Below are 57671 nucleotides of genomic sequence, written 5' to 3'. Positions count from 1 at the left end.
TCTAATAAAATCTTTTTGCAGAGGGGTATCGATGCAAACACAAAATTCGTCATTTTCATTTCAACGTTGTGAAGATGAACCCATTCATATCCCTGAAACTATTCAGAGTTACGGCTTTCTCATCGCGTTCGGAAAAGAGACGTTAGATGTAACGATAGTCAGTGAGAATATAAATAACCTGTTCATTGACTCCATTACCGGTAAAGCCTTTCTGGCTTTGCTCTCGCCGGAAACCGACAGTAAATCATTCCTGACGGATACCTTTGAGCGTGTCTCAAAAAGCAATATCAGGCTACCCATTAAGATACGGTTAAATGAAAAGTTGCTTTGTGAAGGGGCGGAAGCTGAATATCTTGCGGTAGTATATAACAGTGGCGAACACTATGTGGTTGAACTGGAACCGGCTACCGAATTCCGTGATACGTACAGTGCTGAGCAGTTTATAAAACTGTATTCCATGTCTGTGGCTCCACGTTTTAAAGAAATGTCCACACTGAACGAAATGGCGGCGGAAATGGTATCAACTATCCGCTACCTCACGAATATGGACCGGGTGGTGCTTTACAAGTTCAATGACGATTTTTCCGGTAAGGTAATCGCAGAAGCAAAAGCGGAAGATATGTCTTCATATCAGGACCTCTATTTTCCGGCTACTGATATTCCTAAACAGGCGCGGGAGCTGTATAAAACTAACTGGGTTCGTCTGACACCGGATACAGAATTACCAGCCTCTCAACTTATCCCGTCGCGTGAAGAAACCGGCCGTGAACCACTGGATTTAACCCGTTCTCTGCTGCGCCGCTTTTCCCCTGTTCATTTGCAATACATCCGTAATCAGGGGCTGCGGGCATCTTTTTCCGTCTCTTTGGTAACCGAAGGTGAGCTGTACGGACTGATATCCTGCCATCACCGCGAACCCTGCTATATTCCTCAGGATGTGCGCCTGCAATGTGAGAACTTAAGTCAGCTTTTCAGCTGGCATTTGCGGGCGAAAGAAGAAGAAATTGCCCGTACTAAAAAAGAAGAAACGGATAAGGCCGTCGATTTAATGCTGGACAAAATCGGCCCGTCAAACCCTATTGGCAGGGTAGTGAAAAGCGGTGAGAAAGCGTTTCTCGATGCGCTAAATTCAGATGGTTTTTTGTATTTTTCTCAGTACGAAACCATCTCTTTAGGGAACGTTCTGCCTGTCGAGCTGGTTAAATCTATTTTTAGTAAGGTGAGTCACAGTTACGGCTTTCCCTATACCAATGACCACCTCTATGAAGAGTGGCCGGAAGCCCGTGAGCTTGGGATCGCCGGGATTATGATTATCCCGTTGTTCGAGAAAAAACGCTACTTTACGGCATGGTTCCGGAAGGAAACGACACGTATTCAGCGTTGGGTTGGTGTTGAAAATGAAAAAGACGAAGATGCACCTAAAGAGGAGCGGTTAAAACCCAGAACATCTTTTGCCGTGAATGAGCGTCGTATCACCGGGTTTTCCTATGCCTTTGACAAAGCCGATATTGAAACAGCAAACCGGCTGAATCGCATGTTTCTGGTGTATGCACTGGATGTGCAGGAAAAAATGCATATCAGTATTCAGGAGCTCGAAAAACAGGATCGCTACCGCAACGAATTCCTCGCTACGCTGGCCCATGAGTTGCGCAATCCGTTAGGGCCGATTACGTCCGGTGCCAGTATTCTGGAATCTGTGGATGATGAAGCCACCAGAAAGCGTGTGACAGCCATTATAAGTCGTCAGGCAAACTACATGTCCAAATTGGTCAACGACCTCATGGATGTGTCGCGGATCACGCAGGGGAAAGTAAAACTGGAGTTCGAAAAACTACTTATTCATGAAGTGATTTCCCAGTCACTGGAAATGGTCAACGAACATCTTGCTGCTAAAAATCATCATATTGATGTGGAATACCCGAATGAGCATGTCACTGTTTACGGCGACAAAGCAAGGCTCAGCCAGATATTCTCCAATATCATTCACAATGCTGCCAAATATACAGAAGATGGCGGACATATTCGCATCCTTGTGCGTGGTGAAGGTTCACTGGTTGTGGTGGAAATTGCCGATAATGGCATGGGGATCCCGCAGGAGCGGCTGGGAGATGTGTTTAATATGTTCACGCAAATTGAAGCCCATTCTACCCATACTAAAGGCGGGCTGGGGATCGGCCTGACTTTGGTGAGCAAGCTTGTGGCTCTGCACCATGGTGATATCCGCGTGGAGAGTGAAGGCACGGGTAAGGGGAGTACTTTCTTTATCCGTCTTCCCATATCCCGTATTGCCTATGATGAGACTACCGTGGGTTCTGATGAAGAAGATGTCACGTTAGAAACCAAAGTTATGTTTGTCGACGACAATGCGGACCTTGTTGACACCTATTGCATGCTGGCCGAGTCCATGGGCTACAAAACCAAAGGCGTGTCAGACCCCACTAAAGCGCTGGAAACATTCAGGGCCTTCAGGCCCAACTGTGTGTTTTTAGATATCGGCATGCCGGGCATTGACGGCTATGAATTATGTAAGGTGCTGAAGATTCAGCCGGAGGCGTATCAGGTTAAGTTTTATTCGCAAAGTGGCTGGGGATCAGACCGGTATCTGGAGGACTCCAAAAACGCTGGTTTTGAAAAGCACCTGGTAAAACCCCTTACGAAAGATGTGATTAAAACTGCCGTGGAATCCTGAATTTTCCGCTTAGTTTGAAGAGGGGACTCTTTTCAAATTATAACATGCAGGCAGGGCTAATAGCCCTGCCTGCAATCCACTTCCCCTTCCATAGGTTCATCATTAAGCCAGCGTTTTATGTTATCAACAAGCTGCAAAGCAGCAGTGTCATTGCGGGTCGATGAAGCGATGTGGGGGGTAATATGAATTTTTGGATGCGCCCAGAACGGGTGGGATTCCGGTAGCGGCTCTTTTTCAAATACATCCAGAACGGCGTAAGTCAAATGACCGTTGTCCAGCAAGGCCAGCAAATCCTTTTCAACCAGATGGCCACCCCGACCGGTGTTGATCAATGACGCGCCGGCCGGTAGTACCGACAACGTGTCATGATTCAGAATGCCCCGTGTCTGCTCTGTGAGTGGCAGTAAGCAAACCAGCACATGACATCCGGAAAGGAACGCAGGAAGACTTTCTTTACCGTGAAATGTCGTAATCCCCGGTAAGTTTTTAGCGCTTTTGCTCCAGCCTCTTACCGTAAAGCCCAGTCCGGAAAGCATGGTGGCGACTTCATTGCCCAGATTTCCCAGGCCCAGAATACCCACTGTGCATTCATGTGGCAGGGCCACATGCAGGGGAGACCAGGTTGTTCGTTGTTGCGCCTGTGCATAGTCCATATGTTGCCTGTGCAGCATTAACACGGCAGAGGCAACATAAGTTTTCATTTGCTGAGCAATGGCCGGATCGACCATTCTTACCAGCTTTATATCAGAAGAAAGTGATGCCGGAGAGAACTGGTCTACCCCGGCACCAACGGAGAAAATCGCTTTCAAATTTGTAAACCGCGACAACGCATTCTCCGGCAGCGTCCAGGTAACAATACCGTCCACGGCACTATCATCGGGCACATCCGGCCAGGTCAGCCAGTTTACTTCCGGTAACGCATTGGCCATGGCTTCCTGCCAGCATTTACCGCGGGCGGCGGGCCCTTTATAGAGTAGCGTCAGCGGCACGTTATTTTTCCGGTTTAAATAAAGTAGACAAAGGATAATGCAATTTTTCGATGGGGGATTTCAGCACGATGTAACTAAAATATTTGGATATCCCGAAATCGGCTTCCAGAATTTCTTCCATCAGTGACTGGTAGTGAGAAATACCCCGGGTCACAAACTTAAGCAGATAATCGTAGCCGCCACTGATCAGGTGGCATTCAATCACCTCGTCGATGGTGCGGATATTCCGTTCGAACTTGGCAAAATCTTCCATATGGTGATCCGCCAGTGTCACTTCCGTAAAGACCGTCGCCGTTTCGCCTAACTTGTGCAGGGCGATTTTTGCATTGTAACTGGTGATGTAACCGGCTTTCTCAAGTCGCTTGACCCTCGCCAGACAGGGGCTGGGAGACAATGCTACAGCATCAGCAAGATCTGTGTTGGTAATACGGCCGTTTTTTTGCAACTCGGCCAGAATGTTGATGTCGATACGATCCAGCTTTGTACCCGCCATAAAATACTCCGTTTACTACTTAACTGGCTTTACGTTACCTGTATCAAGTAACGTAAAGCAACGCTTACCAGCAGAATCTGCTACTTAAAACGTGTATTTCACACTGATCCTTGCCGTACGGGGAGGTCCCGGCTGGGTCCACAGTGCGGAGTAGGAACTGGCGTAGTATTCCTTATCGAACAGGTTATCAATATCGGCGTTAACCGACAGCTGTTCAGAGAAGTTTATGCTGCCGAACAGCTTCACCGTGGTATAGGCGGGCAGCACATAATCCGGATCGATAGTCTCACCTAATCTGTCACTGACATAAGTAACACTGGCGCCTATTTTAGCGTCGTGTCCGGCCACATTTAAAAAGTGCATGGCAGTGAGGTTGGCTTTATTTTTAGGGATATTAATTAACTGACTGCCTGCGGGAATTTCAACACCCCAGTCAAAGTTGATAATATCATTCGACGTTTCTGCATCTACGTATGCGTAAGCAAGCGTCAGCGTAGTATCAGCGCCTATAAAAGCATTAATGTCGATTTCAACACCCTGACTTTCCGCTGCACCAAGTGCGGCTGAATAGCCTGAGTTCACAGGGTCCGCTGTGAGTACATTGGTTTTTTCTGCACGGAAAATGGCAACTGTACCACTGATACTTTCATCAGCGTTGTTGAACTTCATGCCCGTTTCATAAGATTTACTTTCTTCCGGCTCGAAAGCCATACCGTTAATGTCTGCACCTGAGTTTGGTCTGAACCCTTCAGAGTAACTGGCATAAAAAGTATAAAGAGGTGACATTTCATACACCAGACCTACACGTGGGCTGAGGGCCGTTTGCGATTGCTCTGCAACTGTGTCAGTCAGGTATGTGTAAAAGGTTTGCTCGAAATCGTCAAAACGTATGCCGCCTAGAAGCTTCCAGCTTTCTGTTAAGTCAATCTGATCCTGAAAGTAAACCCCGTATGCGCTCTGTTCTTCGCGGTTATCCCACATGGGAGAGGTTTCCGGCAATTCCTGTCCATAAACAGGATTTTGCAAATCCACAGAGTAGGTAGTGTCGCCTGCGCCCCAGGCTGTTCTCCAGCGTTGCTGGATTTGATCTAACTGGTAGTCGTAGGCATCAGCACCAAAGAGAATGTGGTGGGTCAGGCCTGCAGCTTCTACTGTGCCGCTGAACTCAAAACGACCGGAGAGATCGTCCGCTTCATAATTACGGTATCGTCGCTGACGGGAAACCGTTTCACCGTCTGTGTACAACAATTGACGTCCGGCAGAAAGCTCGATATCTGTGGAATAGCCTTCGAAGGTAGACTCACGATAATTCAGACCAACCAGTAAATTCCAGTCGCTGTTAATGCGGTTCTGAATTGTTAACTGATGGCCCTGTGCCTCAATTTGCATGGGACCGTCGTTTGGTTCGCCATAAAAGTTCTCTATGGGTACAGCGCCAAATTCATAGTTCAGAACCGGAATACCTCGGTCAAACGGTGCTTCCTGATCCAGCAGTTCCATTTCGTAAGTAACACTGGTATCGCTGTCAAAGTTATAGGTTACAGAGGGGGTCAAGGCGAGCTTCTTGCTTTCTACAGTATCACGGAAGCTGCCGGCGTCCTCATAAGCTCCATTTACACGAAAAGCGGCGTCTTTGTTAATGGCATTCGTATAATCACCTTCAATCCGGTAAAGATCGTAGGATCCCAAGGTCGCCTGAATATAACCTTCTTCATCGAACTGAGGCTTTTTGGTAATGATATTAATCGTACCGCCGGGCTCACTTCGGCCATAGAGGGCTGACCCCGGGCCTTTTAGTATTTCAATTGACTGAATATTAGAGGTGTCACGGCGACCGCTGTAACCACGGCCTGCACTGAAGCCGTTAACGATATAGCCTGAAGGTAAGTTTTCATCGCCGGCAAATCCGCGTATGGCAAAGCTGTCCCACAAGCCACCAAAACTGTTCTGGCGGGCGATACCACTGGTAAAGTCCAGTGCATTTTGCAGATCATTAATACCGGTATCTTCTAACAGCGCGCCGGATACGATATCCACATTCTGGGGTAATGATTTTAACGGAACGTCGCCACGATAAGGCTGACGCTGGGTGACAACTTCAATTTTTTCAACATCATCTGCTGATGCATTTTTTTCCTGGGCATTAACACTTGCCGTCAGTGCCATGCTGACAGAGGCTGTCAGCACAGACACCATAAAAATTCCGGGTTTCTTCATCACGCGTTGTTCTCCATGTATTTATATTCAACGGCAAAAGGATTCCGGTGTTATGTTTTTACGCTGCTTATGCAGTCTGGTTGTCACCCGGATTCACCTTCCACAATCAGTATACGGGAAGGTAGTCGCTGGAAATGCGTCGAAAGGCGCTCTGCAAACAGCCAAAAATGTTAACGCGAGAGTATTCGCGGCATTTTATGCTTCTGCAGCTTCGTAGACGATTTGTGCGATGAGGTGATGGTTATCTACGACCAGTTTCAAAAATCAATCTGAAAATTGTCATTAACACAAAAGGTTAATGACAACTTTTTACTGATTCAGCACCATTTTCATTGAAAAAGAGGTGTTACTGGTATCCGGAAATTATACGATGCATTTATTACCAGCCATAAAAACGTTGCCACTTATGAATTACTGTTAAATTCTCACCTTCTGTGACTTCATAGTGAGGGTGTTGTGCTGCTGTGGCGCAGGCGTGATTGGGTAAGATTCTTAGTCTGGTGCCTACCGGTAAATCCGGCAGGGTGCCTTTGCTGCTGTGAAGGGACAGTATACCGTGTTCCTGGTTGGCATCGACCATCAGTAAGTCTTCATAAATATGGCCGTGGATATCGCATACTACGCCGTATCCCTGATCCACTTTTTGTTTTGATGTGCCTTTATCACGTGACATCGCCATCCAGCCTGCGTCTACCAAGATCCAATTCTTTTCTTTCCTGTTCAGCACATTCAATCAGCGCCTGTGATGTTGACTCACTGTAACTGGCACCGGCATGTGTCATCACCCCTTTGAGCTTTGCCGGCGTTCCTGCCAATTCACCGGCGATAGCGGTCAGCGTGGCTGAATCATGAGGTTTTACTCCTGAGCGGTGACCGTCGCAGTCTATTTCAATCAGCACACCAAACTTACAATCACTGGCGGTACAGTACACTGCCAAGTCTCTTGCCTGTGCAACTGAGTCCAGTACCACTGTTATTCCCGTGCCATTTTTTGCGAGGGCAGCCAGACGCTGATATTTACACGGCGCAATGCCCACTGCGTACAAAATATCAGTCACACCACCGGCAGAAAATTGCTCCGCTTCTTTCAGTGTGGAGACGGTTGCCGGCCCTGAAGGCGTTGACATCATCATCCGCGCAACTTAGATGCACTTGGATGTCTTCAGGTGTGGCCGGAACGAAACATTGAAGGGGGAAAGATGGTCTTTCAGCCTTTTAATGTTGGCGTTAACTTTTCTGATATCGAGGATCAGAGACGGCGTGTCTATGGTGTTGAGTGTTCGCTGTTCTGTTAGCGGACTGTCTGTCCCGGTTCTGGCTGCCTGTACATAATGGCCGCCGGGAGATGGTGCGTTTTCAGTTACGATATTCATTCACTTTAACCTTTGTCTTTTTTTCTATCATAAGCACAAATTAAAAGTGATTCGAGCTATTTGTCTTTATGTGAAGATAAAAGTGCGCAATTTGTATTAACTATTCAGCACAGTGTGCTGCCGCCGTACTTTAACCGGAACTGAGGGATATTTTTCTGAGCAGGGTAATTAACGTGGACAGTTCTGATTCATCCAGCGCACAGACCGATTTATCTGCCAGTGCAAACCGGCCGGCAATGGATTCTTCTATCAGAATATTGCCTTTTGTTGTCAGTGTGACTTTAACGCCTCTACGATCGCCGTCTGACACTGTGCGTTTCACCAGCCCTTTATTTTCCAGCCGCTTCAGACAGGCCGTCATTGCGCCTGAGGTTAAAATAACGGATTTTTGCAGTTCTCCGGGTGACAATTGAAAAGGGCTGCCTTTGCGTCGTAATGTGGCGAGAATGTCGAAGTCGGTATAATTGATGCCATGTGTTTTCAGAAACTGGTTTACGTTCTGTTCAAAACGGTTGCCAAGGTGAATAATGCGCGCACTGGCTGCCATTCCCGTACCCGCCATGTCCGGCTTTTGTTTCGCCCAGTCCGCAAGCAGGCTGTCAATAATATCTGAATTCATAGGTGTGTAACGTTGCCGAAAAATGAAAAGAATCAAGGGGAAACACTAGCACAAGATTGCAGGGCAGAGTAGAAGTGCGTAGAGATTGAACAACAACCGCTCATAATACCGGCGACCGCGCTTTTCTTTAAAAAATTACTTGCGCCAGCCAGACTGCATCGCTATTATACGCGCCGTTCCAAGCAATCGCGGAACGTCCTCAAATGCGTCTATAGCTCAGTTGGTTAGAGCGCTACCTTGACATGGTAGAGGTCCCCTGTTCGAATCAGGGTAGACGCACCAAATATCCGGGCACCAACTTTAAATTCAAATTCTACTGTTCATCCAGATTATCCCGGATATTTTGTCGCCTCAGCACCGCCATAATTTCAACGGTATCTTTTCCGGCAATGCGGTATTAGATGGTTTCATTAGCAATAACCGACTTGCGACAGCCTTGTCTTATATCCGTCGCCTTCGGATACCCGTAGGGATGTGTTGCAATTTGCTCTATGCGTTCAAACAAGGCTTTGTAGTAAGCATCGGCTCTGGCTTCACCAAATCGCTGAAATCCGTATAAATATATCCCCCGGATATCCTTTTATGCTTTATTTGAAATCTTATAATTTGCCCCACTAATCATGAATTGTGCTCACTGATAAAGTGTCATTATTCACATTGAGTGGCTGGATATGATGCTTGCACTGGTTCGAATTGCACTAAGTAAACCCTACACCTTCGTGGTGCTGGCGTTACTTATTCTTATTTTGGGGCCATTGTCGGCCATGCGGGCGCCGTCGGATATTTTCCCGAACTGGATGTTCCGGTAATCGCGGTTGCCTGGCAATGGCGGGGGCTTGCCACCTGATGGCATTGAAAATGGTGATGTGGTTCGCGTGGTAAACGGGCAGCAGGGTTAAAATAAGAAACTAAAACGGGATGTGAGTGGTTGTGTATGGTAAGTCGATGCGGGTAACGATAGTATTTCGGATTACTCAGACGCTAAGGGAATGACTTACGACAATGCGTTACTCACACCTTCTGTTTCTTTTTTTCATACTGTTTAACCCTGTACGGGCTTTCGCTGACAGTTTCGTCACTTCTGCAAATGACGGGTTTACTTATTCTGGCAGAGTGGCTTACACAGAGCTGGGAGCATTTTTAAGCTGGCCGGGTAACAGTGTTACCTTTTCTTTCTCCGGCAAAAAATTGGTACTGGCGTTAGACGATCAAACCGGCAGGAATTATTACAACGTCATTTTTAATGGTCAGGACATTTCACCCTATGTCATTCATACGAAACAGGGACTGCATCAGTACGATCTGAGTCATAGGGTACGCAACAATACAACGCAAGTGACACTGTTTAAACGTACTGAAGGTGAAGAAGGCGGAACCTATTTTCAGGGCGTGACACTGGCAGACGGGGGGAAGCTGCTGGCAAAACCGGTGCCGCCGTCAAGACGCATCCTGTTTTATGGCGATTCGATTACCGTCGGCATGGGCAATGAAGCTGCCCATAATGACCCGGATAATAAGCCTTCTGAAAAAAATCACTATCTTTCCTATGCGGCTATCACGGCCCGGCATCTCAATGCGGAATTCCATTCAATTGCGAAAAGCGGTATTGGCTTTATGGTCAGCTGGTTTGATTTTACGATGCCGGAATATTATGACCAGCTTACAGCGGAAAGTAACAACAATTCTTCATGGCATTTTGATGACTGGCAGCCTGATGTGGTGGTGGTCAATCTTGGCCAAAATGATCGTTGGCTGATTGAAAACGAAAAGCGTTTAAACGCCGGGCCTGAGGAGATCAAAAAATCCTATGAAGAATTCATCCGCACGTTGATGAAGCATCATCCTGATGCTGAGTTTGTGTGTGCTATCGGCAGTATGGATGCAACAAAAACCAGCGTGTGGCCGGATTACATTGCCAGTGCTGTTGATGCAATTAAGGCGTCACCTGATTCACAAGGAGACGGGCAAAGAGTTCATACGCTGGTCTTTGATTTTACCGGTTACGGTGCTCATCCTCGTGTGGAACAGCACAGAGAAAATGCCGCGAAGCTGACGGGTTATTTGAAAGAAATAATGAACTGGTAGCGTATTTACGATTATGTGAACCCGGTTATCCGGATGCCGTTTTGGCGTGGAAATGGTCACTTCCATGTTGGAACATGCCGGGGCTGCATCCGTATTCGTTTTTGAAAAGCTTATTGAAATAGGGCACGTTTTTATAACCTACCGAGTATGCGATTTCAGAAACGTTGGCGTCCTTGTTTTCCGTCAGCAGGCGGGCCGCTTCGTTCAGCCGCAGCTTGTTTAAATAAGTTGAAAACGTGTATCCGCACTCACTTTTCAGAATGTCGTTAATTTTATTCCGGTTAATGCCTAACGCCCGGACAATAAACTCAAGATTTAGCCCGGGATTTGAGTACTCTTTGGCAAGGAATTTCAAAATGGCCGTTTTATCTTTGTCTCTGTGGCTTTCCAGTGAAAGGTGTTCGCAGTCAATTAACGGCCGGTCCTTCTGAAGCTTATTTTTCACTTCTTTCATCAGATATTTGCTGTGGGCTTTAAACAGCCATGCGACCAGCATTGCACCTGAGGCAAGTAATATAGCAGCGCAAGTATATAAGTAAGACCAGTCTTTACCGTTAAACACAATTTCGCGGATACTGATGGTGGACTGCACATTCAGTGGACTCTGGATGGAACTGCCAAATGAAATTTTCTTTACTCTGGCCAGGCTGTATTCCTGCTCACTGAGCGCCTGATTATACCACTTGTACCACCATTCCGGTGTTTCCAGCCGGGTGATATCTATGTCGTAACGCTGCCACTCACTTTTACAGTGAAAATACCGGGTGGAAATACGATCAGACCTGGCATCATCAATTTTGCTGGCATTTTTATCGAGAGTGAATAAAGAGAAGGTCAGGGTACTTTCCGGTGAACATTTTGCCATAAACGACAAGGTATCAAACGGACTCAGGTCCACGAGATCAGGCTGTCCCTGACTGTTCAGAAACAGCATTTCGCCCATGGCAAAGGGATAGTCTTTCTGTTCGTTCAGTAACATGCTGAGTGTGTAACTGAACCCGTCATCGATAACCGAAATAGTGGATGCGCCACCTTCCTGCGAATCATCGTAAGTCAGGCTTTTCCACTTCAGTTTGTTTTCTTCAGCGGCGCGGGGGAGCAGAGGCTCTTCGGGGAAAGACTGATGATATGCAATGGCTACCAGTATTACGGCGAAAATAGCGTATGCCGTTAACGAATAAATAACCTTTTTATGGTAGCCAAACATACTTTCCGTTGTAACCACGTGCCAGTCTGCAAATAGGGATAGGTTTATATAATCAAACTCACAACCATTCGTCAATGCGCGCAAGGGGGCGACATGTAAGAATATTTACATGCTGAACATAGTTATATTTTCTGCCACAATTTCTTCTGTTTTTTGCACATTGCTAGCTTTTTTGCGTTTTCAGATATCTCAGGACCAGTATTCTCATTAGTTTTACCTCCATTAACAAAAAACAAACATTGCATCCCGATCGTGGTAACAACATGAAGGCGATACGTGTTCAAAGATGACTTTTATGTTTTGGGTTTCTGGCAAATAAAATGAAAAAAGCAAAAGCCTTTAAAGAAAAAGTAAATAATGGGAGCCTGCTTCTCGCCGTTGCCATCGCTTCCTTTTTGGCGTCCGGTTCCCCGCTAAGCTACGGGCAGAATTCGCCGGTCAGCCCTCCGGATAAAACCGCTATTAGCAAAGATGAAGTCCTTATTTTTAATTCTCCCGGTGAAGATTGGGAGTCTGAGTCGCTTCCTCTGGGCAATGGTTTGCTCGGTGCAACCATTGCCGGTGGTGCAAAAGAAGACGTTATTCAGTTTAATGAGAAAACACTCTGGACAGGTGGCCCCGGCAAAAACGGTCAGAATCAATCCGGCTTGCCTGACGATACATCCGGTTATGCTGAGCAGGTAGAAGCCGTCGTCAAAGAAATCGCAGAAAAAAGTTCGCTGTCACCTGACTATGTGGCTGGCAAACTGGGCCATCAGCAGCCGGACTATGGCAGCTATCAAAGCTTCGCCGATCTGGTGCTGTCGTTTCCTGAAAACACGCAGGACATCCACGATTACCGTCGCAGTCTGGATTTAAATACGGCTGTGGCGACAGTGAGTTATTCCGCAGACAAAATTGACTACAAAAGAGATTATTTTGTTACTTATCCCGACAACAGCATTGTCATCAGGCTGACGGCATCTGAAAAAGGCGCGCTGAGCGTATCCGGCAAGTTACGCTTTCCTGAAAACAGAACCTGGTTGGCAGAGGGGAGCGGTCAGGATACGTTACTCTACAGCGGAGCATTAACAGACAACGGGCTTGAATTTGCAGCCGGCATGCGTATTTTGCATGAAGGTGGCACCAAAAATGTGACAGACGCAGAATTCAGCGTAAGAAACGCTGACGTCGTGACCATTGTGCTTACCGCGGCCACCAATTATGCATTACGTCACCCGGATTACCGGCTGGGACATGCAAAAGATAAAGTCACCTCGCAACTTTCTCATCTTAGAAACTTCTCTTTTGATGAGCTGCTAACCCGCCACCTGAATGATTATCAGCCTTTGTTTAACCGCGTCAAACTGGACCTTGGCGATGGTGAAACCGGAGAACTGAAAGCTGCGCTCAAGGCTTATCCTTCTAAAAATGAGTCGCAGAACCGCGCGCTGGAAAGTCTCTATTTTCACTATGGTCGCTATCTTTTAATTGCCTCATCCAGAGCGGGCTCGCTGCCGGCGAACCTGCAGGGTATATGGAATAAAGACATTCAGGCTCCCTGGAGTGCTGACTATCATCTGAATATCAATTTACAGATGAATTACTGGCTGGCTCACACCACAAACCTGCCCGAAACACTGCCGCCGCTGTTCGATTTTGTAGAGAACCTCACAATACCCGGACGGGAAGCTGCCGGTAGATTGTTTGGTGCAGCAGGTTGGGTGGTCTTTCTTAATACCAATCCCTGGGGCTCAACAGGTTTGATTGACTGGCCCACCGCATTCTGGCAACCGGAGGCGGCTGCATGGATAGCAAGACACTTCTATGAAGAAGTCGCGTTCAATGCTGATGAAAGCTTCCTGAAAGAACGGGCCTGGCCGCTTCTCAAATTAACCAGTCAGTTCTGGCTGGACAACCTCGTTGAAAGCGCGGATTCAGACACGCTATTGATTTCCCCTTCTTATTCTCCGGAACACGGTAATTTTACGGCCGGTGCGGCTATGTCTCAGCAAATCGTGACGGATCTGTTTGCAAACACGCTAGTACTTGCAGAACAGGTCGGAGACAGGGAGCTTGCCGCTGCATTAAAGAATGCACTTGAAAGGCTCGAACCCGGTCTGCGGATTGGTAAATGGGGTCAGTTGCAGGAATGGCGTCAGGATATTGATGATAAGGAAAACCGCCACCGTCATATCTCCCATCTGTTCGCTTTACATCCGGGCAATCACATCTCACCAGTTGATACACCGGCCTTTTCGAAAGCCGCAGCGGTATCACTTAACGCAAGAGGTGATGCCGGCACAGGCTGGAGCCGTGCCTGGAAAATCAACTTTTGGGCCCGCCTTGCTGACGGGAACCGGGCCTTTAAATTATTGCAGGCACAATTGCGGGACAGCACGTTAAGCAACCTGTGGAGCTCTCATCCTCCCTTCCAGATTGACGGTAATTTTGGGGCAACGGCTGGTATTGCGGAAATGCTGCTGCAAAGTCACAGGGGGGAACTGCATTTACTACCAGCGCTGCCCGATGCGTGGGAGAAGGGCAGAGTAACCGGCCTCAGGGCGCGGGGGAATCATGAAGTCAGTATGGAATGGTCTGACGGGCGCCTTAATAAAGCGATTATTAAAACCTTCACAGACGGCGAAATCCGCATTCGTTGTGACAGTTTTGACCACAAGATTATAGTAACAGCTAACGGAGAATACGTTGCTTTTACGTCGCCTGAGCAGGGCGTTATTAGTTTCACCACCTCAGCGCAGCAGGAGTATGCCGTTTCTGCTGCTGAGTAACAACAATAGCCACGAAGAGCTGAACAGTGGCATGGTTCAACGCAACATGGACTTTTAAAATATGAAAACTACACATTCAGGACTTGAACAGTTTAAGCACGCAAAACTTACCGCTTTTCTACTGGCATCCTTAGGGTTGGCCTGTCCCGACACGGGTCTGGCACAGACTGACACAGAGGAAGAAGACAGTGAAACGCTGGAAGTTATAGAAGTAAAAGGCATGCGGGCCAGCGTCATTTCCGCTCAGGCAACTAAAATGAATTCCAATAAAATCATGGACGGGATCAGTGCTGATGATATCGGCGCACTGCCTGACCGCAGTATCACTGAAACTTTGCAAAGGGTGGCGGGTGTTGCTATCGACCGTTACATGTCGTTAGGAGATCCTGAGCACTTTTCGGTGGAAGGTAACGGTGTGATTGTGCGCGGCCTTACCCAGGTCCGGTCAGAACTGAACGGACGGGGAACGTTCAGTGCTGACGGGGGCCGGACGCTGAGCTTTGGTGATGTGCCGCCTGAACTGCTGAATGCTGTGAATGTGTACAAAAGTCCGTCGGCGGATCAGATTGAAGGCGGCCTTGCCGGTACGATTGATCTGGAAACCCGTCTGCCTTTTCACCGCGACGGTCAGCAAATCGCGTTTGATATCAGTGCCAACTACGGCGACGTGATAAAAGAAACCAAGCCGGGCTATTCATTTTTATATTCCAACAACTGGGATACCTCTGTCGGTAAAGTCGGGTTTTTGTTTGATATTGCCGTCTCTGAATTGTCTACCCGTAACGATTCCATGTACGTAAGACCTTTTTTCTACCGTGATGACATTGCCGGATACGAAGGGTCAACAGTCTATGTCCCCAGAGGTGCTGACTGGCGTACCATGTATTTTAACCGTGAACGTAATGGTGCTTATGCAGCCCTGCAATATGCACCGTCTGAAAACCACGAATTTACCCTGACATACTTTTCCAGCGATTATGATATGCAGTGGAATGAAGATGCCATATTCGTAGATAACTGGCCCTATGGTGCGCAAGTGGAAAGCGGTGCACAGTTCAGTGACAGCGGCGTACTGGAAAAAGGACGGCTGGTACAGGATGGCGGTATTCCCATGGGGGCCGATGTGAGAGCCTCTTCCCAGCAGGCAAAAACGGAAGATTTCGCTTTGCGTTACCGCTATGCCGGTGAGAAATTTCTGGTTGAAACGTCGCTGCAGCGGGTAAGTTCTGATTCTGCAGGGCTTGATAACACGGTGGCCACACAAATAAGTGTGCCTTACATTGATGTCGATTTAACCGGCAGCTTGCCCACTGTGACCTCAGATGCTTCTTATCTGGGAAACCCGGACAACTATGTCTGGAACTTCATCATGGATAATCAGTACGACCGCCAGGCGGATATGACTGCGGCAGATATTGATATTCAGTACTTTTTATCTGACGGTTTCTTCGAAGCCGTAAAGTTTGGCGCCCGCTACAGTAAAACATCATCTGATAACGCCGATACCGGTTATAACTGGAGTCCGTTAGCTCCAAGCTGGTTACAAGCTGCCATTGTGGAAGGGCAGGAGAATATTGTCCCTGATGTCAGTGAGCTGAATCTGAACTCCTTTGATAACTTCTTTGGTGGTGATGTGCCGGCGCCGGCAAACGTGTATGCACCTGATGCCAGTTTTGCGTTTGGTTATCCGCAGAGTTTTCAGGCCTTACAGGACCGGTTCGTGTATGCAGACTGGTCTGCCTGGGCGTACTGGAACCGCCGTGATTTAAATGATGATCAGTATACCAATGACCAGACAGAGGAAACGGCCGCCGCTTATGTGATGTTCGACTTCTTTACTGACGCACTTGGCAAACCTGTGTCGGGTAATGTGGGTGTGCGTTACGTTAAAACCGAAAATACTGCTCATGGTTATCTGCAATATCCGAACAATGCGCTGTTTGGCAACGGTGCTTTCACCGCCATGGATGCGGAGCATGATTACAGTAACTGGCTTCCCAGCTTAAACGTAAAAGTAGAACTGACCGACGATTTACTGCTGCGTTTTGCTGCTGCCAAAGCGATGGCGCGGCCAAATTTTGCAGATCTAGGCGCCAATATTGTGCTGAACGCAAATTTATCCAGTGCAGGAGAGGCCAGCCAGAATGCCGGTAATCCGCCTAAAGTGGAAGATTACGTGCTGACACTGGACTCCACACAAAATCCGTATCTCGACCCTATGGAGTCGAACCAGTTTGATGTGTCTCTTGAATGGTATTACGCCGAAGACAGTTCTGCTTATGTGGCATTGTTTACTAAGGATATTTCCGGCTACCAGGTGCCACAATTGTCTCAGGTTGAATTTGGCGGCTATACCTACAATGCCAGCTGGCCAGTCAGCAGCGCCGATGCTGAAATCACGGGTGTCGAGCTGTCGTTAAATCACTTCTTCTCCTCACTTCCTGCACCTTTTGACGGTTTCGGCGTGCAAATGAACTACACATGGATTGATAGTGAAATTGATGCTGACTCAAGCTCTCAGCCGGTGGATACGGACGGTTCCGGCTACGGCGACATGCCGTTCAGAGGCTTGTCAGAAAATGCGGTAAACCTGGTATTAATGTACGAGAAAGGTCCGTTTTCCGCGCGCCTGGCCTACAACTGGCGGGATGAATTCCTGATTGCAACTAATGCAAATGGTTTCACCGGCACGGAAAATGGCATCACTTATGGCTTACCACTGTTCAATGCAGCGACAGCTTACCTGGACGGCTCTGTGACATATCGTATCAATGACAATTACGCCGTGGTTCTGGAAGCGAACAACCTCAATGATGCGGTGACTAAAAACGAGATGCGTCAGAACGGCCCTGGTAATCACTACAGTGCTTATCACGTAAACGATATCCGCTATGCACTGTCCCTGCGGGGCAATTTCTAGTACCCGCGCGTATAGCACTGCACCGACCTGGTATTGGTATTACCTTCCGGTGCAGTGCAACGCTTTTCCCAACCCTGAATTGATATTTGGACACTATGAAAATCTATTATTTTGCAGGTCTTCTTCTTTGTGCAATGTGTGCGCTTAGTGCCTGCCAGAGTGCGGGGGGTAAACCCGCTGCAGCTTCTCATTCCCGGCACGACTTACCTCAAGTGGTTACTCAAAACGGCCGCCATGCCTTTCTCGTCGATGGTAAGCCTTTTCTGATGCTGGGTGCGCAAACGAATAATTCCGCTAACTATCCCGCAGCGCTGGATAAAGTGTGGCCGGTTGTTGATGCCATGCATGCTAACACCCTGGGTATTCCGGTGGCGTGGGAGCAAGTCGAACCGGAAGAGGGGCAGTTTGATTTCAGTTACCTTGATGTCCTGATCCGCCAGGCCGCAGAACGGGAAGTGAAAGTGGTATTGCTGTGGTTTGCCACCTGGAAAAACAACGCGCCTCATTACGCGCCGGCCTGGATCAAACTGAATAATCAGCGTTTCCCCAGAGTGATCACACGCGACGGGCGAACCCTGAACTCTCTGTCGCCTCACGGCGAACACACGCTGGCTGCGGACAAGCGCGCTTTCAAAGCCCTGATGACGTATTTGCGCGATAATGATCCGGCCCATCAGGTGATCATGGTACAGGTGCAAAATGAAACCGGCACCTACGGCTCAAAACGTGATTACTCCCCGTTAGCAAATTCTCTTTTTAATGAGCCTGTCCCTGACACGTTACTGGCCCGGATGAACAAACAACCGGGTACATGGCCTGAGGTATTCGGTGATGACGCTGATGAATTCTTTCATGCCTGGTCTATTGCCCGTTACGTCGATGAGATTGCACAGGCCGGTAAAGCAATTAAACCTTTGCCCATGAACGTTAATGTGGCGCTGAGAAATCCCTTCAATCCCGGCACGGGCTATTCCATGGGCGGCCCCACTGACAATGTCATCGACGTCTGGAAAGCCGGTGCCCCGCACATCGATATGATTTCACCGGATATTTATTTCCGTGACTATAAAACGGTAAAGCGTGTGCTGGAATTGTACAGCCGTGAAGATAACCCTTTATTTGTGGCAGAGATTGGTAACGACCAGCCCTATGCCCGCTACTTTTTCAGTACCCTGGGGCATCAGGGGATCGGGTTTGCGCCATTCGGCATGGATTACACTGGTTATGCTAATTATCCGCTGGGCGCGAAAACCGTTAACGACGACACCATTGCTCCCTTTGCTGAAATATACGGGCTGATGCAGTCATGGTCCGGCGTATGGGCAAAGCTCAGCCTCGAGCATCAGGTTTGGGGAGTGGCAGAGCCTCACGACTCGTCAAAAGATGAAAAAGTGTGGAATGCCAACGTGTCGCAAGCAAAAGGGGAGTCGCCCGCCTACAGTCAACTGCTGGATCTCGGAAACTGGGATGCAGAAGTTTCCTACGGACGACCTATGTTCTGGATTGACCCGCCCGCAGGAAATCATCCGGCGTCCGGTGGCGCACTTATCGCCAAATTATCCGACGACGAGTTTTTAGTAACTGCGCTGCGTGCACGGGTCACCTTTACACCGTCAAAAGAAATCGCATCACTCCCAGTGATGATTGAAAGGGTAGAAGAAGGCCATTTTGACGAGCAAGGTAACTGGATATTTGAGCGGGTCTGGAATGGCGATCAAACTGACTGGGGACTTAATTTCAACGATGAGCCGCATATTCTCAAAGTAAAAATGACCACCTGGCAAGAATGAACACCTTGTCACTATGAATACCTTGCAACCACGAACAAAGGTAAAAGGAATAACACTATGAAAAAAATCCATCGAATTGCAGCCAGTGTGGCCGTTGCGTTAATGTCAGCAACCGTACTCAGTGGCTGCGAAAACAGTACCGGCAGTGCTGAAGTTGTTCGCGCGGGAAGCTATCAGGCGACAGAACACGGCCTGCTTGTTTTGCCTGCTCAGGGGCAGGCTAAAGCCGTGCGCTTACAAGTATTTGATGAAGGAATCATCCGCGTCACGGCGCTGCCACACGACGATTTCAGTCGGATTGCAGAGAGCCTGATGGTGACTGCCTCTGCGGGAAATACCCCTTACGACATAAAAGAATCAGCCGGTACTGTGACTCTGTCTACGCAGGCGATGACAGCCTCAGTATCGCTGACAGACGGCAATCTGGTGGTAAAAAACCGTGCCGGAGAGGTATTGCTGAAGAGTGTGAACAGCGGTGAGTTTGCGCCGGTTACCGCCGATCCTGCCGGTGCCGGTAAACACAACTTTGCTATTCACCAGCAGTGGAATACCGGCTCAGATGAGGGGTTTTACGGGTTAGGGCAGCATCAGGATGGCCGCATTAATCATGCCGGAGATAATGTTGAGCTGAGCACCCATAACCTGCAAATCTCGATTCCCTTTGTTGTCTCTACCAAACATTACGGGATTTTATGGGATAACGCCGCCATTACCCGGTTCGGAAATCCGGTGGAATCAGCGCCGCTGAACGCAGGCTTTGCGCTTTATGATGAAGACGGCAACGCCGGGGGATTAACCGCGTATTACTACGATAAAGATAAATTGCTGCTTAAACGCACAGAAGCTGATCTTGATTATCAGTTTCTTGCTCACAACACCACCCGGGAAATACCGTTTCCTGCAGAGCTTGGTGATGTCAGTCAGCCACGGGTAGTGTGGAAAGGGCAGATCAGCGCGAAGCAAAGCGGACTTCACAAGTTCCGTATGTACTCCAGTGGCTATGCCAAACTGACTATAAACGGTGAAAAGCTGCTGGACCGGTGGCGGATGAACTGGAATCCCTGGTTTCACAATACTGAAATCATGCTCACCGCCGGAGAAAAGGTGGACATTGAAGTCGATTGGGATTCGCAGGGCGGATACTTCCGTTTGTTACACAATAATCCTCAATCGAAGGCCGACGAGAACAGCCTGTCGCTGGCATCAGAAACCGGGAAGTCGCTGGACTATTACATCGTAGCCGGTGACGACACTGATGAGGTAATAAGTGGTTACCGCAAACTTACCGGCAAAGCCGTGATGCTGCCAAAATGGGCCTATGGATTCTGGCAAAGTCGTGAACGTTACAAAACGCAGGATGAACTGTTAGGGGCGCTGAAAACCTACCGTGAAAAGCAGATCCCCATTGATAATATTGTGCTCGACTGGTCTTACTGGCCGGAAGATGCATGGGGAAGCCATAAGTTCGATTTGGCCCGTTTCCCCGATCCTAAAGGCATGATAGACGAAGTTCACGCACTGAACGCCAATATTATGATTTCCGTCTGGCCGAAGTTTTACAGCACAACCGACAATTACAAAGAGCTGAATGCCAAAGGCTACATGCTGAATAAAAACGTGGATCAGGAGGGCAATCTGGACTGGATTGGGAAGGGTTATCTGAACGGGTTTTATGACCCTTATCCTGAAGAATCGCAGGCGATTTTCTGGCGGCAACTAGATGAAAATCTGAATGTGCTGGGCATTGATGCCTGGTGGTTGGACGCCTCCGAGCCGGACATCCATTCGAACCTGTCGTATACCAAACGAAAAGAAATTATGACGCCGCTGGCGATAGGTTCAGGTGCTGAGTATTTTAACTCCTATGCGCTGGCAAACGCAGAAGGCGTGTATGAAGGTGAGCGGCAGTCAGATCCTGACAAGCGCAGTTTTATTCTTACCCGCAGCGGGTTCGGCGGCATTCAGCGCACGGGCAGTGCCATCTGGAGCGGAGATACCGTGCCGCGGTGGTCAAATCTTAAAGAGCAGATTGCTGCCGGTGTGGGTACAGGATTGTCCGGTATGCCGAACTGGACCATGGATATCGGTGGCTTCACACCGGAAGATCACTACCGGTACAACGGCGATGTGGTGGTGGGTCACTACAGTGAAATGGCTGAACAGTATCAGCAGGAATGGCAGGAGCTGAATATGCGCTGGTTCCAGTTCGGTGCATTTGTACCGCTGTTCCGCTCCCACGGCCAAAACCCTTTCAGGGAAGTGTTTAATCTGGCCGATGAAGGATCGGAAGTGTACAACGCACTTATATCCACCATCGAATTACGCTACCGCCTGATGCCCTATATTTATTCGCAGGCAGGGGATATGTTCCATAAAGACGGTACCTTAATGCGCGGTCTGGTGATGGACTTCCCTGAAGATGAAAAAGCGCAGGATATCGATGATGCCTACATGTTCGGGCCGGCCATCCTGGTGAACCCTGTGTATGAGTACAAGGCGCGGGAACGGGATGTTTATCTGCCCGCAGGCGTGAGCTGGTACGACTTTTACTCCGGTGAAACGTATCAGGGCGGTCAAACGATTACTGCCAGTGCGCCGTTAACGCAAATGCCGCTGTACGTAAAAGCGGGATCAATTATTCCGGCGGGTGAAGCCATACAATATGTTTACGATAAGCCGGATGGCGCCTATACCATAAACGTATTTACCGGTGCAGACGGCGAATTTGAACTCTATCACGACGACGGCAAGTCATACGATTACGAGAACGGGGCGTATTCGTACACCCGCATTGAGTATGATGACAGTGAAGGTAAGCTCACCATCGGCAAACGCGAAGGGCAGTTTGATAATATGGTCACTTCCCGTACCTGGCATGTCAGGTTTATTTCCGAAGGTGAAACACTATTGAATTACGAAGCGAAGCCGGACGTCACTGTCACTTATTCCGGTGATGCCCTTACTGTAGAACGGACGAAGTAACCATGCGGACGTTAATTTGTCTTAGCGGGGTACTGCTCCTTTGCGCCTGTGCGGCGCAAAGGAGTGTTGACACCCATGAAGCACCGGAAGAACTCACTTTTTCGTTATCCGATTTGCAGATAAAAAACGGCGGTGAGAGCGTGGCGGTATCCGGCCTCACCACTGAAATCCCCGGAGTGACCGTTACACAGGAAAGCAGTCATCCGGCCGGACAACCGGTGAGCAGGCTCGTGTTTACTGAAGCCTGGCAGGGGCGGGCTTATCTAAAAGTGAACAGCCCGGTTAACCTGAATCAGTTACCTGAACCGGCAGCGTTGACGTTTGACTTACGGGTAGATGATGTCAGCAAGGCCGGGTTGCAGGCGGGCATAGATTGCGGTGAAAACTGCCACTATGTCGTCGATTTATGGCCTGACGCAGTAAAATGGCAAGGTGCAGGATGGCAGCACGTTAGCATCCCGGTTCAGTGTTTTTCAGGCAAATTTGCCGACTTTTCAAAAGTGGGTGAGCCTTTCAGATTATTCTTTTACGGGTCCGGTGATATTGCGGTGTCAGGGGTAAAAGTTACCGCGAATGAGCCGGGAAATATCCTGTGTCCGGACCAGGATACCCAAAGTATTACGCCGGCCCCGCTGCGGGCATTCTGGGCTGATGACTGGTGGATGAAGCGCCATCAACAGAAACTGGCAGAAAAGCAGATCATCCGGCCTGAGGTTGTGCTCATTGGTGACTCAATTACCCATGGCTGGGAAGACAAGGGGGCAACCGTCTGGAAAGCGTATTTTCCGGATGTTCCCACGTTAAATCTGGGTTTCGGCGGCGACAGAACCGAAAATGTGCTTTGGCGCATTGAACAGGGTGAATTAGACGGCCTGTCTCCGGCTATCACCGTCGTTATGATCGGCACCAACAATACGGGTCACCGGATGGAACCACCGGAACATATTGCCAGTGGTATAAGTCACATTATTGACCGGATAAAGCAGAAAATGCCGGACAGTGCTGTCTTACTTACCGGCATATTTCCCAGGGGAGAAAATGCCACGTCTCCCGAACGGATTAATAATCAGAAAACAAACGGTCTTCTGAAAGATCTTGCTAAAGAAAAAGGCGTTTCCTACATCAATATTAACAATGTTTTTTTGAGCGAAGACGATATATTGAGTAAAGCTATTATGCCCGATTTACTCCACCCGAATGAAGCCGGATACCGGCTTTGGGCACAGGCGCTTGTTCCCTGGTTTTCTGCGCTGAAAAAGAAGGATTTGAACTACGCCCGCTGAAAAGCGGGCGTTTTGCTTTATTGCGCTTTGAACCATTTAGCAATGACCTGACGTTCTTCGTCTGTCATGCCGGTTTTATTCATAAAGGGCATGTCTTTACTTACGGCTGAGCGCTGATAAATTTGCGGCGCATAACGCTTAACATCCTGCCAGCTGTCAAATTTCACTCCCAGAGGTGCAACCTTGAAAATATCATCTGTGGGGCTTGAAGCATGGCAACTGGTACAATGCGTGGTAATAAGCGTCTGAACGGCTTTGTCATCAGCAGACAGTGCCGTCTGGTCATTCTGTGGCGCTGAAGCCGCTGCCCTGTTTTCCTGCTGGCTGACGGGCATAGATACCCAAATTGCCAGTAACAACATGCCCGCCGCACCGGATACCAGAATAGACGGCTTTTTAATGTCCTGATGTTTCAAATTAAAAAAGTGTCTTATCCAGGCAGACAGGGCCATGATGGCAATGAGTACCAGCCAGTTTTGCGGATGCTGATATGTCATCGGATAGTGGTTGCTGATCATAATGAACAGTAACGGCAACGTCAGGTAGTTGTTGTGTACAGAGCGTAATTTTGCGCTGGCGCCCCAGGCAGGGTCGATTTCACCTTTTGCTGCCACCGCTGCAACCATTTTTCGTTGATTGGGCATGATGTTTAAAAATACATTTGCCACCATGATGGTGCCCACCAGTGCGCCTACATGAATATAAGCGCCCCGGCCACTGAACAGCTGGGTGGTCAGCCAGCTGGCAAAGCAAATCATCATGATAAGAAACAGTGCAAACAGTTTGGGCGATTTAGCCAGCGGACTGCGGCATGCCAGTTCATACAGGGCCAGCCCGCCAAAAATGATCCCGAGGCCCGACAAAATTGCCGTTTGCGGACTCAGTGCATTTACTGACGGATCGATAAGATAGGCAGACGCGCCGAAGTAATAAATGATGATTAGCAGGGCAAAGCCACTTAACCAGGTAGTATAGGCTTCCCATTTAAACCAGTGTAATGTCGCAGGCATGCTTTCAGGGCCATAGGCATATTTAGCGACTTCATAAAAGCCGCCGCCATGTATCGCCCAGAGATCGCCCTTAATACCTTTTTCCCGCTTCCATTCAGGTGGTGTGCGCAAACTGTTATCTAACCAGATAAAATAAAACGATGCGCCAATCCAGGCAACGCCTGCAATCACGTGAAACCAGCGGACAAAAAGGGATAACCAGTCGAGTCCTTCCATACTTATCTCTCCTCTTTGCGGTATTGCGCAGTGCCGGCAACCCGTGTTTCTATTATCATCCGGTCATCACCGAGCATGGACAGTGCAAACAGCACCTCTTCTGCGGTATCGCGGTCATGTAACCGGTGGGAAGTCAATTCATCAAAGGCGGGGTCGACAATAATAAAATCGGCGAAAGTGCCGGGGTTTAAATTGCCAATTTCGTGCTGAAGTTTATGAGCCACGGCTGCACCTTGGGTCATCAGGTATAAACCGGTTAAAGGGCACAATGCCTGTTGCTGCATCTGACACACTTTGTAGGCTTCACCGTAGGTTCTGAACAGGTTAAAGGTTGTGCCTGCGCCCACATCAGTGGCCAGGGTAACGGGGACTTTCAAGCTCTTCGCTTTTTGATAATCAAACAAGCCACTGCCCAAAAACAGGTTCGACGTGGGGCAGAAGGCGATAGTCGCCCGCGCGTCTGCCATGCGTTGCCATTCCTGCTCTGTCAGGTGAAGACAATGTCCGAACACGCTGCGCTCACGCACCAGACCATAATGGTCATATACGTCCAGATAGCCGTTACGTTCGGGAAACAGTTGTTGTACCCACTGAATTTCTTTCTGATTTTCAGACAAATGGGTCTGAATAAATACGTCGCTGTGTTCAGCGGCCAGTGACCCGAGTAAAGACAATTGCTCACGGCTGCTGGTGGGAGCAAATCTGGGGGTAATCGCGTACAGATTACGCCCTTTATTGTGCCAGGATGAAATCAGTTGCTGTGATGCTTCATACGCTTGCTGAGGCGAATCGGCGAGGCCGGCAGGACTGTTCTGATCCATACACACCTTACCGGTTACCATCGCCATATTTTTTGCTGATGCTGCAGCAAAAAGCGCATCAACGGAACCGGCGTGCACGGTGGGGTAAACTAAGCCGGTTGTTGTCCCGTTTTTTAAAAGCTGACGCAAAAATACGTCCGCCATCGCGGATGCATAGTCGGGGTCGGCGAACTTCTTTTCGGTGGGAAAGGTGTAATTTTCCAGCCAGGTAAGTAACTGTTCGCCATAACAGGCCAGCATTTCTGTTTGCGGAAAGTGCAGATGGCTGTCGATAAGACCCGGCATGATCCAGTGATTTTTGTGATCGTGCAATGTGGCATCGGGGTAGTCGGACACTACATCGGCAAAGTTACCAATAGCCAGGATCCGCTCGTCTCGAACCGCCAGAGCGCCGTCGGGGTAGCACACCGCATCCTGTTGCGGTGAATCTGTTTGCTGCGGGAAATGCAGTATCTTCGCACGGAATAGTTGAATCGTATTACTCACTAACTACCCCGGTAACTGCTGAAGCCGAAGGGTGAAATGAGCAGAGGTACATGATAATGACCGCCACTTTCCTGCATGGTAAAAGCAATATCGACAAACGGGTAAAAGCTTTCGCCGTGTTGTTCCGTCAGGTAATCCCGGCAGTGAAACCGTAGTGAGTAAGTCCCCTGAGAGAAATCTGCGTCACCCCAGCTTTTACAGCGACCGTCGCTGTCAGTCATGCCATTAACCTGTTTTCCGTCGGGAAAAGTCAGTGTCAGTGGTAACTGGCTTACGGGTTTACCTGATGTGGTGTCCAGAACATGACTGGATAAAGAAATCATAACCGTTCCTTAACTGTTAATCGCTTTGCTGATACGCAGGCAGGTAATTTTAATCTGCTCTGCTGCGGCATTTTTAAGCTCTTCTTCCGTGCTGTTGTTCAGCCTGTTTTCCAGCGCCTCCAGCATAGTTGTTGCCGGCAGACCTGAGGCACAAATAATAAAAATAAAGCCGTGCCTGGCCAGATACGCTTCGTTTTTTTCTTTCAGTGCATAAAGTGTGGCATCGTCAGCGTCAGCAGTGCCGCTTTGTTCTCCGGCAGCTAAAGCGCGGGTGCTGGCATATTTGCTGCGTAATGAATTAATGTCACCAATCATGGGGTGGGCGGCAAATGCCTGCAACAAATCGTCCTTTTCCATGGTTTCCCAGACTGCCTTCCCGTGATTTTGTATATCGGCCACATCACAATAAGGGCGTTTGTCCGTCATCATGGATGCCCATTTTTCTGCTGCACAGGTTTGTGAAAACCAGCGCATGGCGTCCTGCCAGGGCAGGGCGTTTAGCGTGTTTACGTTCATGCTGATACGTTATCCTTGTTATCGTTTTCCAGCGTACGGCTTTGTGTGACGTCAGGTGCAACGGGCGCCGGCCGGCTGTGCAGGCGTTCAATAATCTGAGCGCTGACCGACACAGCAACTTCTATGGGCGTTTTGCCCGGAATAGTCAGGTTACCTACCGGTGAAACAAAATGGTTATCTGCAGCTTCGCCAAGTCCGCGATGGGCGAGTTTGGTACGAAAGCGTCTGGCTTTTGTGTCAGATCCAATCATGCCCACATAAGGAAATTGATTTATCTTAAGCGCAGTTTCTGCCAGTAAATAATCCAGCTGATGATCGTGAGTAAGAATAAGCAGCCAGCTGTCCGCCGGAAGAAGTGGGATTTCACCTTCGGGCTGGGGATCGCAGACTATTGTCACATTTGGCGGCACATCCAGTTCTGCAAAGGCATCCGGGCGGCTGTCTATCCACTTAATATTCAGAGGCAGTTGTGCCAGAACAGGGATCAGCGCCTGAGCAACATGTCCGGCACCGAAAATGGCCAGTGTCTGACAATGGCTGACGTTGATTTCAAACAGTACCTTAACGGCTCCGCCACAGCATTGTCCTAATTTACTTGAAAGCGGGTAGGATTCGATATGCTGTTGCGACTGGCCGGTGGCTAAAAAAGCACGGGCTTTTTTTACCGCATCAAATTCCAGATGACCACCGCCAATGGTATCGAACTGACAGTCGCCGGTAACCACCATTTTCGCGCCTTGTTCTCTTGGCACAGAACCCGCCACTGTGAGCGCGGTGATCAGCACATAGCCCTGTGCATGCCTGTGGCACCAGCTTACGGCATCAAACCAGTTACGGGGATGTCTCATGATAATGTCTCCGCTTCAGCCTGCTGCAAAGCAGTAATGGCATTGAGCACATTTTCCGGGGTAGCAGGCACCGGCAGAACAGGGTCAACGGTGTAATCACTGAGTGATGAAATGGCATCTTTCAACGCACACCACACCGATATTGCCAACATAAAGGGGGGCTCGCCCACCGCTTTTGAATGATAAATACTGTCTTCGTCGTTAGGACGGTCGAATAAATCCACGTTCATCACCGGCGGTGTATCACCAATGGCAGGGATTTTGTAGGTCGCCATGTTACTCGACAGTAATTTTCCTTCTTTATCCCATTTCAGGTCTTCCGATGTCAGCCAGCCCATGCCCTGAATAAAGCCGCCTTCGATCTGGCCTTTGTCGATAGCCGGATTCAGACTGGCGCCCACATCATGAAGAATATCTACGCGGTCCACTTTGTATTCACCGGTAAGGGTATCTACGGTGACTTCTGATGCGGCAACACCATAAGCAAAGTAAAAGAAGGGACGACCGGAACCTGTGGCACGGTCGTAGAAAATTTTAGGGGTTTTGTAATAGCCCGTTGAAGACAGAGAAACCCGGCCAATGTAAGCCGCCTGAATGAGCTCTGAAAATGCAATACGCTCATCACCCAGTATCAGGTGCCCGTCGGCGAACACTGCCTCTTCTGCTGGCAGGCCCTTTTGTTTTGCCCAAAAGGAAACCAGTCTGGCTTTTAACTCAAGACAAGCGTTTTGTACGGCTTTACCGTTCAAATCGGTGCCCGATGATGCTGCGGTAGGTGAGGTATTCGGCACCTTATCAGTGCGTGTAGCGGTAACTTCAATATCAGCGAGATCGATACCAAATTCATGGGCTGCAATCTGGGCAATTTTGGTGTGAAGTCCCTGGCCCATTTCCGTACCGCCATGATTGACCTGGACGCTGCCATCGGTATAAATATGCACCAGCGCACCGGCCTGATTCAGGTGTTTGGCTGTAAACGAAATACCAAATTTCACCGGCGTCAGAGCCAGTCCTTTTTTTATTACCGGACTGGACTGATTAAAACCGGTGATCGCTTCTCTGCGCTGCCAGTATTCACAAGATGTTTCCAGTTGGCCAATCATTTCCGGTAGCAGATTATCGCCAATATCCATGCCGTAAGGGGTGATATTACCCGACGCTTTGGCATAGAGGTTACGCTTGCGGATAGTGAGCGGGTCTTCTTTTAGGGTTCTGGCGATACCATCTATCATGGCTTCGGCCACAATCATGCCCTGAGGACCGCCAAATCCGCGGTAAGCGGTATGGGATACATAAGAAGTTTTCAGGCGGTGACCGACAACATGACTGTCACCTAAAAAATAGCCGTTATCCACATGAAACATGGCGCGGTCGACAATGGCATCAGACAAATCAGCACTGTAACCGCAGTTGCCGTTAACAGTGATATCTGCGCCCTGAATAATGCCGGCTTCATCAAAACCGGTCTGCCAGTGGTTTTCAAAGGGGTGGCGTTTGCCGGTGACACTCATGTCCTGTGAACGGGGTAGGCGGCATTTCACTGCGCGCTGATTGCGCTGCGCAAGAATAGCGGCGATACACGCCCATTGTGCGGCCTGGCTTTCTTTACCACCAAAACCGCCACCCATTCTGCGCATATCAACCGCCACCCGGTGAAGCTTTACACCCAGCACTTCTGCCACCAGTTTTTGCACTTCGCTTGGATGCTGGCTGGAGGTGTAAATCATCATGCGATCTTCTTCTTCCGGCATAGCCAGTGAAACCTGACCTTCCAGATACATGTGTTCCTGACCACCAATGTTCAGGCTGCCGGACACTTTGTAAGGTGAAGCGTTAACCGTATGGATGGCGTCCGGGTTACCGAAAGCATGGGTAGGGCGCACAAAGGACTGTTTCTCAAGGGCTTCATCCACTGACAGCACAGCAGATCCCGGCTTCAAAGTAATGGTGCCCTTAAGTGCTGCACGCCGGGCAAGCTCTGTGGTTGTGGCTAATACTGCAAAAACAGGCTGGCCGTGATACAGGATTTGCTTGTCTGCAAGCACAGGGTCGCCGTCAAATACCGGCGCGATATCAGTATGTCCGGGTACATCGCTGACGGTAATGACATCAATAACACCTTCGCTGTCACGGACGGCCTGTAAATCAATATGTTCAATTTCACCGGCAGCGCAGTTGCTTACGCCGATGGCTGCGTACGCGGTATTGGCCGGTTCGGGCATATCGTCCACATACCTTGCCTGACCGCTTACCTGACGTTCTGCACTTTCATGTGCTTTGTTTTTACCTAACGGACTGGATGCCGGTGCCTGACGGGCGTCTGCAACAGCCGGGGTTTGAATGAGTTTACGCATGATGTACCACCCGCGTCGGAATAAGGTTGTCCTGCTGATTCTCCAGCCAGAACCGGTGCCATAAATTGCCCAAGACCTGCTTTCTGTATGCTGCCGTAGCGCGTATATCATCAATAGGATTAAAAGCGTGCGTCAAAAGATTTTTCCCCTCTGACAGTGTTTGTGCGTCGCGCCAGGGCTTACCCACCAGAGACGCCGCTAAAGCGGTACACTCCACAGGTGTGGCTGCCACACCACCGAATCCGCTGGTAACAGAGGTGATCACACCATCGCTGATCCCCACGTTAAATACGGCAAGCACGGCGGAAATATCATCTTCCATCCGCTTCGAGATTTTATACGCAGCCAGATGCTGGTCCGGCTGAGGTAAGGGGATATGAATGGCGCTGATCCATTCATTGCTTTGCAGTGCAGTTTGGCGGTAGCCGGTAAAAAAAGCGTTTGCCGGAATGCTGCGGGTTTCGCTGCCATTATCCGCTACAATATCAGCGTTCAGCGCCAGCAGCAGTGGCGGTGTATCGCCGATGGGGGAAGCGTTAGCAACGTTTCCGCCCATGGTTGCCTGATTACGCACAGGCAGAGAAGCAAAACGGGTGAATAATTCCTCTAATGCCGGATAGTGGCTCACCAGCGTTTTCATTGCCCGGGACAAAGGCACAGCCGCGCCGATAATGATATGCGATTCGGTAACGTCAACCTCCTGCAGGCAACGCATCTGACTTAAACTGATGAGTGTTTTGAAAGACTGATGCTTTTGCGTGATCTCAAGGGCCAGGTCGGTACTGCCGGCAACCAGCGTTGCATCCGGGTTGCCGGCAATGGCTTTTTTCAATGCTTCGCGGCTGTCAGGCATAAGTAACTGACTGTCCTCTGTGACGTCTTCCCGGCTAAGCGCATTTAACCTGGCAAGGGTTGTTGCCTGTTGTGCATCGAACTTGTCTGCGGTTTTATTTGAACAGGCATCAATGGTGGCATCAATAATGGGACGGTAACCTGTACACCGGCAAAGATTTCCGGATAAGGCGTCTATCACATTTTCCCGTTCGGGAGCATTATCAGAATGGTAAAAAGCAAAGGCCGACATCACAAAACCCGGCGTGCAGAAGCCGCACTGGGAACCATTATGTTTCACCATCGCAGTCTGAACAGGATGCTGTGCTTGCAAAGAGGCCAAATCTTCTACGGTGATAAGCTGTTTTCCGTGCAGCGAAGACATCAGCGCTATACAGCTGTTGATGGTGGTGTAGTTAAGGCTGTTACCATCGTCTGAAGGACTGGCAACCACTACCGTACAGGCGCCGCAGTCGCCGGCTGCACAGCCTTCTTTTGTCCCCGTTTTTCGTTGCTGTTCCCTAAGGTAATTCAGCACCGTCATATTCGGGTTGCTCACCTGCAATTCGACAGGTTCATTGTTCAACAGAAAACGGACCATACCGAACTCCATGTAGATTTCAAAATGCTTGAATGCATTACTATATCTGTATTCTAAATTAAAAAGTAGACCATATGGTCAGATTTTTGTGTTAAAAAAAGGCCATTGCGAGTGGCGTGTATTTTTGCGGTGCAATTTGCACGATTTTGTGCACTTTTATGGTGCGCACCAACAAAGTTGGTTGTTCTTTAGTCAGCGTATCGCCAGCGGCTAAAAATCAGGTTCTGTTAACAAACTGCTGTTCAGAAGCTGTTTAAAAAATGAGTACGCAGCATTTTACTCACCCTTACAAAGCCCGTCTGACCTTTGTTTAAAAAATCGCTGCAAGATGTATGCGCAATGTTTTATACGCGCAAGAATATTCTATAAATGAAAAATTTATCACTGATTTAAGCAACTGTGGCACTATGACTGAATAGTCAGGTTTGACCATTTCAAAAGGAACAAAAAGGCGTCATGACTCAAGCATCAAAAGTGGATGCCAGTGTGGGAGCCCGTAACAGGGCGATCATTCTGGCAGCAGCAGAGAAAGCATTTGCTGCTCAGGGATTCAGAGGGACATCTGTTCAGCAGGTAGCAGATAAAGCAGGACTCCCTAAAACCAATGTTTTGTATTACTTCAAGTCCAAGCAGGAACTTTATCTGGCAGTCCTCAAGGAAACCATGTCGTTATGGAATTCCAGTTTCGATAAAGCCACTGCAGATGATGATCCTGCGCAAATGCTGGCAGATTACATTGCCGAAAAAATGGAGTTATCGAGAACACACCCGCTGGCTTCGAAGATTTTTGCCATGGAAATTATCAATGGTGCGCCAAACCTGAATCACTATTTTGATGATGAACACAGCGACTGGATGGCCGGTCGTGTGGCTATTTTGAAAGCCTGGACAGAGCAGGGGAAAATGCAGGCCATTGACCCCCATTATCTGCTTTTCAATATCTGGGCAAGCACCCAGCACTACGCTGACTTTTCAACGCAAATTACCCGTCTTCGCGGCGCGAAAATGAAAAAAGCAGATTTTGAAGAAGCCACCAGACATCTGGTAACCGTTACGTTAACCGGTTGTGGTTTAACGGTACCGGAAAAATACAGGATTGTGACAGCATGAGTGATGTTAGCAACAGTTATCCCCGTGATCTGAAAGGCTATGGTGCCAATCCTCCTGATCCACAGTGGCCGGGTAAAGCCAGAATTGCAGTACAGTTTGTCCTGAATTACGAAGAAGGTGGTGAAAACTGCGTGCTTCACGGTGATGCCCATTCAGAAATTTTTCTGTCAGAAATTGTCGGTGCGCAGCCGTATCCTGACCGCCACATGAGTATGGAATCTATTTATGAATACGGCAGCCGAGCGGGTTTCTGGCGTCTGCACCGGTTGCTGACAGAGAAAGCGGTACCGGTCACTGTATTTGGCGTAACGATGGCAATGGAGCGTCATCCGGAAGCGGTTGAGGCAATGCTGAATGCCGGTTGGGAAATCGCCAGTCATGCCATGCGCTGGATTCATTTTCAGGATATGGATATTGATACCGAGCGGGCGCAAATTGAAGAAGCGGTAAACCTGCATGAAAAACTCACCGGCAAAAAACCTGCAGGCTGGTATACAGGCCGCACCAGCCCCAACACGTTAAAGCTGATTGCAGAGCGGGATGATATTCTCTACTGCGCAGATTCTTATGCGGATGATTTGCCCTACTACGATACCCAAAACGATGCGCCGCTGCTGATGGTGCCTTACACGCTGGATACCAACGATATGCGGTTTGCCACGCCGCAGGGATTTAACAGTGGTCAGCAGTTCTTTGAATATTTGAAAGATGCTTTTGATGTTCTCTACGAAGAAGGCGCCAGCCAGCCTAAAATGCTGTCCATCGGCTTGCATTGCCGTATCGTGGGTCGTCCGGCCCGTATGGCAGCTTTGAAGCGGTTTATTGAATACGTGCAAAGTCACGACAAGGTATGGCTGGCAACGCGGGAAGAGATTGCAAAACACTGGCAAACACACTTCCCGTATAGCGGAGATTAAAGTGTTTTGACTGCATAACGGCGTCTTACCGGTTCAGCCTGTGACGCCGTTATCTGTTTGATTCAGTCTGACCGGAAAACAAATCACAAATTTGGCTCCCATACCCGGAGAGCTTTCCACTTTTATTGTCCCCTGAAGAGCATTGGTGACAAGATTATAAATAATATGGGCGCCAAGCCCGCTGCCGCCAGCACCCAGTTTAGTGGTGAAGAAAGGCTCAAAGATGCGCTTTAACTGCTCTTCATTCATACCACAGCCGTTATCACTGTAAATCAGCTCAATGGTGCTTCCAATTTGTCTGGCATGCAGTGTAATCATGCCCTTTTCATTGGATGAAAAGGCGTGGGTGAGGGAGTTCATAATAAGATTTGTCAGAATTTGTGCAATGGCACCGGGTCTGGTCTCACTGACAATATTTTCTGCGCAACCGGACACGATTTCATGACCAGACTTTTTGATCTGCGGCTGTAACGAGGTGAGGACTTCATTGAGATACTGGTCAAGTTCAATGGTTCTCACTGAATCCTGATTGTGGTCCATAGAGATGTTTTTGAAGCTTTTTACCAGGTTTGCTGCACGGGATAGATTCAGTGACGTGGCAAGGCTGCCTTCCTGCGCTTCTTTGATAAACCGTTGCATGAAGGTTTTGGTCACCTTGTTGCTGTCAAAACGCTGTTCAAGTTCTGCGAGGAGGTGTTCAACATGACTGATTGCCGTTACCGATATGCCAAGGGGCGTATTAATTTCATGAGATACGCCGGCGACCAGGCTGCCTAACGATGCCATTTTCTCCTGTTCAAGCATCTGTTTTTGTGAAAATTTCAGTTCTGACAGTGTGTCTTCAAGAGACTGATTCGTATTCTCCAGCTCTTTTGTTCTGGCAGATATCTGGGCTTTAGCCTGGCTCAGCCTTCGGTTCGACAAATAGATGTAAAAGATGACAGAGCAGGCCAGTAGAGTGGCAGGCAGCGCCCACATAACAATGGTCAGGGTATCGGTGCCGATCTCAACGTTCACACGCAGCCATTTATTCTTTATCGCTTCCCGTTCCTGCATATCCATGGCGGCAATGGCTTTATTCAGCATGCTGACAAATTCAGGCCAGTCACTTCTTACGCCAATGACTATTTCGTCTGCATAACCAGTGGCTCCGGTTATTGCAAAGCTTTGATTTTCGCTGTCAGCCGCTGCTGCACTGATCACCGCAAGATTGCCCAGTACAGCATCAATCTTACCGGCTGAGAGCGCAGAGAACGCCTGACCAGTTGTTTTAAAGCGTCTGAATGTGAGGTCTGCGTGCTCTTTTTCCAGCTTCTCTGCGAGATGGTTATTCGTAATGCCTACTTCTTTTCCGGCAAGTTGCCACAGATTGTTTACCGGCGGTTGACTGGTGCTGGTGGCTATGACCACAGGAAAAAGCAAGTACGGATCGGTATAAAGGATATCTGTGGCAGGCTGCAGAGGTTTAATCAGAGCCGGCATGATGTCCAGAGACTTTTCTTTCAGACGCTGCTCTGCCGGCACACCGGTTTTAGTTATGGTCAGTTCTGCCGGTATTCCTAACTGGCGGGTAAAATGTCGGATGAAATCTGCACTTAAACCACTGAAGTCTCCGGTTTTGTTAAGGAAGCTTAACGGTCGGGTTTTAAAGTCATCGCCTAACCTTATGGTGTCTTTGGTTTTTAACCAGTCACGCTCTTCTCTTGTCAGGCTGATTTGCTCTACGGCATAAAATGAATCGTTGGAGTTTTCTCTCAGCCATTTATAAATCAGCGCACTGCGCGTACTGGCTGGCATTGTGGCGAGGGCTTTATTCACAACCTGCATAAACGGTGCGGCCTCAGGACCGGCAGCCATATGAAGTTCCGCATGGCCATTTTCAGTCAGAAGACCATTCACTTTAATATTGGAGATAAAATGTTTGTCCAGATACCAGGCGACAGATGCATAATTGCTGACTAGCAGATCCGCTTGTCCTGAGGAAACAGCCATAATGGCTGCCTCTAAATCCGGCACTTCGATAATGCGAAGTTCAGGGAACAGGGATACACGGGCCGCAAGGACTTCATCGTCTTCAGGTACTGCCAGTGTGCGGTTTCCGGTATCCTGCAGACGACTTATTTGCGCTGTATTTGGTCTTGAAAAAAAATACTGCGATAAAGACAAATAACTGTCGGACAGCAGCAGACTATCGGGCCGGGTATCTTTTGGATTTATCACCGGCATCACATGGATTTGCCCCTTAGCGGTAGCCTCTTTGAGGTATTCGGCGCTGTCACTGCGGATTATATGAATTTGCGAACCTGTCTGGCTGGCCACATAGCGCAGCAACTCAATGGCAAAACCTGTGCTGTTGTTGCTTTCATCTGTGTAATTGAATGGCACATTGTTGGTTTCACCTGCAACGTTTATCACCGGATTTGCCGTTAACCATGCTTTTTCCTGGTCAGTCAGCCGGAGCGGTTCTGAAACGGCATCTGTGTTCAGGATCTCGCTGATGGTAAAATCGTGGCTGATCAGGCGCGGGTTTCTGATCAGTGAGCGACCGTCAAAATGAATACCGTCCGGTTGCAGTTGAAAAAAGGGCAGGTAACGGGTGAGATCATCCGGTGTCGCTGTAATCATTAAAGAATCAAATTCAATTCTCTGGCTGTCAAAATCCACTCCATTAAGATAATCATGCAACATCACCACTGCCCAGGCGCCATCCATAAAGTGACCACCTATACTGACCACTATCTGGCCTGATTCGAGATAGTCAGCCGTTGGTGTATCCCAGTCGACACCGCCGACTGCCGGCGGGTCAGCGATCCCCATTTCAGCTATTTTATCCGCCACGCCTTTTGCCATAAGATCACTGGCACACCAAACTTCCGTAATATTAGGGTCATTCAGCCACGCTTCTTCAAATATCCGGCCTGCTTCTTCGTCACTCCAGTAAGCATATTCTTTTTGGACGCGGGTGATTTCTGAATGTCTGGCAACGTATGCATCTAATCCACTCAGGCGGCGGGAGGACGATGCATCGACAGGGTCACCACCAATGGCGAGTATCCGGTGGGTATCGCGTTTGCGATGGAGGTGTGTATGCCGGGTAAGAGCACTTGTTAATCGCTCGCCAATGGAATAGTCGTCGGCCGTAATACTGCCAATCCAATACCGGAACTGCTTGCGGGGCTTAAGGGTTGTATCCTGCATGCGGTTATTAATTAAAATTGAAGGTACTTTGTGTGCTTCAGCCAGAGTTAACACGTCTTTTTCGGCACCAGTCCACACTTGGAATATCAGACCGTCTACATTGCTGTTGAGGGCTTTCTCAGCTTGCTCACGCATTTTATCAGCCGACAGAGCGTAGGGATAAATGGCAAGCTCAATTCCCAGATCAGTAGCGGCCCGCCTGCTTATACTGGCAACTCTGTTCCAGAACGGGGTGCTGTCAGGGATGAGTAAAGCGATTCTCAGAGGGGCGAGGTCGATGTTGTTTGCAGAAGGCGCAATCTTTGCATCCTGTGCCGGTGCAAAGAATGGTAAACAGATCAGAAATAATAAAAAAGACGGAATAAAAAACGGTATGTATTCACATTTGATGAATGTACCTGCTCCCGGATTTTTGCACTGCACGATTAATCCTGTCTGTTTGACTTGTATCCCTGTTGCTAACTTTTAAACATAGTTCTACTTATCAAAAATTAAAAGTTTATTTAGATAAGGTTTAATTAAAAGCTGACAGTACTTCTATTTCATCAAGGAAAATGTATGTTTAAAACTCGCAGTCTGGTCACCTTACTTCTCACTCTTCCTCTGGTAACCAGTTCCATGGCAGCGGGTATTACCCGTTTTGCCTCTGCATCGCCGGATGCGCCTTTCTCTGTTGCCACTCAGGTGGGCAACACCGTGTATCTGTCCGGTCAGCTCCCTTTGGATAAACAAGGAAAAATGGCCGATAACATGACGGCGCAGGCCCACCAGGTCATGGATAATGTTAAGTCGGCGGCAGCGGTTGCCGGCCTGACGATGAATGATATTTTTAAATGCACGGTAATGATTGACGACATCAATCAATGGGGAGACTTTAACAAGGTATACGTCACCTACTTTGAAAAAGGCAAGTTACCTGCGCGCAGCGCTTTCGGCGCTGACGGTCTGGCGATGGGAGCTATGCTGGAAGTGGAATGTATGGGCTACAAGCACATGGAATAAACGCGTTGCCCGCGACGGTGGGCTGAGAACACAAAGGAGTCCGCAGAGGGACTCCTTTTTCTTTTATTTCAAATCAAAGATGTATCTGAGCAGGAAAACCAGCGCGAGAATATAGGTTATTTTACTCACTTCTTTGTATCTGCCACTGCCGGCCATGGTGACCACATAGGTAATGAATCCCAATGCAATACCTTCTGAAATACTGAATGTTAGCGGCATTGCCAGCAAGGCTACGGAAGCGGTTGCCAAAGCGCCGAGATCATCGAAATCAAGCTGGCGGATGGAATCCATCATCAGGATCCCCACCATGATGAGTGCCGGTGTCGTTGCCATGAGAGGGATGACTTTCATCAGCGGAGTCAGGAATAACGCTAACAGAAAACACAGTGCAGTAACGATGGCAGTTAAACCTGTCCGGCCTCCTGCGGAAACACCCGCAGCCGACTCCACATAACTGGTGACCGGTGATGTACCCAGTGCTGCACCGGCTACACTGGCGGTCGCATCAGCGGTCATCGCACTGCCAATTTTAGGCAATTTGCCTTTTTCATCCAGCAGATTTGCACGTCGGGACACGCCGATGAGGGTGCCGATAGTGTCGAACATGTTTACAAACATTAATGCAAAAATCAGGTCCCAGGTTTCACCAAAATGTTCGATGGGATACCAGATATCCATAGCAAAGAAAGTATCGTCAATAGGATCCGGCATGCCAAAGAAAGCATCGGGATGGTTGGTGAGATAACCGTCACCGGACGGGATGAACGCACCGGCAACGGAAAGAATAATGATAGAGAGCAGAATGCCCCCTGTAACATTACGCATTACTACCACGATGGTCAGAAGAATACCGGCAAAAGCAAGCAGTACAGCAGGATCGGATAAATCTCCTAAGCTGACGAACGTCGCCGGATTATCCACCACCAGACCGGCATTTTTTAATCCGATAAAAGCGATAAACAGACCGATACCGCACTGCACGCCGACTTTCAGTGAGGGCGGCACAGCCTCTGCAACCTTCGTCCGGACGCCGGTCAAGGTGAGCAGAAGGAACAAGATGCCGTTCCAGAATACGATACCCAACGCCGCTTCCCAGGGGACATCACGACCCATACAAATGGTAAAAGTAAAAAACGCATTCAGGCCCATGCCGGGAGCCAGTGCCACCGGGTAATTTGTCATGGCAGCCATCAGCAAACTACCCACGCACGCGGCGAGGGCGGTAACAGTAATAAGGCCTTCTACGGGCATACCGCTCAGCCCCAGAATGCCCGGGTTTACGACCAGAATATAAGACATCGCAGCAAAGGTTGTTAAACCGGCGATGACTTCGGTTTTAACATTTGTACCATGTGCCTGCAGCTTAAACAGGCGTTCTAATAAAGCGTGTGACATGGGGTCTCCCCGGATTATTCTATTTATGCGTATTATCTGAAGCCGGATAAAGCAAAATCCTGACCACTTAGTCAGAAATGGTTCGTTTTGTGCTTGCTTTTCAGCTTGATACAGTAGTGCAATCCGGCCAGTGATTGATTTGCCGGAAGTTTATGGAAGGCGGTGCCGGAAAGGAGCAGGCATTTCATAAACTTAAGGGGCGGGATTGTAGCAAATTTTCAGTTGTTACAGATACAATACTGTCACGACAAAAGGTGAAGTTGCACCACGAGTGCAATAGTGTGTTATTTTGGTGCAAACCGCTAAGAAAAAATACTCCGTGCATTGCCGTTATGCCAACGGAGAGGAAAATCCATTATGTCGCTAAAAACGTTAATCCGTGCACTGCCTAAAGCAGAACTGCATTTACATATCGAAGGTACATTGTCACCGTCTCTGATGTGGGAGCTGGCACAACGCCATGGCGTAGAATTGCCGTATCAGTCTGTTGCGGATATCGAAGCTGCTTATCAGTTTTCAGACTTACAGAGCTTTCTTGACTTGTATTACGCCGGTGCGGATGTGCTGCGTACTGAGGACGATTTCTATCAACTGATGATGGCATACCTGCTGAAATGTAAGGAAGAAAACATTGTTCACGCTGAGATCATGTTTGATCCGCAAACTCACACGGAACGTCATGTATCTTACCGGACATTTATGACGGGTTTCCTGAAAGCCATCAGGGAGGCGCAGGAAGGCTGGGGAATGAGTGTGAAACTTATCCTCTCATTTTTACGCCATCTGAGTGAAGAGTCGGCCATTCAGACATTGCAGGATGCCGAGCCCTGGTACGACAATATTGATGCTGTGGGTCTGGACAGTTCGGAACTGGGACATCCTCCTGAAAAATTTGAACGGGTTTTCAGTCAGGCCCGCTCCCTTGGTTTTAAAGTCGTTGCCCACGCCGGTGAAGAAGGGCCGCCTGAGTATATCTGGCAAGCTATCAATCTGCTCAATATCGACAGGATTGATCACGGTGTGCGGTGCAGCGAAGATGACGAGCTGCTGGCGCTCATCAAACACAGGCAAATCCCCCTGACAGTTTGTCCGCTGAGTAACCTGAAACTGTGTGTCATAGATGATATGGCGAAGCACAATATTCTGTCGTTACTGGAAGAAGGACTGCTGGTAACAGTGAATTCTGATGACCCTACGTATTTCGGTGGTTTCATGAATGAGAACTTTGACGCACTGGAATCTGCACTGGGGATGAATGAAGAGCAGTTACGTAAGCTGGTGAAAAACAGTTTTACGGCCAGTTTCCTGTCTGAGGAAGAAAAACTTCACTGGCATAATGCAGTGGATGCAGTGCAGTAGCACGACAGCGGGATCAACAATCAAAAACGGCGCAGTAATGACTGCGCCGTTTTTCATTTTATTGCCTGACGTTCAGGTTTAGCGGGCCGTTTATTCTCCCGGGATGTGTTTCTGATATTTATCCCAGTTTTCAACCAACTCATTTATCACTGTACTGCCAGCAAGATAGGCCGCTTCCAGCGACGGTACCATTGCCGCATAGCCGCCGTTTTCACGTTCCATCGCCAGGTTCTCTGCGGCGGTCAGTCCTTCCGGCTGCATAGTGAAGTTACTTGCCGTGCGCAACACCATAAAACGGTTCTTGTCGGCTTTACCCGCACGGTCCAGATAAATCATCGACTGGTAACTGCCAGTATCTTCCATACCGGAAGTCATGAAGTTGCCTTCACCACGGGTCCATAATGATACCCAGTCGTTAGCCCAGTCATTCAGCAGTTTACCATGCCAGAAAGTGGAAGCCGCCAGATGATCACCGATCATGACTTTTGGCGTGGTCCGCGCGTTGGGATAGTTTTTATAACGTGCACGCAATTCAGCCATGGCTTCAGTGTCCATGAGTTTCAACGATTTCGTCATATTGAATGCCCATTCACTTAAACCGGTATTCAGCTTGTACATTTCGCCGTTAACAGCCGGGCGGCCTGCATCGGTTTGCGGGCCGTTAGCGAATAAGGGAAAATAGCCTGAAGGCCAGTCAGCAGATATTTCTCTGGCATCAATTTCATGGGCAAGATCACCATCCACCAGATGGCGTGTCCAGACTGCGGATCCGATTGTACCGTCCTGCGGATCCATACCGGCAATACCGGCAACCAGCCAGTAGGCTTCGGTTAAGTCAAAACGGGGGTCCAGCCCCAGTGCCATAATGGCTGCAGAAGCACGTGCTGTGCCCATACCTGTTACGATGGCAAGCACACCTTTATCTTCATTGGCGTAGATGTCGTGGAAAGACTGGGGGAAAGGAAAACGGGTATCCAGGCCATAACGTTCTTTCCACATTTGAAATTCACCGGCTTTGTCACCTTCGTCTTCACCGATTTCAAACATCGTAACGACCACGGCTTTTACCTTTAACGGGGCAGCAGCGTGGCTGAGGGTGGTAAGACTGAGCAGGCAGAAACCAAGGATGGCTGACACAGTATTTTTCACAAATAACTCCTTGTTGATGCAGCAATCGCCTCAGAATAAATTGAAGGTACTGCACATATTAAAACGGCATGCGAATGCATGCCGTTGCGGTACGTGTCAGTTTGATCAGAACTTATAACCAAACTTCACGTTGAAGTGACGAGGCAGTTCAGGCAAGACGATTTGGCTGCCGAACAGGTCAGGGAAGTTCGCGCGGAAGTAGCGCTCATCCGTTAAGTTTTTAACAGTGAAGTTAATATCCCACTGCTCTGTCTGGTATGACAGACCTGCGTTCACCAGCGTGTAGGCTGGCAACATCACTGAACCTGAGAAACCGGAAGGTGCTTCATCTGCATCAATGATGCTGACACTGCTGGCAAAACCATTCTGGAAGTCATAGGTGGCTGTCAGTGTGTAGATGTTATCCGGAATACCGGCTTTCTTGGCTTTCGGGTTGCTTGTACCTTCACCAACCAGGTTCAGGCCGATAACGTTACCACCCAGTACCAGTGAAGGATCTTCCAGACCGGTGAGATCTTCCAGACCCAGGAAGCCAAACTGGCTGCCATTTTCACGGGCAGTCAGGTTGATAACTTCAACATTGGTGTAACCGGCAGAAACAACCAGGTTTTCATTGACTACCCAACGCAGTTCTAACTCGACACCTTCGTTGTGAGTTGTCGCATTTGTTACGATGGCCTGGCTGTTGTAGTCAGTACGTTCCTGCTCATATACAGATAATGCAAAATACAGGCTGTCGTCCAGGAATGAACCTTTAATACCGTATTCGAACAGATCTGACGTGTCAAATGCACCACTGCCATCAGCATTATTGAGCTGGCCCACGGTAATTTCAGCACCCTGACCGGCAACCAGTGTCGCCTGTTCAGCCACAGTAATGTACGGGATCAGGCCCCATGGGGTAGTGTATGAGATACTGGTGTTCCAGGATACGCCATCAACGGTTTCTTCCTCATACACCGGTGTGCCTTCGTTTCCTTCAAGGCGGGCGCCCGGCAGTAACAGATCCTGTCGTGAAGTAGATTCAATATCGATGGTATCGTAACGCAGACCCAATACGATGTTCAGACCGAAGTCCCAGGTCAGGTCTGTCATTGCTGCAAAACCTAAGTCCAGGTAGTTACCTTCGTCATAGTTGTCGTAGTTCATGCCACTGCGGGTTGCCAGTAAACGGCGGTCCAGTGCAGAAGACGGCATGGTCAGATCGCGACGGTTGAAATATTCATAAGTGAAATCATCACCGTGCAGGAAGTCGGTATAGCGGATTGAAGGCGATACCTGGAACTGTGCAAGCAGTGAGTTGGTTTCATATTCCGTAGAGAATACTACTTTGTCTTCAATTACCCAGCTGTCGTGGAATTGAGAGAAACCGTAGGCATTTTCGTTGATGTTGTCATAGCCGTCGTAGAAAAACTGGTTCTTAATTTCCCAGCTGTCAGCGTAATAGATAACATCGAAATAGAAGGTGTTGGCTTCATTGACCAGCTGGTCGTCAGGCGCTACCAGCGTTTGTGAACCACTTAGTGTGGTAGTACCCACGTTTTCCAGCGCCATCAACTCTGTGGCTTCTGAATCAGTGAAAGAAGCTGCCGGTACATAGAAGAAGCTGTTACCCGCCAGATTCACTGCGCCGTATTCTTCATGGGAGATAGAACCGTCACCGTCTGTATCCAGAGGTTGAGCAGTACCGGTAATATAAGTACCGTTGTCTACCAGTTCCTGAGTCAGGCGGTTCCAGCCTGCTACCTGGTTACCATCGTACTTATGGTACATGCCACCGAATTCAACACGCAGATTATCAGTTAAATCAATGTTGAATGAAGCCTGCAGGATAGATTGATCAGTGGCTGAATTTTCGTAATAACTTCCTGAATTCTCAACTTCACCATATACGTAATAACCCATTTCTTTGCCTGCGATAGAAGCCGGACCGCCAACTTCAGCAGTTACAATGCTTTTATCCCATGTTCCGTGGGTATACGACATAGCGCCGGTAGGTGCATCCAGATACTGACCGGATGATGCACGGGCTGATTTAGGGTTAAAGTTCAGGTAACCACCAATTTTAGACGGGCCGTAGATAGGAGAAGCAGGACCACGAACAATATCGATACGGCTTGATGCACCGATAGGAGTCGGATAGTTACCCGGGTTATCAAGACGCTTCATGCCACGGAAATAAGCTTCACCCGGGTTACCACGCACATCCAGTGAACCTGCAACACCGAAGAATGACTGGGTGAATGTACCCGGTGCGAAGGCCACAAGTTCATCAATGTCTGACACATTGAAACGCTCCATTTGCTCAGAGCTGATGGTTGAAGCCGAACGCGGTGTCTCTAAAATTGATTTACCGAAACCGAATACGGCTTCAACGTCCTGGCCAGGTAAGCTGCCCAGTGAACCGGTCACTTCAATTTTTTCAACTTCTTCATCGGAGGGGGTATTTGCTTCCTGAGCAAATACCGACGCCGGGGCTAAAACCAGGCCAAATGCAATGGCTTTAGCAAGCGGAGATACCGCAAAAAGAGTGTGTTTCATGTTTTTCCTCTGTTTTAGTAATCAGCCTCTACGGGCGGCTTAAACGTTGCCAGACCAGCAGAAGCACATTAAGTGCCAATAAGTTGTCCGATTGGTCAAGAAGGTTTTTGAGTTTAAATTATTGATTTTTATATTTATTTTATGGTTGTTATTATTTTGGCAGAAAATTTATCGTGCAAATTGATTTCAGATGCGCTAATTTGCACCCTCATGGTGCGAAAGGCGCGTATTTTGCACCAGATCGGGACCTAATTTCTTTTGTTCTTTTGGTGAATTGTCAAAAACGTGTTTTTTTGGTAAGGGTTTGCCAGTTTCCGGCAAAATCACATCTAGAAATACCGCAGTGATCCCCGCCATGGTGACCGGTGAGGCAACGATGTTTGCCAGCCATTCCGGAAAACCATTCGTCATCGCCGGTACCATCATCACTCCCATACCCATTCCCAGCGCCGACGCTGTTATCAAGCTGGTTCGTCTGTCCAGGGTTTGCTGCATCAGAATTTTCAGACCGCCCACTGCCACCATAGCGAACATGACCAGAGTGGCGCCGCCAAGCACGGCTTTAGGAATCGCCTGAAGAATACCGCCGATAACGGGAAAGATGCCGGACAGCAGATAGAAAATGCCGATAGCTATGCCGACGCGTCGGCTGGCAATTCCGGTTAACTGAATCACACCGTTATTCTGACCGAAAGTGGTATTAGGAAATGTGTTGAAGCAGGCTGCCAGCACTGAGTTTATGCCATCACCCAATATGCCGCCCTGAATACGTTTGATATAGACCGGGCCTTTAATAGGTTGGTTACAAAATACGCTGTTAGCCGTGAGATCGCCGGCGGTTTCCAGCGCACTGAACAGGTATATTAATGCAACGGGCAGGAACAGGCTGAAGTCGAAAGCAATACCGTATTGAAAGGGAGCCGGAAACGCCAGAACGGGCAGGTCTGACAAATGAGCAAATGAGACATTGCCAAAGCTCCACGCACACAAAGTGCCCAGCGCCATGCCGATAAAAATGGCACTTAGCCGCAGCCATAAGTTTGATGATGCATTAAGGAAAATGATGATGAACAGCACGGATAAACCAAGACCAACATGGTTGAGCTGACCGAAATCAGTTGCACCGAAACCGCCGGCAAGGTCTGTCATGCCTACTTTAATCAGCGACAAGCCGATAGATGTAATCACAATGCCGGTGATGACCGGGCTCAGCAGACGTTTAAGACGGTGTATAAAAAAGCTTAAGCCCACCTCTACCAGCGCGCCGGCCATAGAAATGCCCATCAGCATAGCCATTACATCATCGTCGCTGCCCCCGCGGCTGCGCACTGTTGTGCCGGCCAGTATAAGCGCACTGACAAAAGCAAAACTGGTGCCCTGAACGGCAACCAGTCCGCTGCCGATGCAGCCAATTCGTTTGGTCTGGATCACCGTTCCCAGGCCAGAGACAAACAACGCCATACTGACCAGAAACGGGAAGTGTGATTCTAAGCCCAGTGCAGCGGCGATAATCAGTGTGGGCGTAATAACCCCTACAAAGCTCGCCAGCACATGCTGAAATGCTGCCGTGGAGGTTTTCAGCAGGTTAGGGCGGTCTTCAAGACCATACAACAATTCAGGGTTTGCTGACACTGTCCTCTCCTTGAGGTGACGTGCATATTTGTGGTTCAAATTTACAAATGAACTGGCGGGGGGCGGCATAGACGGGCAGAGCTTGCTGACTGATGACTTTTTTCTCAAATGCATCCAGATGCTCGTTTAGACGGCTAAGCAGAGGTGTCTTTTCTTCATCTGTCAGGAAACTGAACTGAACAGAGTTATTTACCAGAACACGCAGTTCCTGCCATGAAAGGTTAAACTGAGACACGGCGACATAGAATTCATCGGTGAGCGTTGAATCCCACATACCACGGTCATCCGTTGATAAGGCAACCGGAATACCGGTGCGGAGATATTCGGCGAAGGGGTGCTCGCTGTACTGGCTTACATATTCAAGTAAAAAATTCGAAATCAGATTAATTTCAATCAGGTAAGGACCGTGGCGCATCAATAGCAGGGTGTCCGGATCGGTAATGGTATTTAAACCGTGGCCAATTCTGTCAGCGCCCAGTAAGAGCGTATCGCGGACATGGCGGTTAGGTTCATCCACTTCACCGGCATGAATTGAGAGGGGGATAGCAGGATACTGTTGGCGCAGTGCCCGGAAGACAGACAGGAAACGCAGGGGGTAGCCTTTGTCGTTGTCTTCACGGCCGACAAGGTTAATGCCTCTGTAGATATCCCGGTGAGCGTCGACAAATGCGTAAAGCGACTTCAGGGTGTTTTCAGCGTCGGGCAGAAAGCGCAGCAGCGCATACTGGAATTTCACTGTCACGCCGGTTTTGACAGCCCGTTCACTGCTAAGGGCTGCCTGCATAATGGCTAAAGCCTCTTCGGCAGAATAGCCGGTCCCGTCGGGTTTGAGCATGCCGTGCACGCCGGCCTGCGTTTCCAGATACTGCACATTTTCTCTGGCATAGGCTTCCATGTTCAGCAGCAATAATTCACTGATCAGAACAGGATTGCGGGTCAGATCATTTAACCGTTGCCAGTGGGTCTGAAAGAACTCATCACGGCCTTCACCATCTTTATCCAGTCGCAGGCTGTCGAGGAAAGCTTCTTTCTGACTGGCGGTTAATGCAGCAAGGGGCGTATAACCTTTCTTTTCGCATTCACTGAGGGATGCGAAAGTTGATGCCTGTATGGTTTTAAACAGCAGGTAAGGGGATGCCGGCGAAAAGGCATTGGCGTCGAAGCCATCACATAATGTCAGACGGGTGCGGGTGAAGTACTCATAGCCACCGTTACGCTCAGTATCAGTCGCCAGTTCCCACCACCACTCACTAAAAGCAGCGCCGGTGAGATGATGATGTAAATCGCCGCCTTTGGGCATGGCATGAAGAAAGCGGTAAAGTTCTGCGGGCGTAGCGGTTTGTTTAAAATTTCTGAACCAGTTGTTCATGTCCGCAGGGAACGATTGCGCAAAAGACAGGCTTGCCTGCAGAAGAATAATCAGACAAAAAACAATGTGATAAGAACGACGAAACACAGTAGCAAATTCTCGGGTAATTGAGCGTTAATTTGCATGACAGGATTGCAATAAACTGACCAAGTGGTCATGTTGTGGTGTAAGTTTTTATCTCATTGAAAAATATAAGTAAATTTTTTATTTAATAAGTCAATTCAGGTAAAGGGGGAAATGCATAGAAAACGTGTGCACTTGTTTGGTGAATTTGCTCTTCTTTGGGGAGTTTGCTCTACTTTGGACATGTAAAGGCGTTGCAGGGCGGAAATAATAAAGCCCCGGCTCGATTTCACTTCTTTGCGCGGGGCCCGGCGATTAATAATCCGTTGATCAGAATGTCACATGATCCGGCAGGGTGACAAAAATAGAATGGCGTACTTCGTTGTACATAGCGCGGCTGCAATGGCCTTCACCTTCTGTATCTTCCAGCAGCAGTACATCGCCTGCACCGAAAACATGACGCTCACCGTTGGAGACTTTAAATTCTGCGCGACCTTTGATGATAAACAGCAGTTGCCGCGCAGGGGCAGGGTGCCATTTAAAATCGTAATCGGCGGGGGTTTCCCTGAAAATCACAGTACCGGCGTCAAAACGTTCAGATAAAAGGCCAATGGGGCCACCGTCTGACAATGGTATTTCCACTTCTCCAAAGTGACTTTTCCCTTCTTCATCATTATAGATACGTTTAATAATCATCGTCACTCCAACGTGGTTTACTGTCAAAAAATCTTAGTTTGCTAAATGCTTAATGGTTGCATGTAACGCTGCAAGCGCCACTGCCACATCTTCTGTTAAAATGGACTCCCCGGGATGATGGCTTATCCCTTTTTCGCAGCGTAAAAACATCATGGCAACAGGACACATAAGGGCCATTGCCATGGCATCGTGTCCGGCACCGGATGGCAGAGAAAAGGGGGGGATCCCGCATTCACCGATGGCCGTTTTTAAAATGGACTGCAACCGGTGATCGCAATGCACGGCGCCGGCACTATGGGTTTGCTCGACATGCAGAGTCAGTTTTCTGCGGGCAGCAATCTGATTAAATTGCTGCATGATTTGTTCCAGCACAGCATCACGGTGGCTGTCGTCTTCACTGCGGATATCCAGTGAAAAACGGGTATTCCCTGATATAACGTTTACGCCATTCGGGCGGTTTTCAATTTTTCCAACCGTCGCGACAACGCCGTGAGTCCTGGCCTGACTTTCAACGGCCAGAATCATTTCACTGGTAGCTGCCAGCGCGTCCAGCCGCATGTTCATAGGCACGGTACCGGCATGTCCCGCCATACCGGCAACATCAATGTTGAATCTGCGGGCACCGGATATAGCGGTTACCACACCTACCGGCAGATTGGCACTTTCCAGCACCGGCCCCTGTTCAATGTGCAGCTCCAGATAACCCAGCGGACGGCTGGCCGTAATGTCTGCCTGCTTCACATTGTCGAAATCCAGTCCGAAAGACCGGAGAGCATCCGGCAGGCTCAGGCCATTTTCGTCTTTAAGTTTCGACCAGGAGTCCGGCCATTGTCCTGTGAGTGCCCTGCTACCCAGTAATGTAGAGCCGAAACGGGTGCCTTCCTCATCGCCGAAACCGACAATGTCGAGGTGAAACGGAAGCGGGAATTGTGTGCCCTGAAGCATTTGCACAATGGCAACAGGCGCAATGACGCCCAGCATGCCATCGTATTTGCCGCCATTTGGAACGGTATCCAGATGACTGCCGATAATAAACCGGGGCGCATCGGGGACTGAACTTTCCAGTCGCCCCCATAAGTTGCCGGCGGCATCCTGCCAGGTAATCATGCCGGCTTCACTCATCCAGGTGGCAACAAGCCGGTTTGCCTGCTGGTGTTCGGCTGTCAGATAACGTCTGTCAAGGTAGTCTGGTGACTGACTGATTTGCCCGAGTTCGTCCAGTCTGGCCATCACAAGTTGTGCAAGACTCTGATATTCAGACATGTTGCTGACCTGCATAAACGTCCATGGCTGCGTCTACCGCGGCGCCCGGCTGCAGGGCAAATCCGGCACGGCGAAGTACGGTTTCTAAAGACTGAAGAGTGTGATAGACCGCATCTTCACGGGCGTTATAGCCCATTGTACCGATACGCCATATTTTGCCTTTCAGAGGGCCGAAACTGGTGCCAATCTCAATATTAAAGGTGTTAAGCAACGTATGTCTTATCCCTTCGCCATCCACGTTGTCAGGAATGGTCACGCCGACGACATTGGTCATTTTGTTTTTCAAATCACCAAAAGGCTTCAGAGACATTGCCAGTACGCCGGCCAGCATGGCGTTACCCGCCAGTTGATGGCGTTTAAGCACCTGATCCTGTCCTTCTTCCAGCAAATTCACAGCGCATTCGCGGGCACAAAAGAGCATTGATGCTGCTTCAGTATGGTGATTCAGGCGTTCTTCCCCCCAATAATCCATGATCATAGGCAGGTCGAAATAGTTAGAACGGATCCTGGAGCCGCTGGCCGCCTGATGATGACTGTCCCGTATTCCGGCTTCAACGTGGTGACGCTTGCGCACGCAGGCTACGTATTTTTCACTCAGCGTCACAGGTGCACTGCCACTCGGGCCGCCTAAACATTTTTGCAGTCCCACTGATACCGCATCCAGACCCCAGGCGTCAGTCTCGAAAGGGTTGCCGCCAATGGATGCTGTGGCGTCACTGTAGAACAGTACATCGTATTTCCGGCAAATTTCACCTAAATGCTCCAGAGGCTGTAACATCGTTGTGGATGTATCGCCTTGCACTATTGCCAGTACTTTCGGGCGGACTTCACGAATCGCTGCTTCAATTTGTTCAGGTTCAAACACCGTGCCCCAGGGCGTTTCGATAGTATGAACTTCCGCGCCGGCCCGCTCTGCAATTTCAGCCAGTAAGTGGCCGAAGCGGCCAAATACCGGCACCAGCACCTTATCACCGGGTTCGATACAGGACACCAGAACAGCCTCAATACCGGCCCGTGACGTACCGTCAACTAACAGCGTTTGTTTATTTCGGGTATTAAACACCTGCCGGTACAAGGCCATCACTTCGTTCATGTAGCCTGTCATCACAGGGTCATACTGACCCACCAGTTGGGTAGACATGGCCTGCAATACACGCGGATAGCAGTTTATCGGGCCGGGGCCCATGAGTAAGCGGGGAGGGAGAGACAACGGTTTCATAGGAATTCCTGGATGAGCGTCTGCGCGAGCATGCGCACGCCGGTGATGATAAGAACAAGGGCAAAGACTTTTTTAAGCATTGCAGGATTGAGTTTGTTCGCGATGCCTGCGCCTACAGGTGCAAACAACACAGTAAGGGGAACAATACAGGCAAAGCCCAGAAGGTTAACCAGCCCGAAAGTGGCAAATGGTGCGTCTGCAGGGCGTTCACCCGCAATCAACATAGTTAACGCTGCGGGGAGAGAAATGATCAGTCCTACGGCTGCGGCTGTTCCTACCGCACGGTGAGCGGGATAGTTACAAAATGTCAGTGTGGGAACAGTTAACGTACCTCCTCCGATGCCAACCATGCTGCTGAAAAAGCCGATACAGGTAGCCATAATACTTTGACCGCCCTTACCGGGCAGCGATTGTGCGATGGCATTTTTCTTACCAATCAGCATGTTCAGCGCCGACAGGGTAGCGATGATACCGAACATCATGGCAAGCCATTTTCCGTCGGTTTTTGTCACCAGATAGCTGCCGGCCAGTACACCAAGTAATATGAAAATTGCCCAGTGTTTAAGTAACTCAAAGTCGACATTGCCTTTCCTGTTATGGGCCATAATTGAACTGACCGATGTAGGAACAATGGTGGCCAGTGATGTGGCCGTTGCCACAATCATGGCAGTATCAGCGCTTATTCCCAGGGCCTGATAAAGAAAAAACAACACCGGTACGATGACAATGCCCCCTCCGACACCCAGTAACCCGGCCAGTAGTCCGGCGAAAACACCGGTGCCCATCATGGCCAAAATAATGGTTAAATTTTCACTGATAAATGCCATTTTTATATTTCTCCCTGACCGGCGGATGCCGCTGAAACAGATGACGCCGTAGCAAAGGCTTTACCATCACTGCGGGGATCGGTGGCTGCTTGTGTACTGCCGTCAGGATGTCTGACTACTGCGCCGGCATGGCCCATCAGTTCGTTACAGGCTTCAACAACAACCATGTCATGTCCCCTGGACCGTAATGCTTCGCCCACATAGTCGTTGACGTCACGTTCAACTTTCAGATTATGGCTCACATCACCCCAGGTCCGGCCGAGCAGCCAGCGACCCAGTGCAATGGATTTATCCAGCGGTTGATTGTGATAAACGTGACGGGCAAACAGCGCTGCCTGGGTTTGTGGTTGCCCTTCGCCTCCCATGGTGCCGTAACTGATGCGCCGGCCATCGTTGAGCTCTGCATAGGCAGGGTTCAGCGTATGGAAAGGGGTCAGTCCCGGTTGCAGATACTGGTGACTGGAGGCATCCAGAGAAAATGACGTCCCGCGGTTATTCCACACTATTCCTGTCGACGGACTGACTACACCGCTTCCGAATTCCCAGTAAAGGGACTGAATGTAACTTACCATCCGGCCCTCGCTGTCACATGCGCCCATCCAGATTGTGTCGCCGGGAATGGCCGGATGTGGCCAGGCCTGTGCACTTTCCAGATGTATATGCTGTTGCATATCTTGCAATGATTCCGGAGAAAGCAAACTTTGCAAATCAACGCTGAGACGGCTTGGATCGGTGACATAGCGGTTTCGTTTGATGAAAGCTTGTTTGGTACATTCAATCAGTAAATGCACCATGTCGGCATCATCAGAACCTTGCTGCCAAACCCTGTCGTACAACGCCAGAATGAGTAACGAAGCAATACCCTGTGTAGGCGCTGGCAGGTTGTATAAAGTCCCTTTAGAGGTGGTGACACTCAGGGGCTCAACCAGCCTGGCTTCATAGCTGTGAAAGTCTTCAAGGGTGACCGGAGAACCTGCAGCCTGCAAATCGGCAGCCAGTTTTTCTGCGGTTTCACCCCGGTAGAAATCGTCGAGACCGGCTTCAGCCAGATGCTTTAAGGTTTCAGCCAGTTTCGGCAATTTAACTATCTTGCCTTTCTTAAGGGCCTTCTCCTTAATCAGAAACTGGTCGAAAGCCGGATCGCCGGCGAGTGTGTCAAAGGTTTTGAAGCTGGCATCACTCAGACTTTGAGTGACTTCAATGCCCCAGCTTGCCTGATTGACAGCTGTGTCTAACAGGGTGCCAAGTGGTAAAGGCGTTTGCCATTGTGCGCTGATTTCAAGCGCTTTCTGCCAGCCTGATACAGCGCCTGCCATAGTCAGTGCCGCTTTACCTCCACGTTCAGGGATGGCGTTCAGCCCTTTATAAAACGCCGGCGTTGCATGCTTTGCCGCAATGCCTGCTGCATCAATGCCTACCGGCGCTTTGCCGGGTTCGCTGATCAACCAGAAACCATCACCGCCTAAGCCGTTCATATGAGGGTATTCAACGGCAACAGAGGCGGCAGCCGCTACCATAGCTTCAATCGCTGTGCCTCCTTTTTCAAGGATGGCATTCCCCACCTGCGCTGCAGCATAGTGAGGGGCAGTGAATCCGCTCATTGTATTTTTAGTCATTATTGTTGTTTTCCTGATAATAGGGTACGGGCAATCTTCAGCAGTTGCCTGTCACTTCCCCGCGGGCCCAGAAGAGAAAGGCCACAGGGAGCATTGTGTAAACTGAACAGAGGCAGGTGTAACTGGGGACATCCGCTTAAACCTGCCAGGGATGTCAGTGAGAGTAGCTGGTTTCTGTATCCGGCTAATGATTCCGCCGGAGTAGATATTAGCGGACTGATGCCGGGGGTTGTCGGCATCACCAGAATGCGGTTTGAAACCACCTCTGAAAACCAGGCATTGAACGCCTCTCTGCGCTGTTTCGCTTCATCAACTTCATGGCTGGTTAACGCAGCACAACTATTCAGACGCAATTGAATGTCCGATGCGATGTCCGGCCGGTTATTACTCAGCCAGTGTCCGTGTTGTTGCCAGATTTCATGGCCCTGGATGACTCTGAATGTTTCACCGGTCTGCCAGACTTCTGTGGTCAGTTCGCACGGCGGCATAAACAATTCAGCATGCAGTGAAGCCTGTGTTTCATACCACTGCAGAATGGCTTCTTTATGCCCGCAACGGTCCGTCAGGTTGGTTACCAGACTTAGTGGTAGTGTCTCAGTGTCCTGGAGGTGGGGGAGCAACACCGCAACGGTGTTTTCAAGGGTTGTCAGATCCCTGGTCATCACACCTACGGTGTCAAAGGATGGCGCCAGCGCCACCATGTGGTCAGTGCTTATTTCACCGTGTGTAGGACGTAATCCAAATAAACCCTGATAGCTGGCCGGAACGCGAATGGAGCCGCCGGTGTCAGTACCGAGCCCGATATCTGCAAGATACAGGCTGACTGCTGTGGCTGAACCGGAACTGGAACCTCCGGGCAGCCGGTCCGGAGCCGCCGGGTTCTCCGGTGTACCATAATGCTTATTTTGTCCGTTCAGACTGTAAGCCAGCTCGTCTGTAAGCGTTTTGCCCACAAACCTGGCACCATGCTGAATTAAGTCAGTTACCACCGGCGACGTTGCTAAAGGAAGAGGGTGGCTGCTCAGCCAGTCCGGATTGCCTGCAGATGTGGGAAGCCCTGCCATATGGAAAAGATCCTTAACGGCAAGTCGATAGCTGGCAAGAGGCACAGCGGTATTATTCTGTATGCACAGTGGTGCACCTGACTTTTGCGGTAAAGTCATAAACGGGTTTGTTGTGGTATGCATGACTGGAACGGTCGGATTGCGTTATTCTATGAAACAATCGTTTCACCAATCTGTCAATAGAAACAAATGCTTTTTTCCACATGTTTTCAAATTGATGGCGAATATTTTTGTTATGAATTTGTAAAATTATGCTGCGCTGCAGTATGTTTGACACTTATGTTCACACTGGAGTGGCATAGGAATTACAAATGATCCGTCCGTTTATACGGTTTCATTCAGGAGTGAAGCACATGGCATTAAAAAAAGGTTTTAAGTCGTTACTGGAAGACGCCTCAGCGCGCATCGGAACCATAAGCCCTGCGCAGGCAAATGAAACTGTGTACAAAGCGGACGTTGTACTGGTGGATATTCGTGACGTCAGAGAACTTGAGCGGGAAGGGCAGATCCCGGGAGCCATTCACGCTCCCCGCGGTATGCTGGAGTTTTGGGTCGACCCGGACAGTCCATATTACAAACCGGTATTCGGTGGTGGTAAGCGCTTTGTTTTGTATTGTCAGTCGGGATGGCGTTCTACACTGGCAACAGCAACTTTGATGGATATGGGGTTTGAAGATGTCGTCCACATTGAAGGCGGCTTCGATGCATGGAAAGTGGCCGGTTTACCGGTGGAACCTTATACCCGTTAAAGGGAAGCCGGATACAGCAGAATGAAATCTGTTGTATCCGGATTGCGTTACGTCAGGCTTCGATGAAGTGCTGGCTAAGAAATGCTTTTTCTTCTTTGGTCGATTTGCGCTTCAGCGCTTTATTGCGTTGCGGATAGCGGCCAAATTTCAGCAATAAATCCCGGTGTTCCTGCTCGTATTCAAATTCCAGCTCCAGACCGTCTATATTGAACAGTTCCATGGCCATGTCATGAATAGCCAGTGATTCGGAATGCATAAAGGGCATGAATAAAAAGGTTTTCTGAGCCACGGTAAGTGCTTTATCCGCTTCTACTCTCAACGCTTCCTGGGACAGGGCCAGCGCCATACTGTCGCAAGCGAAAGCGCGGGCATCGTTACGGTAGATGTTACGTGAGAACTGATCCAGTACAATAATTTCGGCCAGTCTGCCTGACGGTGTTGCACGCCAGGGCCATAATTCACTGTTTGCGGCTGCGTTGTGAACTTTCCCGAACCTGGACCGGATTAAATTATCTAAGCCTTCATCTGCACGGAACCATTGTTCTGATTCCAGCTCGTTGAACCAGAAAGCGAGAACACTGGAAGCTTCTTCCAAAGGGATAATTGATGTTTGCATGTTACTCCTGTTTATCACGTCCGTTGTGCGCAGGTAATTGCCAGTTGTCCTTACACTGTTCAAATGCGGCCGGCACCGCCTTATCAGACCAGTAATTTGTATACTGTCATAAAGGTCAAAAAATAATCAATTTAAAATGGCGATTTTTTTACGTATTTAGTCGCATTTTAGTTCGACTACTGAAAACGCATTAAGGTTCAAGCTCGTCGAGATTATCGTACATACTGGCAATGCGGGCGGCGCGTTTTACAGCTTTATCACCCAACCTTTCAAATACTCTGTTAGCGAGAAATGAGATCAGGCTCATAGGTGCTGCATAGCTGTCGAAGGCGTGTTGCTGGCCGGGATGGCAAACCAGCAGATGAGACACTTTCTGGTTATACACCTGGCCCGTGGGGTCGGTGATCAAAACGGTGGTGTGGGCATTCAGCGCGTCTACAATCCGGGAAAATAGTCGGGTGCGTCTGCGAAAGCCCAACAAGATCACCACTTCATTTTCCGGAATATCAATAAGATCTTCACCCAGCGACTGGCCAGGTTGAGGCAAAAGCCTTACTGTGCTGCGTACCTGTTTCAGTTGCTGTCTGAAATGCAGCGCCAGCGGGTAAGCGTTCCTGTAACCTATCAGTGTAATTCGTTCAGAATCTGCCAGCAACGACACTACCTGATCCACCGTGTCCGGTTTCAATCCGTCGAAGGTCATGGCTAAATTGCGGATTTCCTGTTGATAATGATCCGGCTGATTTTCGTCCAGCGGTAATGGCAGGCCTTTTTCACGCATCGACAGCATGGCGTCTTTCACGTCCTGGTGAGACTCAAACCCTAACTGACGGAAAAAACGGCTGACGGTAGCTTTAGATGTGCCGCTCAGTCTGGCGATTTCAGCAGTACTTTTGCTCACCAGTGCGATGGGATGTTGCTGAACGTAGGCGGCAATCTGCCTGGCTGAAGGCGACAGAGAAGGGTATTGCTGCTCAATAAGGCCTAATAAATCTTTTGGCGATGCCATTTAACCCGCTCTTTTCTAATCATTACCGGGACAAAGGTAATGCAAAATTGCTTCAGAGCCAACCTTTTAGCAAATCAATCCTCTTCCGTAAAGGGAGCTGCCGGCAATGATATTGTAATGCCGCCAGGCTCTTTCGTTTCTGCTGTCTTTTTTTCATACCAATTATTGATAAATAAACGCTGATTTTTTCACCATGACGGGACGAATAGCATTATAATGTCACGGTATTGTCATATTAATTTGTTAAGGGCTTTTCAGATGCGTTTGTGGGCGGAAATGATTGCGCTGTTCTTTATGTTACCGCTGGCAATTGCCTATTGGGTTAATCAGGTCGCCGGATATCTTATGCCTTTGTTGGGGCTCACCGGTGTTGCCTGCCTTGCTGTACTGCTCGCGGATAAACAGTTCAAGCGTTTCAGATTGTGGCACTGGCAGGATTTTTTCACTCACCTTCGTACTACATTAAAATTGTTCATTCCCTGGGCCTGCCTGCTGGGCGCACTGGTTTATCTGATAAAGCCGGAACTGTTTCTGCAATGGCCACTAAACGAACCTGAATTATGGATGCTGACATTACTGATCTATCCCATCGTTTCGGTGATCCCTCAGGAAATAATTTTCCGCACGTATTTTTTCCATCGTTATAAGACAATTTTGCCGTCAAAAATGATGCGTTGGGGGATCAGTACCTTCGTTTTCGGACTGGTGCATCTGGTTTATGGTAACTGGATTGCCATGATACTTTCGTGGTTCGGTGGTGCGCTGTTTGGTTACCGGTATATGCAGACGCGTTCTACACCGGTTGTCGTTGTTGAACATGCGATTTGGGGCAGCTTTATTTTCACTATCGGCCTGGGATCTTATCTGGTGATTTCGCCTCCCTGATGACGTGTAAAGAAGTCGCACTGTCGAGGGCATAAGCTGTTAAGATAGCTGGAATTTATTGTCTGGCAGTCTGTGATTTTGCTGCCGGCATCGTCAGATTATCCGGAATACCCATGGCACTGAAAGCGACTATCTTCAAAGCAGAACTATCCATAACGGATACGGACCGCAATTATTATAACGACCACAACCTGACCATTGCCCGTCATCCCTCTGAGAATGATGAACGAATGATGCTGCGTATCATCGCATTTATCGCCAATGCCCATGAGCGGCTGCAATTTACCAAAGGCTTGTCTGATGATGATGAACCTGATTTGTGGCAAAAAAGCCTGAGTGATGAAATTGAACTGTGGATTGAACTGGGCCAGCCCTCAGAACAACGGATTAAAAAAGGCTGTAACCAGAGCCGGAAAATGCTCATTTATGCCTGCGCCGATAACAGTTTCGAAGTGTGGTGGAAAAAAGAGCAAAACAAACTTCAGAGCCGGAAAAATTTATCGGTTTTCACCTTGCCTGAACCAGTGGTGACACGGCTGGCAAACGCAGTTCAGCGCTCAATGCAAAT

The 57671-nt window shown here is 49.0% G+C and carries 44 protein-coding genes and 1 tRNA gene (1 of these 45 cut by a window edge); 16 read left to right on the top strand and 29 right to left on the bottom strand.

The window, feature by feature from the left end; genetic code table 11:
• The first annotated feature begins 31 nt into the window (after window positions 1–31).
• On the top strand, window positions 32–2689 hold the full coding sequence (locus tag ACXAGC_RS11005; protein WP_474844423.1) for an ATP-binding protein: 2658 nt from the start codon (window positions 32–34) through the stop codon (window positions 2687–2689).
• A 56-nt stretch (window positions 2690–2745) separates the two neighbouring features.
• Here the strand turns inward: ACXAGC_RS11005 and ACXAGC_RS11000 are convergent, their stop codons facing one another.
• The 7 genes from ACXAGC_RS11000 to ACXAGC_RS10970 all read right to left on the bottom strand — a co-directional run bounded on the left by ACXAGC_RS11000 (window position 2746) and on the right by ACXAGC_RS10970 (window position 8380).
• Window positions 2746–3678 carry a 2-hydroxyacid dehydrogenase gene (locus tag ACXAGC_RS11000; protein ID WP_474844422.1) on the bottom strand — a complete coding sequence of 311 codons (933 nt, stop codon included), beginning with the start codon at window positions 3676–3678 and terminating at the stop codon, window positions 2746–2748.
• A 1-nt stretch (window position 3679) separates the two neighbouring features.
• Window positions 3680–4171 (bottom strand): Lrp/AsnC family transcriptional regulator, encoded by a 492-nt coding sequence (locus tag ACXAGC_RS10995; RefSeq protein WP_119501657.1) that lies wholly within the window; start codon window positions 4169–4171, stop codon window positions 3680–3682.
• An 84-nt stretch (window positions 4172–4255) separates the two neighbouring features.
• The gene (locus ACXAGC_RS10990) at window positions 4256–6388 is read right to left on the bottom strand and encodes a TonB-dependent siderophore receptor (RefSeq protein WP_474844532.1); all 2133 of its coding nucleotides are present in this window, start codon (window positions 6386–6388) and stop codon (window positions 4256–4258) included.
• A 379-nt stretch (window positions 6389–6767) separates the two neighbouring features.
• Window positions 6768–7067, bottom strand: a complete 300-nt coding sequence (locus tag ACXAGC_RS10985; protein ID WP_474844421.1) for a hypothetical protein — start codon at window positions 7065–7067, stop codon at window positions 6768–6770.
• Window positions 7051–7521: an alanine racemase gene (locus ACXAGC_RS10980; RefSeq protein WP_474844420.1), complete on the bottom strand. Its 471-nt coding sequence runs from the start codon at window positions 7519–7521 to the stop codon at window positions 7051–7053. The genes ACXAGC_RS10985 and ACXAGC_RS10980 overlap by 17 nt, the downstream gene beginning before the upstream one ends.
• Before the next feature lie 9 nt (window positions 7522–7530).
• Complete coding sequence (locus ACXAGC_RS10975; RefSeq protein ID WP_474844419.1) at window positions 7531–7761, bottom strand: hypothetical protein; 231 nt, start codon at window positions 7759–7761, stop codon at window positions 7531–7533.
• 130 nt (window positions 7762–7891) lie between these two features.
• Window positions 7892–8380, bottom strand: a complete 489-nt coding sequence (locus tag ACXAGC_RS10970; protein WP_303574048.1) for a MarR family winged helix-turn-helix transcriptional regulator — start codon at window positions 8378–8380, stop codon at window positions 7892–7894.
• 205 nt (window positions 8381–8585) lie between these two features.
• Between ACXAGC_RS10970 and ACXAGC_RS10965 the strand changes: the two genes are divergently transcribed.
• From ACXAGC_RS10965 to ACXAGC_RS10955, 3 genes are all read left to right on the top strand, one after another.
• Window positions 8586–8662 (top strand) — tRNA-Val (locus ACXAGC_RS10965).
• Between the two features lie 389 nt (window positions 8663–9051).
• Window positions 9052–9189, top strand: a complete 138-nt coding sequence (locus tag ACXAGC_RS10960) for a hypothetical protein (protein ID WP_474844418.1) — start codon at window positions 9052–9054, stop codon at window positions 9187–9189.
• A 193-nt stretch (window positions 9190–9382) separates the two neighbouring features.
• Complete coding sequence (locus ACXAGC_RS10955; RefSeq protein ID WP_474844417.1) at window positions 9383–10465, top strand: SGNH/GDSL hydrolase family protein; 1083 nt, start codon at window positions 9383–9385, stop codon at window positions 10463–10465.
• 25 nt (window positions 10466–10490) lie between these two features.
• Here ACXAGC_RS10955 and ACXAGC_RS10950 read toward each other — a convergent pair whose 3' ends face one another.
• Window positions 10491–11672, bottom strand: coding sequence for a helix-turn-helix domain-containing protein (locus ACXAGC_RS10950; protein WP_474844416.1), 1182 nt, complete (start codon window positions 11670–11672; stop codon window positions 10491–10493).
• Between the two features lie 320 nt (window positions 11673–11992).
• Here ACXAGC_RS10950 and ACXAGC_RS10945 point away from each other — a divergent pair, with 320 nt between their 5' ends.
• The 5 genes from ACXAGC_RS10945 to ACXAGC_RS10925 all read left to right on the top strand — a co-directional run bounded on the left by ACXAGC_RS10945 (window position 11993) and on the right by ACXAGC_RS10925 (window position 23418).
• A complete protein-coding gene (locus ACXAGC_RS10945; protein WP_474844415.1) occupies window positions 11993–14443 on the top strand; it encodes a glycoside hydrolase family 95 protein in 2451 nt (816 codons plus the stop codon).
• 61 nt (window positions 14444–14504) lie between these two features.
• Window positions 14505–17363 carry a TonB-dependent receptor gene (locus tag ACXAGC_RS10940; RefSeq protein WP_474844414.1) on the top strand — a complete coding sequence of 953 codons (2859 nt, stop codon included), beginning with the start codon at window positions 14505–14507 and terminating at the stop codon, window positions 17361–17363.
• 212 nt (window positions 17364–17575) lie between these two features.
• A complete protein-coding gene (locus ACXAGC_RS10935; RefSeq protein WP_474844413.1) occupies window positions 17576–19153 on the top strand; it encodes a DUF5597 domain-containing protein in 1578 nt (525 codons plus the stop codon).
• Window positions 19154–19210: 57 nt separating this feature from the next.
• Window positions 19211–22135: a glycoside hydrolase family 31 protein gene (locus ACXAGC_RS10930; RefSeq protein WP_474844412.1), complete on the top strand. Its 2925-nt coding sequence runs from the start codon at window positions 19211–19213 to the stop codon at window positions 22133–22135.
• Window positions 22136–22137: 2 nt separating this feature from the next.
• The gene (locus ACXAGC_RS10925) at window positions 22138–23418 is read left to right on the top strand and encodes a GDSL-type esterase/lipase family protein (RefSeq protein WP_474844411.1); all 1281 of its coding nucleotides are present in this window, start codon (window positions 22138–22140) and stop codon (window positions 23416–23418) included.
• A 17-nt stretch (window positions 23419–23435) separates the two neighbouring features.
• Here ACXAGC_RS10925 and ACXAGC_RS10920 read toward each other — a convergent pair whose 3' ends face one another.
• From ACXAGC_RS10920 to xdhA, 7 genes are read right to left on the bottom strand one after another with little or no spacing between them, the layout of a single operon-like run.
• Window positions 23436–24644 (bottom strand): urate hydroxylase PuuD, encoded by a 1209-nt coding sequence (locus ACXAGC_RS10920; protein ID WP_474844410.1) that lies wholly within the window; start codon window positions 24642–24644, stop codon window positions 23436–23438.
• Window positions 24645–24646: 2 nt separating this feature from the next.
• Window positions 24647–25939: a guanine deaminase gene (guaD, locus tag ACXAGC_RS10915; RefSeq protein WP_474844531.1), complete on the bottom strand. Its 1293-nt coding sequence runs from the start codon at window positions 25937–25939 to the stop codon at window positions 24647–24649.
• An 11-nt stretch (window positions 25940–25950) separates the two neighbouring features.
• Window positions 25951–26274: a hydroxyisourate hydrolase gene (gene uraH / locus ACXAGC_RS10910; RefSeq protein WP_474844409.1), complete on the bottom strand. Its 324-nt coding sequence runs from the start codon at window positions 26272–26274 to the stop codon at window positions 25951–25953.
• Window positions 26275–26283: 9 nt separating this feature from the next.
• Window positions 26284–26790 carry a 2-oxo-4-hydroxy-4-carboxy-5-ureidoimidazoline decarboxylase gene (gene uraD / locus ACXAGC_RS10905; protein ID WP_474844408.1) on the bottom strand — a complete coding sequence of 169 codons (507 nt, stop codon included), beginning with the start codon at window positions 26788–26790 and terminating at the stop codon, window positions 26284–26286.
• Window positions 26787–27638 carry a xanthine dehydrogenase accessory protein XdhC gene (xdhC, locus tag ACXAGC_RS10900; RefSeq protein ID WP_474844407.1) on the bottom strand — a complete coding sequence of 284 codons (852 nt, stop codon included), beginning with the start codon at window positions 27636–27638 and terminating at the stop codon, window positions 26787–26789. The genes uraD and xdhC overlap by 4 nt, the downstream gene beginning before the upstream one ends.
• On the bottom strand, window positions 27635–29992 hold the full coding sequence (xdhB, locus tag ACXAGC_RS10895; protein WP_474844406.1) for a xanthine dehydrogenase molybdopterin binding subunit: 2358 nt from the start codon (window positions 29990–29992) through the stop codon (window positions 27635–27637). Before xdhB ends, xdhC begins: the two co-directional genes overlap by 4 nt.
• Window positions 29985–31424, bottom strand: a complete 1440-nt coding sequence (gene xdhA / locus ACXAGC_RS10890) for a xanthine dehydrogenase small subunit (RefSeq protein WP_474844405.1) — start codon at window positions 31422–31424, stop codon at window positions 29985–29987. The genes xdhB and xdhA overlap by 8 nt, the downstream gene beginning before the upstream one ends.
• 456 nt (window positions 31425–31880) lie before the next feature.
• On the opposite strand from xdhA, the gene ACXAGC_RS10885 reads away from it, so the two are divergent.
• Both ACXAGC_RS10885 and puuE read left to right on the top strand, forming a co-directional pair.
• A complete protein-coding gene (locus tag ACXAGC_RS10885) occupies window positions 31881–32534 on the top strand; it encodes a TetR family transcriptional regulator C-terminal domain-containing protein (RefSeq protein ID WP_119501618.1) in 654 nt (217 codons plus the stop codon).
• On the top strand, window positions 32531–33451 hold the full coding sequence (gene puuE, locus ACXAGC_RS10880; protein ID WP_474844404.1) for an allantoinase PuuE: 921 nt from the start codon (window positions 32531–32533) through the stop codon (window positions 33449–33451). Before ACXAGC_RS10885 ends, puuE begins: the two co-directional genes overlap by 4 nt.
• 33 nt (window positions 33452–33484) lie before the next feature.
• Here puuE and ACXAGC_RS10875 read toward each other — a convergent pair whose 3' ends face one another.
• Entirely contained in the window at window positions 33485–37072 is a 3588-nt protein-coding gene (locus ACXAGC_RS10875; protein ID WP_474844403.1) for a transporter substrate-binding domain-containing protein, read from the bottom strand.
• A 135-nt stretch (window positions 37073–37207) separates the two neighbouring features.
• Between ACXAGC_RS10875 and ACXAGC_RS10870 the strand changes: the two genes are divergently transcribed.
• Window positions 37208–37651, top strand: coding sequence for a RidA family protein (locus ACXAGC_RS10870; RefSeq protein ID WP_474844402.1), 444 nt, complete (start codon window positions 37208–37210; stop codon window positions 37649–37651).
• 63 nt (window positions 37652–37714) lie between these two features.
• On the opposite strand, the gene ACXAGC_RS10865 is transcribed toward ACXAGC_RS10870, so the two are convergent.
• Entirely contained in the window at window positions 37715–39046 is a 1332-nt protein-coding gene (locus ACXAGC_RS10865; protein WP_474844401.1) for an NCS2 family permease, read from the bottom strand.
• Between the two features lie 357 nt (window positions 39047–39403).
• Here ACXAGC_RS10865 and ACXAGC_RS10860 point away from each other — a divergent pair, with 357 nt between their 5' ends.
• On the top strand, window positions 39404–40405 hold the full coding sequence (locus ACXAGC_RS10860; protein WP_474844400.1) for an adenosine deaminase: 1002 nt from the start codon (window positions 39404–39406) through the stop codon (window positions 40403–40405).
• Window positions 40406–40495: 90 nt separating this feature from the next.
• Here ACXAGC_RS10860 and ACXAGC_RS10855 read toward each other — a convergent pair whose 3' ends face one another.
• The 10 genes from ACXAGC_RS10855 to ACXAGC_RS10810 all read right to left on the bottom strand — a co-directional run bounded on the left by ACXAGC_RS10855 (window position 40496) and on the right by ACXAGC_RS10810 (window position 53967).
• The gene (locus ACXAGC_RS10855; protein ID WP_474844399.1) at window positions 40496–41554 is read right to left on the bottom strand and encodes a purine nucleoside permease; all 1059 of its coding nucleotides are present in this window, start codon (window positions 41552–41554) and stop codon (window positions 40496–40498) included.
• 105 nt (window positions 41555–41659) lie between these two features.
• Complete coding sequence (locus ACXAGC_RS10850; protein WP_474844398.1) at window positions 41660–44095, bottom strand: TonB-dependent siderophore receptor; 2436 nt, start codon at window positions 44093–44095, stop codon at window positions 41660–41662.
• 195 nt (window positions 44096–44290) lie between these two features.
• Window positions 44291–45727 (bottom strand): uracil-xanthine permease family protein, encoded by a 1437-nt coding sequence (locus ACXAGC_RS10845; RefSeq protein ID WP_474844397.1) that lies wholly within the window; start codon window positions 45725–45727, stop codon window positions 44291–44293.
• Window positions 45711–47183, bottom strand: coding sequence for an adenosine deaminase family protein (locus ACXAGC_RS10840; RefSeq protein WP_474844396.1), 1473 nt, complete (start codon window positions 47181–47183; stop codon window positions 45711–45713). Before ACXAGC_RS10840 ends, ACXAGC_RS10845 begins: the two co-directional genes overlap by 17 nt.
• A gap of 306 nt (window positions 47184–47489) precedes the next feature.
• On the bottom strand, window positions 47490–47855 hold the full coding sequence (locus ACXAGC_RS10835) for an AraC family ligand binding domain-containing protein (RefSeq protein ID WP_119501609.1): 366 nt from the start codon (window positions 47853–47855) through the stop codon (window positions 47490–47492).
• A gap of 33 nt (window positions 47856–47888) precedes the next feature.
• Window positions 47889–49118 carry an allantoate amidohydrolase gene (locus tag ACXAGC_RS10830; RefSeq protein WP_474844395.1) on the bottom strand — a complete coding sequence of 410 codons (1230 nt, stop codon included), beginning with the start codon at window positions 49116–49118 and terminating at the stop codon, window positions 47889–47891.
• Entirely contained in the window at window positions 49111–50337 is a 1227-nt protein-coding gene (locus ACXAGC_RS10825; RefSeq protein WP_474844394.1) for a pyridoxal-phosphate-dependent aminotransferase family protein, read from the bottom strand. Before ACXAGC_RS10825 ends, ACXAGC_RS10830 begins: the two co-directional genes overlap by 8 nt.
• Window positions 50334–51164 carry a sulfite exporter TauE/SafE family protein gene (locus ACXAGC_RS10820; protein ID WP_474844393.1) on the bottom strand — a complete coding sequence of 277 codons (831 nt, stop codon included), beginning with the start codon at window positions 51162–51164 and terminating at the stop codon, window positions 50334–50336. Before ACXAGC_RS10820 ends, ACXAGC_RS10825 begins: the two co-directional genes overlap by 4 nt.
• A gap of 2 nt (window positions 51165–51166) precedes the next feature.
• Complete coding sequence (locus ACXAGC_RS10815; protein WP_474844392.1) at window positions 51167–52780, bottom strand: gamma-glutamyltransferase family protein; 1614 nt, start codon at window positions 52778–52780, stop codon at window positions 51167–51169.
• On the bottom strand, window positions 52780–53967 hold the full coding sequence (locus ACXAGC_RS10810) for an amidase (protein ID WP_474844391.1): 1188 nt from the start codon (window positions 53965–53967) through the stop codon (window positions 52780–52782). Before ACXAGC_RS10810 ends, ACXAGC_RS10815 begins: the two co-directional genes overlap by 1 nt.
• A 230-nt stretch (window positions 53968–54197) precedes the next feature.
• On the opposite strand from ACXAGC_RS10810, the gene ACXAGC_RS10805 reads away from it, so the two are divergent.
• Window positions 54198–54593 carry a rhodanese-like domain-containing protein gene (locus ACXAGC_RS10805; RefSeq protein WP_474844390.1) on the top strand — a complete coding sequence of 132 codons (396 nt, stop codon included), beginning with the start codon at window positions 54198–54200 and terminating at the stop codon, window positions 54591–54593.
• A gap of 52 nt (window positions 54594–54645) precedes the next feature.
• On the opposite strand, the gene ACXAGC_RS10800 is transcribed toward ACXAGC_RS10805, so the two are convergent.
• Together ACXAGC_RS10800 and ACXAGC_RS10795 are read right to left on the bottom strand one after the other, a co-directional pair.
• Window positions 54646–55209, bottom strand: a complete 564-nt coding sequence (locus ACXAGC_RS10800) for a DUF924 family protein (protein ID WP_119501602.1) — start codon at window positions 55207–55209, stop codon at window positions 54646–54648.
• A gap of 190 nt (window positions 55210–55399) precedes the next feature.
• On the bottom strand, window positions 55400–56218 hold the full coding sequence (locus ACXAGC_RS10795) for a MurR/RpiR family transcriptional regulator (RefSeq protein WP_474844389.1): 819 nt from the start codon (window positions 56216–56218) through the stop codon (window positions 55400–55402).
• Window positions 56219–56476: 258 nt separating this feature from the next.
• Here ACXAGC_RS10795 and ACXAGC_RS10790 point away from each other — a divergent pair, with 258 nt between their 5' ends.
• Window positions 56477–57103 (top strand): CPBP family intramembrane glutamic endopeptidase, encoded by a 627-nt coding sequence (locus ACXAGC_RS10790; protein ID WP_119501600.1) that lies wholly within the window; start codon window positions 56477–56479, stop codon window positions 57101–57103.
• A gap of 113 nt (window positions 57104–57216) precedes the next feature.
• A protein-coding gene (locus ACXAGC_RS10785; RefSeq protein ID WP_474844388.1) for a YaeQ family protein crosses the window boundary here: on the top strand, window positions 57217–57671 show its 5' portion. The gene runs 94 nt beyond the window's last position; only the first 455 of its 549 coding nucleotides appear in the window; its start codon is at window positions 57217–57219; its stop codon lies beyond the right edge, outside the window.

The sequence above is a fragment of the Alteromonas sp. AWJ4_197 genome, from assembly GCF_056160285.1.
The sequence above is the reverse complement of the archived record's forward strand: the minus strand, read 5'-3'. Positions and strand labels throughout refer to the sequence as shown.

Coding starts and splice junctions, on each gene's coding strand:
- ACXAGC_RS10835 (WP_119501609.1), bottom strand. CDS start 47,855: ATGATTATTAAACGTATCTATAATGATGAAGAAGGGAAAAGTCACTTT.
- ACXAGC_RS10985 (WP_474844421.1), bottom strand. CDS start 7,067: ATGGCGATGTCACGTGATAAAGGCACATCAAAACAAAAAGTGGATCAG.
- ACXAGC_RS10820 (WP_474844393.1), bottom strand. CDS start 51,164: ATGGCATTTATCAGTGAAAATTTAACCATTATTTTGGCCATGATGGGC.
- ACXAGC_RS10860 (WP_474844400.1), top strand. CDS start 39,404: ATGTCGCTAAAAACGTTAATCCGTGCACTGCCTAAAGCAGAACTGCAT.
- ACXAGC_RS10850 (WP_474844398.1), bottom strand. CDS start 44,095: ATGAAACACACTCTTTTTGCGGTATCTCCGCTTGCTAAAGCCATTGCA.
- ACXAGC_RS10955 (WP_474844417.1), top strand. CDS start 9,383: ATGCGTTACTCACACCTTCTGTTTCTTTTTTTCATACTGTTTAACCCT.
- uraD (WP_474844408.1), bottom strand. CDS start 26,790: ATGAACGTAAACACGCTAAACGCCCTGCCCTGGCAGGACGCCATGCGC.
- uraH (WP_474844409.1), bottom strand. CDS start 26,274: ATGATTTCTTTATCCAGTCATGTTCTGGACACCACATCAGGTAAACCC.
- ACXAGC_RS10885 (WP_119501618.1), top strand. CDS start 31,881: ATGACTCAAGCATCAAAAGTGGATGCCAGTGTGGGAGCCCGTAACAGG.
- ACXAGC_RS10815 (WP_474844392.1), bottom strand. CDS start 52,780: ATGACTAAAAATACAATGAGCGGATTCACTGCCCCTCACTATGCTGCA.
- ACXAGC_RS10830 (WP_474844395.1), bottom strand. CDS start 49,118: ATGTCTGAATATCAGAGTCTTGCACAACTTGTGATGGCCAGACTGGAC.
- ACXAGC_RS10940 (WP_474844414.1), top strand. CDS start 14,505: ATGAAAACTACACATTCAGGACTTGAACAGTTTAAGCACGCAAAACTT.
- ACXAGC_RS10795 (WP_474844389.1), bottom strand. CDS start 56,218: ATGGCATCGCCAAAAGATTTATTAGGCCTTATTGAGCAGCAATACCCT.
- ACXAGC_RS10995 (WP_119501657.1), bottom strand. CDS start 4,171: ATGGCGGGTACAAAGCTGGATCGTATCGACATCAACATTCTGGCCGAG.
- ACXAGC_RS10865 (WP_474844401.1), bottom strand. CDS start 39,046: ATGTCACACGCTTTATTAGAACGCCTGTTTAAGCTGCAGGCACATGGT.
- ACXAGC_RS10990 (WP_474844532.1), bottom strand. CDS start 6,388: ATGAAGAAACCCGGAATTTTTATGGTGTCTGTGCTGACAGCCTCTGTC.
- ACXAGC_RS10960 (WP_474844418.1), top strand. CDS start 9,052: ATGATGCTTGCACTGGTTCGAATTGCACTAAGTAAACCCTACACCTTC.
- ACXAGC_RS10870 (WP_474844402.1), top strand. CDS start 37,208: ATGTTTAAAACTCGCAGTCTGGTCACCTTACTTCTCACTCTTCCTCTG.
- puuE (WP_474844404.1), top strand. CDS start 32,531: ATGAGTGATGTTAGCAACAGTTATCCCCGTGATCTGAAAGGCTATGGT.
- ACXAGC_RS10800 (WP_119501602.1), bottom strand. CDS start 55,209: ATGCAAACATCAATTATCCCTTTGGAAGAAGCTTCCAGTGTTCTCGCT.
- ACXAGC_RS10920 (WP_474844410.1), bottom strand. CDS start 24,644: ATGGAAGGACTCGACTGGTTATCCCTTTTTGTCCGCTGGTTTCACGTG.
- ACXAGC_RS11005 (WP_474844423.1), top strand. CDS start 32: ATGCAAACACAAAATTCGTCATTTTCATTTCAACGTTGTGAAGATGAA.
- ACXAGC_RS10950 (WP_474844416.1), bottom strand. CDS start 11,672: ATGTTTGGCTACCATAAAAAGGTTATTTATTCGTTAACGGCATACGCT.
- ACXAGC_RS10980 (WP_474844420.1), bottom strand. CDS start 7,521: ATGATGATGTCAACGCCTTCAGGGCCGGCAACCGTCTCCACACTGAAA.
- ACXAGC_RS10825 (WP_474844394.1), bottom strand. CDS start 50,337: ATGAAACCGTTGTCTCTCCCTCCCCGCTTACTCATGGGCCCCGGCCCG.
- xdhA (WP_474844405.1), bottom strand. CDS start 31,424: ATGGTCCGTTTTCTGTTGAACAATGAACCTGTCGAATTGCAGGTGAGC.
- ACXAGC_RS10805 (WP_474844390.1), top strand. CDS start 54,198: ATGGCATTAAAAAAAGGTTTTAAGTCGTTACTGGAAGACGCCTCAGCG.
- ACXAGC_RS10945 (WP_474844415.1), top strand. CDS start 11,993: ATGAAAAAAGCAAAAGCCTTTAAAGAAAAAGTAAATAATGGGAGCCTG.
- ACXAGC_RS10925 (WP_474844411.1), top strand. CDS start 22,138: ATGCGGACGTTAATTTGTCTTAGCGGGGTACTGCTCCTTTGCGCCTGT.
- ACXAGC_RS10975 (WP_474844419.1), bottom strand. CDS start 7,761: ATGAATATCGTAACTGAAAACGCACCATCTCCCGGCGGCCATTATGTA.
- xdhC (WP_474844407.1), bottom strand. CDS start 27,638: ATGAGACATCCCCGTAACTGGTTTGATGCCGTAAGCTGGTGCCACAGG.
- xdhB (WP_474844406.1), bottom strand. CDS start 29,992: ATGCGTAAACTCATTCAAACCCCGGCTGTTGCAGACGCCCGTCAGGCA.
- ACXAGC_RS10970 (WP_303574048.1), bottom strand. CDS start 8,380: ATGAATTCAGATATTATTGACAGCCTGCTTGCGGACTGGGCGAAACAA.
- ACXAGC_RS10930 (WP_474844412.1), top strand. CDS start 19,211: ATGAAAAAAATCCATCGAATTGCAGCCAGTGTGGCCGTTGCGTTAATG.
- ACXAGC_RS10810 (WP_474844391.1), bottom strand. CDS start 53,967: ATGCATACCACAACAAACCCGTTTATGACTTTACCGCAAAAGTCAGGT.
- ACXAGC_RS10790 (WP_119501600.1), top strand. CDS start 56,477: ATGCGTTTGTGGGCGGAAATGATTGCGCTGTTCTTTATGTTACCGCTG.